Source organism: Gammaproteobacteria bacterium, from assembly GCA_030949385.1.
In the GTDB taxonomy this organism is placed as follows: Bacteria; Pseudomonadota; Gammaproteobacteria; order JAUZRS01; family JAUZRS01; genus JAUZRS01.
The window spans coordinates 115,343-168,432 of record JAUZSP010000009.1; the positions used below are offsets into that span (position 1 = coordinate 115,343).

Annotated in this window: 35 protein-coding genes and 2 pseudogenes (1 of these 37 cut by a window edge); 19 read left to right on the forward strand and 18 right to left on the reverse strand. The window is 53.7% G+C overall.

Features of this window, described 5'->3' with window-relative positions:
* The 9 genes from Q9O24_13095 to Q9O24_13135 all read left to right on the forward strand — a co-directional run.
* Positions 1–498, forward strand: partial view of an outer membrane beta-barrel protein gene (locus Q9O24_13095; protein MDQ7076049.1) — the 3' end only. The gene continues 513 nt to the left of window position 1, outside the view; 498 of the gene's 1,011 nt are visible here — the last part of the coding sequence; its start codon lies off the left edge, out of view; the stop codon is at positions 496–498.
* Between the two features lie 37 nt (positions 499–535).
* On the forward strand, positions 536–859 hold the full coding sequence (locus tag Q9O24_13100; GenBank protein ID MDQ7076050.1) for an OmpA family protein: 324 nt from the start codon (positions 536–538) through the stop codon (positions 857–859).
* 102 nt (positions 860–961) lie between these two features.
* Positions 962–2,146, forward strand: coding sequence for a hypothetical protein (locus Q9O24_13105; GenBank protein MDQ7076051.1), 1,185 nt, complete (start codon positions 962–964; stop codon positions 2,144–2,146).
* A gap of 131 nt (positions 2,147–2,277) precedes the next feature.
* Complete coding sequence (locus tag Q9O24_13110; protein ID MDQ7076052.1) at positions 2,278–2,688, forward strand: hypothetical protein; 411 nt, start codon at positions 2,278–2,280, stop codon at positions 2,686–2,688.
* Between the two features lie 43 nt (positions 2,689–2,731).
* Positions 2,732–5,374, forward strand: coding sequence for an Ig-like domain-containing protein (locus tag Q9O24_13115; GenBank protein ID MDQ7076053.1), 2,643 nt, complete (start codon positions 2,732–2,734; stop codon positions 5,372–5,374).
* Between the two features lie 327 nt (positions 5,375–5,701).
* Positions 5,702–14,422: an Ig-like domain repeat protein gene (locus Q9O24_13120; protein MDQ7076054.1), complete on the forward strand. Its 8,721-nt coding sequence runs from the start codon at positions 5,702–5,704 to the stop codon at positions 14,420–14,422.
* Positions 14,331–16,673 (forward strand): Ig-like domain-containing protein, encoded by a 2,343-nt coding sequence (locus tag Q9O24_13125; GenBank protein ID MDQ7076055.1) that lies wholly within the window; start codon positions 14,331–14,333, stop codon positions 16,671–16,673. The genes Q9O24_13120 and Q9O24_13125 overlap by 92 nt, the downstream gene beginning before the upstream one ends.
* Positions 16,674–16,827: 154 nt before the next feature.
* A complete protein-coding gene (locus Q9O24_13130) occupies positions 16,828–16,965 on the forward strand; it encodes a hypothetical protein (protein ID MDQ7076056.1) in 138 nt (45 codons plus the stop codon).
* Between the two features lie 103 nt (positions 16,966–17,068).
* Positions 17,069–26,083 (forward strand): Ig-like domain-containing protein, encoded by a 9,015-nt coding sequence (locus Q9O24_13135; GenBank protein ID MDQ7076057.1) that lies wholly within the window; start codon positions 17,069–17,071, stop codon positions 26,081–26,083.
* On the opposite strand, the gene Q9O24_13140 is transcribed toward Q9O24_13135, so the two are convergent.
* Positions 26,024–26,254: a hypothetical protein gene (locus tag Q9O24_13140; GenBank protein ID MDQ7076058.1), complete on the reverse strand. Its 231-nt coding sequence runs from the start codon at positions 26,252–26,254 to the stop codon at positions 26,024–26,026. The two genes, Q9O24_13135 and Q9O24_13140, sit on opposite strands and share 60 nt — an antisense overlap.
* Before the next feature lie 96 nt (positions 26,255–26,350).
* Here Q9O24_13140 and Q9O24_13145 point away from each other — a divergent pair, with 96 nt between their 5' ends.
* The 5 genes from Q9O24_13145 (at position 26,351) to Q9O24_13165 (ending at position 34,578) form a co-directional block, all read left to right on the forward strand.
* Positions 26,351–26,935 (forward strand): hypothetical protein, encoded by a 585-nt coding sequence (locus tag Q9O24_13145; protein MDQ7076059.1) that lies wholly within the window; start codon positions 26,351–26,353, stop codon positions 26,933–26,935.
* Between the two features lie 309 nt (positions 26,936–27,244).
* On the forward strand, positions 27,245–29,917 hold the full coding sequence (locus Q9O24_13150; protein ID MDQ7076060.1) for a sulfotransferase: 2,673 nt from the start codon (positions 27,245–27,247) through the stop codon (positions 29,915–29,917).
* Positions 29,918–29,932: 15 nt separating this feature from the next.
* Positions 29,933–31,177, forward strand: a complete 1,245-nt coding sequence (locus Q9O24_13155; protein ID MDQ7076061.1) for a TolC family protein — start codon at positions 29,933–29,935, stop codon at positions 31,175–31,177.
* Complete coding sequence (locus Q9O24_13160; GenBank protein ID MDQ7076062.1) at positions 31,170–33,380, forward strand: ATP-binding cassette domain-containing protein; 2,211 nt, start codon at positions 31,170–31,172, stop codon at positions 33,378–33,380. The genes Q9O24_13155 and Q9O24_13160 overlap by 8 nt, the downstream gene beginning before the upstream one ends.
* Entirely contained in the window at positions 33,370–34,578 is a 1,209-nt protein-coding gene (locus Q9O24_13165; GenBank protein ID MDQ7076063.1) for an HlyD family efflux transporter periplasmic adaptor subunit, read from the forward strand. Before Q9O24_13160 ends, Q9O24_13165 begins: the two co-directional genes overlap by 11 nt.
* Positions 34,579–34,580: 2 nt before the next feature.
* On the opposite strand, the pseudogene Q9O24_13170 reads toward Q9O24_13165, so the two are convergent.
* The 7 genes and pseudogenes from Q9O24_13170 to Q9O24_13200 all read right to left on the reverse strand — a co-directional run bounded on the left by Q9O24_13170 (position 34,581) and on the right by Q9O24_13200 (position 41,159).
* A pseudogene (locus tag Q9O24_13170) lies at positions 34,581–35,430 on the reverse strand (symmetrical bis(5'-nucleosyl)-tetraphosphatase).
* A 3-nt stretch (positions 35,431–35,433) separates the two neighbouring features.
* A complete protein-coding gene (apaG, locus tag Q9O24_13175) occupies positions 35,434–35,805 on the reverse strand; it encodes a Co2+/Mg2+ efflux protein ApaG (protein ID MDQ7076064.1) in 372 nt (123 codons plus the stop codon).
* Positions 35,806–35,862: 57 nt separating this feature from the next.
* Positions 35,863–36,651 (reverse strand): 16S rRNA (adenine(1518)-N(6)/adenine(1519)-N(6))-dimethyltransferase RsmA, encoded by a 789-nt coding sequence (gene rsmA, locus Q9O24_13180; GenBank protein MDQ7076065.1) that lies wholly within the window; start codon positions 36,649–36,651, stop codon positions 35,863–35,865.
* Complete coding sequence (gene pdxA / locus Q9O24_13185; protein ID MDQ7076066.1) at positions 36,641–37,627, reverse strand: 4-hydroxythreonine-4-phosphate dehydrogenase PdxA; 987 nt, start codon at positions 37,625–37,627, stop codon at positions 36,641–36,643. The genes rsmA and pdxA overlap by 11 nt, the downstream gene beginning before the upstream one ends.
* A 2-nt stretch (positions 37,628–37,629) precedes the next feature.
* Positions 37,630–37,896: a peptidylprolyl isomerase gene (locus Q9O24_13190; GenBank protein ID MDQ7076067.1), complete on the reverse strand. Its 267-nt coding sequence runs from the start codon at positions 37,894–37,896 to the stop codon at positions 37,630–37,632.
* A complete protein-coding gene (locus Q9O24_13195) occupies positions 37,896–38,933 on the reverse strand; it encodes a peptidylprolyl isomerase (GenBank protein MDQ7076068.1) in 1,038 nt (345 codons plus the stop codon). Before Q9O24_13195 ends, Q9O24_13190 begins: the two co-directional genes overlap by 1 nt.
* A 6-nt stretch (positions 38,934–38,939) precedes the next feature.
* Positions 38,940–41,159, reverse strand: coding sequence for an LPS-assembly protein LptD (locus Q9O24_13200; protein ID MDQ7076069.1), 2,220 nt, complete (start codon positions 41,157–41,159; stop codon positions 38,940–38,942).
* 271 nt (positions 41,160–41,430) lie between these two features.
* Here Q9O24_13200 and Q9O24_13205 point away from each other — a divergent pair, with 271 nt between their 5' ends.
* A complete protein-coding gene (locus Q9O24_13205) occupies positions 41,431–41,934 on the forward strand; it encodes an Rsd/AlgQ family anti-sigma factor (GenBank protein MDQ7076070.1) in 504 nt (167 codons plus the stop codon).
* A 7-nt stretch (positions 41,935–41,941) separates the two neighbouring features.
* Here Q9O24_13205 and Q9O24_13210 read toward each other — a convergent pair whose 3' ends face one another.
* Positions 41,942–42,673 carry a PilZ domain-containing protein gene (locus Q9O24_13210; protein ID MDQ7076071.1) on the reverse strand — a complete coding sequence of 244 codons (732 nt, stop codon included), beginning with the start codon at positions 42,671–42,673 and terminating at the stop codon, positions 41,942–41,944.
* Between the two features lie 144 nt (positions 42,674–42,817).
* On the opposite strand from Q9O24_13210, the gene Q9O24_13215 reads away from it, so the two are divergent.
* Together Q9O24_13215 and thiE are read left to right on the forward strand one after the other, a co-directional pair.
* Positions 42,818–43,627, forward strand: a complete 810-nt coding sequence (locus tag Q9O24_13215; GenBank protein MDQ7076072.1) for a hydroxymethylpyrimidine/phosphomethylpyrimidine kinase — start codon at positions 42,818–42,820, stop codon at positions 43,625–43,627.
* A complete protein-coding gene (thiE, locus tag Q9O24_13220; GenBank protein MDQ7076073.1) occupies positions 43,627–44,238 on the forward strand; it encodes a thiamine phosphate synthase in 612 nt (203 codons plus the stop codon). Before Q9O24_13215 ends, thiE begins: the two co-directional genes overlap by 1 nt.
* Before the next feature lie 23 nt (positions 44,239–44,261).
* Here thiE and Q9O24_13225 read toward each other — a convergent pair whose 3' ends face one another.
* The 7 genes from Q9O24_13225 to Q9O24_13255 form a co-directional block, all read right to left on the reverse strand.
* Positions 44,262–44,597 (reverse strand): S24 family peptidase, encoded by a 336-nt coding sequence (locus Q9O24_13225; GenBank protein ID MDQ7076074.1) that lies wholly within the window; start codon positions 44,595–44,597, stop codon positions 44,262–44,264.
* Positions 44,598–44,626: 29 nt separating this feature from the next.
* Positions 44,627–46,432: an ABC transporter ATP-binding protein/permease gene (locus tag Q9O24_13230; GenBank protein MDQ7076075.1), complete on the reverse strand. Its 1,806-nt coding sequence runs from the start codon at positions 46,430–46,432 to the stop codon at positions 44,627–44,629.
* A 122-nt stretch (positions 46,433–46,554) separates the two neighbouring features.
* The gene (locus Q9O24_13235; GenBank protein ID MDQ7076076.1) at positions 46,555–47,310 is read right to left on the reverse strand and encodes an energy transducer TonB; all 756 of its coding nucleotides are present in this window, start codon (positions 47,308–47,310) and stop codon (positions 46,555–46,557) included.
* Positions 47,249–47,671, reverse strand: a complete 423-nt coding sequence (locus tag Q9O24_13240; protein MDQ7076077.1) for a biopolymer transporter ExbD — start codon at positions 47,669–47,671, stop codon at positions 47,249–47,251. The genes Q9O24_13235 and Q9O24_13240 overlap by 62 nt, the downstream gene beginning before the upstream one ends.
* Positions 47,664–48,287 (reverse strand): MotA/TolQ/ExbB proton channel family protein, encoded by a 624-nt coding sequence (locus Q9O24_13245; protein MDQ7076078.1) that lies wholly within the window; start codon positions 48,285–48,287, stop codon positions 47,664–47,666. The genes Q9O24_13240 and Q9O24_13245 overlap by 8 nt, the downstream gene beginning before the upstream one ends.
* Before the next feature lie 3 nt (positions 48,288–48,290).
* On the reverse strand, positions 48,291–50,579 hold the full coding sequence (locus tag Q9O24_13250; GenBank protein ID MDQ7076079.1) for a TonB-dependent receptor: 2,289 nt from the start codon (positions 50,577–50,579) through the stop codon (positions 48,291–48,293).
* Positions 50,576–50,752 carry a hypothetical protein gene (locus Q9O24_13255; protein MDQ7076080.1) on the reverse strand — a complete coding sequence of 59 codons (177 nt, stop codon included), beginning with the start codon at positions 50,750–50,752 and terminating at the stop codon, positions 50,576–50,578. Before Q9O24_13255 ends, Q9O24_13250 begins: the two co-directional genes overlap by 4 nt.
* A gap of 118 nt (positions 50,753–50,870) precedes the next feature.
* On the opposite strand from Q9O24_13255, the gene msrB reads away from it, so the two are divergent.
* A complete protein-coding gene (gene msrB / locus Q9O24_13260; GenBank protein ID MDQ7076081.1) occupies positions 50,871–51,974 on the forward strand; it encodes a peptide-methionine (R)-S-oxide reductase MsrB in 1,104 nt (367 codons plus the stop codon).
* Between the two features lie 142 nt (positions 51,975–52,116).
* Positions 52,117–52,569, forward strand: a pseudogene (locus tag Q9O24_13265) (CAP domain-containing protein).
* Here Q9O24_13265 and Q9O24_13270 read toward each other — a convergent pair.
* A complete protein-coding gene (locus tag Q9O24_13270; protein MDQ7076082.1) occupies positions 52,566–52,778 on the reverse strand; it encodes a type II toxin-antitoxin system Phd/YefM family antitoxin in 213 nt (70 codons plus the stop codon). The pseudogene Q9O24_13265 and the gene Q9O24_13270 overlap by 4 nt on opposite strands.
* Positions 52,765–53,016 (reverse strand): type II toxin-antitoxin system RelE/ParE family toxin, encoded by a 252-nt coding sequence (locus Q9O24_13275; GenBank protein ID MDQ7076083.1) that lies wholly within the window; start codon positions 53,014–53,016, stop codon positions 52,765–52,767. The genes Q9O24_13270 and Q9O24_13275 overlap by 14 nt, the downstream gene beginning before the upstream one ends.
* Positions 53,017–53,090 lie beyond the last annotated feature (74 nt).

Sequence of the window (53,090 nt, forward strand, 5' to 3'; positions counted from 1 at the left end):
GATCTGAGCAGCTACGGAAAAGACTCGTTTGTCGCCTCAGCGGGATTACGTTATCAACTTTTTAACAACTCCAGTAACAAACCCGCCTTCTCTCTCTTTGGCAACGAAGAGAGCAGTAGAAGCGATAACGTTTTATCACGCTCACTCTCTGCTGATGCTCCTAAAGAGATTATTAAAGTTGATTTAGGCCGCAGTGAAGCGCCCTTTGACCCAGGCTTGCATCGCCTTAATAAAGTAGGCGAAAAAATCTGGTCAAACATGGCTAAGGAATTAAATGAGGCTCAATACAAAGTAGTCGAACTGAGCAGCAAAAACAGTCGGGACAACGATTACTGGGTACGCCAATTAGCCGTTCAACGAGCCGAAAGCGTCCAGAGTTTTTTAATCGGCTTCGGCGTCGCTGAGGAGCAAATAGTACTGAGCGGTTTTAATCGCAATGAAACAATACCTGAGCAACACACCATGAGCAGCGCCGATTTAGCAGCTGAGAGCCAATGAGCTACTGCAAACAGAAGAACCTTCACCTGAGCTCAGCATTGATGTTGAGCCCTTCGATGCTTACGCCTATCAACTCAGCAACTCAGCAAAGGCAGCTTGGGCTGCCATAGCCGACCAATTGATTGAACACCCCAATTTACACATTGAATTAGCCGGTTACACCGACACCAGTGGTTCTGACGAGCTTAACGGACAACTGGCACAACAACGAGCCGAATCGGTAAAAGAGCATCTGATGTCACTGGGTGTCAACGGTGATCAAATTTCTGCTCAGGGTTACGGCGACAGCAGCCCCATCGCAAACAACGCCACCTTTGAGGGGCGCAAACTGAATCGACGTGTTGAGATTCGCAACCGGTAAAACTAAACCAGAAGATCAGATTAAAATCTGACCGCCTAGTTTAGGCTTTACAATATCGAGATATTCAAACGGATTTGACTTTTAAGACGGAGCTTGCCACCCATGACCTATCTGATTCTTCAGACCCTTGCTGATGGCCGTACCCAGCAGATTCCTGTAACAGAAGGACTCTCGCTCAATGTTCAGCAAGGCAGCAACTACAGCCTAATTAAAACAGACACGCAACAGCCACCCAACTGTTTGAAAGTGTTTAAACAGGGCAACACCCTGATCATTGAAAATGATGATAAAAAAGTGGCTGAAATCAACGACTTTTTCGCCAAGGGTAGTGATGCAACCTTTACCCCTGACAGCACATCGTTGCCCAGCGAAACATCAAACAGTCATCTGCTCAGCAGCCAAAGCGAAACCCTTGCTGGTGAAGAGGGACTGCTCTGGGCAGCAGAGAGCGACTCATCCTTTCTGGCCTTATCACCCTTAACCCTGCTCGGCGGTACGCTCTCCGCTGGGGTATTGGCCGCCGGAATCTCCGGCCAAACCACAACTCTGGAAGCGCCCAACAATCAAAATAACCCCAGCGTGACCAATCCCAACGTGACCAACCCCGTCTTAGGTACCGTTCGAGTCGCTCTACGCAGCGATCTTGGCATCGCCGGTGATGACATCAGCAGCATCGGCACTCTGAACATCAGCGGCGTGGATGCCAATGCCGTAATTGAATACAGTCTTGATGGCGGCAGCACGTGGAGCAACACCTTTAACGCCATTGAAGGCCTTAATCAACTTCAGGTACGACAAAACGACAACAACGGCAATGTCAGCCCCACCACGGCCTTCAGTTTCACCCTCGATACGGCAGCGCCCAACAGCGCACCACAAACAACCATATCGACAACAGGAGGACTTATTCTCAACGGCACGGAAGCCGGAGCCACGATAGAATACAGCATCGATGGCGGCAACACATGGACAACCGGCTTCACTCCCGTGGAAGGCGTCAACACCGTTATGGTTCGCCAAGTAGACATCGCGGGCAACGCCGGCCCCGCTTCCGCTGCCGCCACCTTTACCCAAGACACCATCGCCCCCAATGCCCCCAGCGCTGCCTTCTCCCTCAGCACGGGACTCACCGTCAGCGGTACCGAAACCGGCGCTCTCATTGAATACAGCATTGATGGCGGCAACACGTGGACAACCACCTTCACCCTGTGGCACACGCTCGCGTCAAAGCGGCAAGCAAACAGCGATCAGCTGGTCCTTCGATCAGACCTGATCGCCCACGGGTAATCATCAGCGGCCCGCGCTCTCCGCAGATTGATGGCCACCTTCCCCTGAAGGCACACGCAGAGACACCGGTATACGCCGCTCCGCAACGCGCTCCCAACGCTCCCAGCGTAGCTCTGACAACAGACTCAGGTGTGATTGGCGATGGCATAAGCAACGTTGGCACGTTGGCCGTTTCAGCTGAAGCGGGAGCTTTGGTGGAATACAGTGTCGATGCCGGTGTAACATGGACAAGCAGCTTTAACGCGGTTGCGGGGCTCAACAACGTTCAAATACGCCAAAGCGACACCGCAGGCAACATCAGCCCAATCACTTCATTCAGTTTTACCTTTGAAACCCTCGTCGCCGCTCCAACGGTCACCTTGACCAATGACTCAGGCACACTTGGAGACGCCATCAGCAACATCGGCAGCCTCAATGTCGGCTCTGTTGTCGGTGCTCTGGTGGAGTACAGCGTTGATGCCGGAGCCAACTGGACAACCACCTTCACGGCCACCGAAGGCCTGAATAACGTCCTCGTTCGCCAAAGCGGATCTTTCCGGTAATATCAGCGCCGCAACGCCGATCAATTTCACCCTTGATACCCTCGTGATAACACCCACTCTGACTCTAAATGCAGATTCAGGTCTGCTCGGTGATGGCATTACCAACAGTGGCCTAATCAACACCACCGGCGTAGAGGCCGGAGCCAGCGTGGAATACAGCGTCGATGCCGGAACAACGTGGACAGCCACCTTTGTCGCCATCGAAGGTGCTAACAGCGTCATAGTGCGTCAGACCGACGTCGCCGGTAACATCAGTCTACCTTCAGCTCCACTCAATTTTATTCTTGACTCGCTACTGCCCATCACCCCCACGGTGGCGCTCAGCATCGACTCCGGCCTCATTGGGGATGGCATCAGCAACAACGGTGCTGTCACCGTCACCGGCTTGGAAGTAGGCGCACTGCTGGAATACAGCATCGACACCGGTCTGAGTTGGACACCCACTTTCGCCGCCATTGAGGGTAATAACAGCCTCATGGTGCGTCAAACTGATGTGGCAGGCAATGTCAGCCTGCCCTCCGCAGCACTGGTTTTCAACCTAGACAGCCTCGCCCCCCTCACTGCCCCTGTCGTCACACTGACCACCGACTCCGGCATTGTCGGAGACAACATCAGCAACGTCGGCACCCTCAATATCAGCGGCACTGAAATAGGCGCAACCGTGGAATACAGCGTCGATGCCGGTGTGACATGGGCAACCACCTTTACCGCTGTCGCTGGCCTCAATAACGTACAGGTACGCCAAAGCGATGCCGCCAGCAATGCCAGCCCCGTCACCCCTTTCAGCTTTACTTTTGAAACCTTAGTCGCCGCTCCAACAGTGGCTCTAAACACAGACTCGGGCATCGCTGGAGATGCCATCAGCAACATCGGCACGCTTAATGTCACCGGCCTTGCTGGCGCGTTGATTGAATACAGTGTCGATGCCGGTCTCACATGGACAGCCACCTTCACCGCTGCCGAAGGCAACAACAGCGTCATGGTGCGTCAAACCGACATCGCCGGTAATATCAGTCCCGCCTCTGCTGCTCTGGTCTTTATCCTAGATACCGCAGCGCCTCTTGCTGCCCCCAGCATCGCTCTGACCACCGACTCCGGTGCCTCTGCCGTTGATGGCATCAGTAATGTCGGCACCCTCACCACCACTGGTGTGGAAGCAGGAGCCACAGTGGAATACAGCGTCAATGGTGGAATCAGCTGGACAGCCAATTTCACTGCTACCGAAGGCAACAACAGCGTTCAGGTGCGCCAAACCGACATCGCCGGTAATATCAGCCCCGCTTCCTCAGCGCTTAACTTTACTCTGGACACCGCCGCGCCTCTTGCTGCCCCCAGCATCGCTCTGACCACCGACTCCGGTGCCTCTGCTACAGATGGCATCAGCAACACCGGCACCCTGACTACCACTGGTGTGGAAGCGGGAGCCAGCGTGGAATACAGCGTTGATGCCGGTCTCACATGGACAGCCAATTTCACTGCTACCGAAGGCAACAACAGCGTTCAGGTGCGCCAAACCGACATCGCCGGTAATATCAGCCCCGCTTCCGCAGCGCTTAACTTTACTCTGGACACCGCAGCGCCTCTTGCTGCTCCCAGCATCGCCCTAACCACCGACTCCGGTGCCTCTGCTACAGATGGCATCAGCAACATCGGCACCCTGACTACCACTGGTGTGGAAGCGGGAGCCAGCGTGGAATACAGCGTTGATGCCGGTCTCACATGGACAGCCACCTTCACCGCTGCCGAAGGCAACAACAGCGTCATGGTGCGTCAAACCGACGTCGCCGGTAATATCAGTCCCGCCTCTGCTGCTCTGGTCTTTACCCTAGATACCGCAGCGCCCTTAATCACCTCCGTCACCCCCGTGGACAACGCCACCGCAGTGGCATTAGCCGATAACATCGTGCTCAACTTTGACAGCAACGTACAGGCAGGCAGCGGTAACTTTGTCATCAGTGACGGCGCGGGAGACACACGAACCATTGCCGTGACCGATGCGACTCAAGTCACCATCAGCGGCAACAGCGTCACCCTAAATCCCAGCGCCGACTTGGCAGCTGGAGTCAATTACAATGTCACCTACGCTGCCGGTGTCCTCAGCGATGCCTCAGGCAACGGAATTACCGCCCAAGCCGATCCACTGGCACATAATTTTGATACCCTTGCCTTCGCAGGAAACTCATCTGTGGTGATCTTCGACTTGGTAAACGGGGTCAGCTCCAACCATTCAGGACGCACCTTTGATCCTAACGTTGCTTACACCATTCAGATTATTATTGATCCAACCGCCGTGGCCTTGAACACCACCCCCGCAGCAGGACTCACTGCTTCATACGGTACATGGTCGGGTGGCGGCTCACTGGGAGCCGACGACACCTTAAACTTTATCAGCGGGGTAAACGGAGCAACGGGTGCCGACGTTATTGGCTTTGTTAGCAACGTCGGCACCGTGGCACAGCCGGTAAGTCAAGTCTCCTCATACCCCTCATTGCTGGCAGCCTGGACCTCCTCTCAACTCGCCCTGTATGCCGATAACAACGGTACCGTCGGGCGTTTTATGAGCGGTCAAATTCAATTCGCCAATGTCTGGACGGGATCCTGGAGCACCCTCGGTGCAGGCAGAGATCCAGGCAATACCATGATCCCTCTGCCTGCGGGACTTTTAACCAGTCAAGGATTAGTTTAATAAAAAATAAGATTAAAAAACCCTTTATCTGATTTTAGTAAGGTTTATGTATGATGGTATAACTTAAGATCCTGCCCAGCGACAGAATTCAAACGGATTTGATATTCAAGACGGAGCTTGACCCCATGGATCATCTGATTCTTCAAAACCTATCTAACACCTACAGAAAACAGACCAACAAAACCAAGAGATTCTCTCTTGGCATTCATCAGGGCATCCAATACGCCCGCAGCAACAAACGAACTCAGCAGCCCACGAAAAATCTACTTTAAATTTCATAAAGTAGCCCCCCAATGGATTTAATACTTAAGATGGAGCTTTAACCTCATGACCTACCTTATTCTGAAAACCCTTGCTAATGGCCGTACCCAACAAATTGAAGTCACTGAAAATACAAACCTTACTGCCCAACAAGGTGCCAACTACACCCTTATCGACGCAGCAACGCAGCAACCGCCGAAAAATTTAAAAATCGTTAAAAAAGGCAATGCCTTAATTATTGAAGAAAATGGCAAAGAACTCGCCAATATTAATGACTTTTTCGCAGAAAACAGCACCGCCACCTTCACCACCGACGGCAGCGTCATGGTCAGCGACGCGGCTCCGGCCAGCATCATCTCCAATCAAAGTCTGCTCGCCGCAGCCATCGGCGACGAAGCCGTTATCTGGTCAGCGGATGCCAGCGGCTCAGAAGGGCTGTTCGGTTTTGATCCCAGTACGTTGGCCATGGCAGGTGGTGCGCTGCTCACCGGCGGCCTCTCATCGGTTAATTTATTCAATCAAGCAGCAGACAACACACCGTTGCTCACACCCAGAGCTCTAACACCCACCCTGACTTTAACCGTGGGTGCCGACATCGCCACCGCCACCGAAGCCACTGCGGGAGCCGTGAGTGTGGTCACCGCAGTGGGTGAAACCATCAGTGTGGTTTTTAGTAACGGCGCGAACAACGTCACAGTCAATCTGGTTGGAGACGGCACAACACAAACCGTTGCCCTAACAGCCATTGATCTAACCACTCTCGGTGATGGCACCATCAGCGTAGATGCCACCAGTACCGATGCGGCCAACCTCATCGCCACAGCCAGCGCCAGTTTTGTTTTGGATACCGTCGCCTCCGTTGCGCCTGACATCAGCGTAACCGCTGCCGATGCCACCGCTGCCGAAGCGCAAGCCGGGGCAGTAACGGTTAACCCCGCTGCTGGTGACACTACCAACGTGATCTTCAGCAATGGCGGCAACAGCGTGACCGTTGCTGTCGCGGGCGATGGCACAGCACAATCCGTTGCCCTGAGTTCAGTGGATCTCACCACTCTGGGTGACGGCACCATCAGCGTTGATGCCACCACCACCGATGCCGCAGGCAATGTTTCTGCTCCCGCAACTCAAACCAGTTTTATATTAGACACCGTAGCTCCTGCCACGCCTGCCTTAATCATTTCCGCTGCCAATGCAGACGCCACCGAAGCCGAAGCCCTTGCCGGAGTAGTCAGCGTTGATCCAGCCTTGGGTGAAACCACCCAAGTGACCTTTACCAACGGCACAGCTCAAATCAACAAAACCGTTATTGGCACAGGTCTGTCTCAAGCCGTCAGTCTAAGTTCTGCAGAACAGGCTACCTTGGGCAATGGCACCATCGACGTCAACAGCGTGACCCTTGATACTGCGGGTAACATCACGATCTCCTCCACATCATCCACCTTTATATTGGATACCGTTGTCCCCACCGCGCCCAGCATCACCTTAAACAGTGACAGCGGCACAGCCGGTGACAGCATCAGTAACGACGGCAGCCTGATTGTCTCTGGTAACGAAGCAAGTGCACTGATCGAATACAGCAGCGATGCAGGTATTACTTGGGCAACCACGTTTACCGCCGTCGAAGGTGTCAACAGCGTCATGGTGCGTCAAACGGATGTGGCCGGTAATATCAGCCCCGCTTCCGCAGCGCTGACCTTTACCTTAGACACTCAAGTCGCCACCCCCAATATCGCCTTGAACAATGACAGCGGCATTGCCGCTGATCTAATCAGTAACGACGGCACTCTGAACGTCACCGGCACCGAAGCCGGTGCTCTGATCGAATACAGCAGCGACGCAGGCAACACCTGGGCAACGATCTTCAGCGCAGTTGAAGGCAGCAACAGTGTCATGGTGCGCCAAACCGACAGCGCCGGTAATGTCAGTACTCCTTCTGCAGAACTGACGTTCACTCTGGATACTCAGGTAACGGCACCCAGCGTTGCTTTGAGCATTGATTCTGGGCTGGCTGGAGACAACCTCAGTAATGACGGCGCTCTGGCACTCACAGGCGTGGAAGCCGGTGCGACAGTGGAATACAGCACCAACGGCATCATCTGGACACCGACGTTCACTGCCGTGGAAGGTCTGAATAACCTTGTCGTACGTCAAACCGATGCTGCCGGTAACGTCAGCGCCCCGTCTGCTGTATTGACCTTTACTCTTGATTCTCAAATTCCTTCCGCACCCAGCGTTTCACTGAATAACGACAGCGGAACGGTCGGTGATGGGATCAGCAACGACGGTTCTATCACTGTTTCTGGTGCAGAAATCGGAGCCGTTGTAGAGTACAGCAGCGATGCTGGAATCACTTGGACAACGGCCTTCACTGCCATTGATGGCATCAACAGTGTGGTGGTGCGTCAAACCGATGCAGCGGGCAATGTGAGCCCCGTCTCTGCACCGCTGGATTTCACTCTGGACAACCTCGCACCTCTGGCACCCAGCCTCGCTTTGAATGTGGATTCTGGGCTGGCCGGTGACGCTCTCACCAATGACGGCACCCTGAACGTCACCGGCACCGAAGCCGGTTCCACAGTGGAGTACAGCACCAACGGCATTACTTGGTCAGCCACTTTCACCGCCATTGAAGGTTTGAATAACGTCGTCGCTCGCCAAGTTGATGCCGCAGGCAATGTCAGCCCCAACTCAGCCGTATTGACCTTCACTCTTGACTCCCAAATTCCCTCAGCACCCAGCGTTTCATTGACTAGCGACAGCGGAGCGGTCGGTGATGGCATCAGCAACGACGGTTCTGTGACGGTTGCTGGTGCTGAACTGGATGCCGTCGTGGAATACAGCATTGATGGCGGCATCACTTGGATCCCCACCTTCAGTGCCATTGAAGGCAATAACTCTGTTCAGGTACGTCAAACCGACGCCGCTGGTAACGTCGGTCTCGCTTCTGCACCGCTCGCCTTCACTCTGAATACCGTTCCATTGGCCGCCCCCAACCTTATTTTGGATGTCGATTCTGGTGCGCTTGCAGATGGCATCACCAACGTCGGTACGATCACAGCCACAGGCACAGATCCAGCAGCCAGCGTCGAATACAGCACCAATGGCATTACTTGGTCACCCATATTCATCGCTGCTGAAGGTTTGAATAACGTCGTCGCTCGCCAAGTTGATCCGGCAGGCAATGTCAGCTCCAATTCAGCCGTATTGACCTTCACCCTCGACACCGCTGCGCCCATCGCTCCCAGCGTCACCTTAAGTGTTGATTCTGGAGCAATTGGTGACGGCATCACCAACGACGGCACCCTCAACGTCACCGGCACCGAAGCCGGTGCTTTGATTGAATACAGCATCGACGGCGTTAACTGGTCACCCACTTTCGCGGCCATTGAAGGCAATAACTCCGTGCAAGTGCGTCAAACCGACGCCGCCGGTAACGTTGGTCTCGCTTCGGCACCGCTGGTCTTCACCCTGAACACCGCTGCACTGGCTGCACCCACGCTGGATTTGGCGGTCGATTCCGGTGCGATTGGTGATCTGATCACCAACGACGGTGCTCTCAATGTGGTCACCGATCCCACCGCCACGCTGGAATACAGCATCGACGGCGGCAACACTTGGACCGCTTCTTTCCTTGCCATTGAAGGTCCAAACAGCGTTCAAGTGCGTCAGACCGATACCTCGGGCAACGTCAGCCTCGCTTCTGCTCCATTGACCTTCACCCTCGACACCGCTGCGCCCATCGCTCCCAACGTCGCCTTAAGTGTTGATTCTGGAGCAATTGGTGACGGCATCACCAACGACGGCACCCTCAACGTCACCGGCACCGAAGCCGGTGCTTTGATTGAATACAGCATCGACGGTGGTGGCCTCTGGACAACCACTTTCGCTGCTCTCGAAGGCAATAACTCCGTGCAAGTGCGTCAAACCGACGCCGCCGGTAACGTTGGTCTCGCTTCTGCACCGCTGGTCTTTACCCTGAACACCGCTGCACTGGCTGCACCCACGCTGGATTTGGCGGTCGATTCCGGTGCAATTGGTGATCTGATCACCAACGACGGTGCTCTCAATGTGGTCGCTGATCCCACCGCCACGCTGGAATACAGCATCGACGGCGGCAACACTTGGACAGCGGCTTTCGCTGCCATTGAAGGCCCAAACAGCGTTCAAGTGCGTCAAACCGACACCTCGGGCAACGTCAGTCTCGCTTCTGCTCCGTTGACCTTCACCCTTGATACCGCTGCACCCATCGCTCCCAACGTCACTTTAAGTGTCGATTCTGGAGCAATCGGCGACGGCATCACCAACGACGGCACTCTCAACGTCACCGGCACCGAAGCCGGTGCTTTGATTGAATACAGCATCGACGGCGTTAACTGGACACCCACGTTTACCGCCATCGAAGGCAATAACTCCGTGCAAGTACGTCAGACCGACGCTGCCGGTAACGTCAGTGTTGCTTCGGCACCGCTGGTCTTCACCCTGAACACCGCTGCACTGGCTGCACCCACGCTGGATTTGGCGGTCGATTCCGGTGCGATTGGTGATCTGATCACCAACGACGGTGCTCTCAATGTGGTCGCTGATCCCACCGCCACAGTGGAATACAGCATCGACGGCGGCAACACTTGGACGGCTTCTTTCCTTGCCGTTGAAGGTCCAAACAGCGTTCAAGTGCGTCAAACCGACACCTCGGGCAACGTCAGTCTCGCTTCTGCTCCGTTGACCTTCACCCTTGATACCGCTGCACCCATCGCTCCCAACGTCACTTTAAGTGTCGATTCTGGAGCAATCGGCGACGGCATCACCAACGACGGCACTCTCAACGTCACCGGCACCGAAGCCGGTGCTTTGATTGAATACAGCATCGACGGCGTTAACTGGACACCCACGTTTACCGCCATCGAAGGCAATAACTCCGTGCAAGTACGTCAGACCGACGCTGCCGGTAACGTCAGTGTTGCTTCGGCACCGCTGGTCTTCACCCTGAACACCGCTGCACTGGCTGCACCCACGCTGGATTTGGCGGTCGATTCCGGTGCGATTGGTGATCTGATCACCAACGACGGTGCTCTCAATGTGGTCGCTGATCCCACCGCCACAGTGGAATACAGCATCGACGGCGGCAACACTTGGACGGCTTCTTTCCTTGCCGTTGAAGGTCCAAACAGCGTTCAAGTGCGTCAGACCGATACCTCGGGTAACGTCAGTGCCAACTCCTCTGTATTGACCTTCACCCTCGACACCGCCGCTGCCGCACCCACAGTGGCTCTGACCAACGACACCGGCACCGCCGCTGACTTGATCAGCAGCGACGGGGCATTAACGGTCGTAGGTGAAACCGGTGCGCTGATCGAATACAGCCTCGACAACGGCACCAACTGGACAACCACCTTCACTGCAACCGAAGGCGCCAACTCCGTCATCGTGCGTCAGACCGATGTGGCTGGTAACGTCAGTCCCGCTTCTGCGGCCTTTGACTTCACCCTCGACACCACCGCCGCTGCCGCACCCACCGTGGCTCTGACCAACGACACCGGCACCGCCGCTGACTTGATCAGCAGCGACGGGGCATTAACGGTCGTAGCTGAAACCGGTGCCTTGATCGAATACAGCCTCGACAACGGCACCAACTGGACAACCACCTTCACCGCTGCCGAAGGCGCCAACTCCGTCATCGTGCGTCAAACCGACGTCGCCGGTAACGTCAGTGCCGCTTCTGCGGCCTTTGACTTCACGCTGAGCACCGCCGCTGCCGCACCCACAATCTCCTTGACCAACGACACCGGCACCGCCGGAGACTTGATCAGCAACGACGGGGCATTAACGGTCGTAGGTGAAACCGGTGCGCTGATCGAATACAGCCTCGACAACGGCACCAACTGGACAACCACCTTCACTGCAACCGAAGGCGCCAACTCCGTCATCGTGCGTCAGACCGATGTGGCTGGTAACGTCAGTCCCGCTTCTGCGGCCTTTGACTTCACCCTCGACACCGTGGCTGCCGCACCCACAATCTCCTTGACCAACGACACCGGCACCGCCGGAGACTTGATCAGCAGCGACGGGGCATTAACGGTCATAGGTGAAACCGGCGCCTTGATTGAATACAGCATCGACGCAGGCACCACCTGGACAACCACCTTCACCGCAACCGAAGGCGCCAACAGCGTCATCGTGCGTCAGACCGATGTGGCCGGTAACGTCAGTGCCGCTTCTGCGGCTCTGACCTTCACCCTCGACACCGTGGCTGCCGCGCCCACCGTAGCACTGACCAACGACACCGGCACCGCCGCTGACTTGATCAGCAGCGACGGGGCATTAACGGTCGTAGGTGAAACCGGCGCCTTGATTGAATACAGCATCGACAACGGCACCATCTGGACAACCACCTTCACCGCAACCGAAGGTGCCAACAGCGTCATCGTTCGTCAAACCGATGTCGCCGGTAACGTCAGTGCCGCTTCTGCGGCTCTGACCTTCACCCTCGACACCGTAGCTGCCGCACCCACCGTAGCCCTGACCAACGACACCGGCACCGCCGCTGATCTGATCAGCAACGACGGCGCTCTGACCGTTGCCGCTGAAGCCGGTGCTCTGATCGAATACAGCATCGACAACGGCACCATCTGGACAACCACCTTCACCGCTGCCGAAGGCGCCAACTCCGTCATCGTGCGTCAGACCGATGTGGCCGGTAACGTCAGCGCCGCTTCTGCGGCTCTGACCTTCACCCTCGACACCGTGGCTGCCGCACCCACAATCTCCTTGACCAACGACACCGGCACCGCCGGAGACTTGATCAGCAGCGACGGCGCTCTGACCGTTACCGCTGAAACCGGTGCGCTGATTGAATACAGCATCGACAACGGCACCATCTGGACAACCACCTTCACCGCAACCGAAGGCGCCAACAGCGTCATCGTGCGTCAAACCGATGTGGCCGGTAACGTCAGCGCCGCTTCTGCGGCTCTGACCTTCACCCTCGACACCGTGGCTGCCGCACCCACAATCTCCTTGACCAACGACACCGGCATTGCCGGAGACTTGATCAGCAACGACGGCGCTCTGACCGTTACCGCTGAAACCGGTGCCTTGATTGAATACAGCATCGACAACGGCACCACCTGGACAACCACCTTCACCGCTGCCGAAGGCGCCAACTCCGTCATCGTGCGTCAAACCGACGTCGCTGGTAACGTCAGCGCCGCTTCTGCGGCTCTGACCTTCACCCTCGACACCGTGGCTGCCGCACCCACCGTAGCCCTGACCAACGACACCGGCACCGCCGCTGATCTGATCAGCAACGACGGCGCTCTGACCGTCGTAGGTGAAACCGGTGCGCTGATTGAATACAGCATCGACAACGGCACCATCTGGACAACCACCTTCACCGCAACCGAAGGCGCCAACAGCGTCATCGTGCGTCAAACCGATGTGGCCGGTAACGTCAGCGCCGCTTCTGCGGCTCTGACCTTCACCCTCGACACCGTGGCTGCCGCACCCACAATCTCCTTGACCAACGACACCGGCATTGCCGGAGACTTGATCAGCAACGACGGCGCTCTGACCGTTACCGCTGAAACCGGTGCCTTGATTGAATACAGCATCGACAACGGCACCACCTGGACAACCACCTTCACCGCTGCCGAAGGCGCCAACTCCGTCATCGTGCGTCAAACCGACGTCGCTGGTAACGTCAGCGCCGCTTCTGCGGCTCTGACCTTCACCCTCGACACCGTGGCTGCCGCACCCACCGTAGCCCTGACCAACGACACCGGCACCGCCGCTGATCTGATCAGCAACGACGGCGCTCTGACCGTCGTAGCTGAAACCGGTGCCTTGATTGAATACAGCATCGACAACGGCACCACCTGGACAACCACCTTCACCGCTGCCGAAGGTGCCAACTCCGTCATCGTGCGTCAAACCGATGTCGCTGGTAACATCAGTCCCGCTTCTGCGGCTCTGACCTTCACCCTCGACACCGTGGCTGCCGCACCCACAATCTCCTTGACCAACGACACCGGCATTGCCGGAGACTTGATCAGCAACGACGGCGCTCTGACCGTTACCGCTGAAACCGGTGCGCTGATTGAATACAGCATCGACAACGGCACCATCTGGACAACCACCTTCACCGCTGCCGAAGGTGCCAACTCCGTCATCGTGCGTCAGACCGATGTCGCTGGTAACATCAGTCCCGCTTCTGCGGCTCTGACCTTCACCCTCGACACCGTGGCTGCCGCACCCACAATCTCCTTGACCAACGACACCGGCATTGCCGGAGACTTGATCAGCAGCGACGGCGCTCTGACCGTTACCGCTGAAACCGGTGCGCTGATTGAATACAGCATCGACAACGGCACCATCTGGACAACCACCTTCACCGCAACCGAAGGCGCCAACAGCGTCATCGTGCGTCAAACCGATGTCGCCGGTAACGTCAGCGCCGCTTCTGCGGCTCTGACCTTCACCCTCGACACCGTGGCTGCCGCACCCACAATCTCCTTGACCAACGACACCGGCACCGCCGGAGACTTGATCAGCAGCGACGGGGCATTAACGGTCGTAGGTGAAACCGGTGCCTTGATTGAATACAGCATCGACGCAGGCACCACCTGGACAACCACCTTCACCGCAACCGAAGGCGCCAACAGCGTCATCGTGCGTCAAACCGATGTGGCCGGTAACGTCAGTGCCGCTTCTGCGGCCTCTGACCTTCACCCTCGACACCGTCGCTGCCGCGCCCACCGTAGCACTGACCAACGACACCGGCACCGCCGCTGACTTGATCAGCAACGACGGGGCATTAACGGTCGTAGGTGAAACCGGTGCCTTGATTGAATACAGCATCGACGCGGGCACAACCTGGGCAACCACCTTCACCGCAACCGAAGGCGCTAACTCCGTCATCGTTCGTCAGACCGATGTGGCTGGTAACGTCAGTGCCGCTTCTGCGGCTCTGGCCTTCACCCTCGACACTGTGGCTCCAACCGCATCCATCGTAAACGTAGTCGCTGGTGCTGACTTCGCTACCGCAGCCGAAGCCGCAGCCGGTGCCATCGAGTTCATCGCTCTCAGCGGTGAAACCGTTGTCATTAGCTTCTCGGATGGGATCAACCCAGCCATCACCAAAACCTTCACCGCTACCGGACAACTACAAACGGTGGCTCTGACCACAGCCGATGTAGCCAACTTGGCCGATGGCACCATCAGCGTAGATGCCAGCATCAGCGATCTGGCAGGCAACGTCTCCACCAGCAGCACCACCTTTACCTTGGATGCCACCGTTGCCACCACCCCCGTACTGACTGCGGTTGCAGGTGCTGATATTGCCACCGCCGACGAGGCGCTAACAGGAGCCATTACCATCTCGCCTGCCACGGGGGAAACCACCGCCGTGGTCTTTACTGGCACCGCTGGCAGCGTTACGGTCTCGGTGGTTGGCGACGGTACCGCACAGGCTGTCCAGCTCAGCACCGCTGATCTGACCACCCTCGGTGAAGGTGCTATTACGGTTGATGCCACCTCCACCGACACGGCTGGCAATGTCTCGGCTGCTGCGACCCAAGTCAGCTTTACTCTGGACACGGTCACCCCAACCGCCGCAACCGTGACCATCGCCCCGGCCAACCTCAATGCCACAGCGGCTGAAGCCACTGCCGGAGCCGTTGAAGTGACCATCCCAGTGGGCGAAACCAGCACCGTGACCTTTACCGGTGCCGCTGGCACTGTGACCTTTAATAACGTCACGGGGGCGGCGCAGATTTTGGCTCTGACGGCTGCGGATCTAATCACCTTGGGCGACGGCAGCATCAATGTCGAAGCCAGCATCAGCGATGCGGCGGGCAACATTGCCACCACCACGGCAGCGTTTATTTTGGATACCACCGTACCCGATGCCCCAACCTTGACCCTTGCGGCGGATGCGGATCTGGCCACAGCGCTTGAGGCTGAAAGTGCCATCAGTATTTCGCCGCTGAGTGGCGAAACCACCACAGTGACCTTCTCCAACGGTGCCAACCTCATTTTCAAAACCGTCAGCGGTACCGGTACCGCACAGACGGTGGCCTTAACCGCAGCGGAGGTGGCCACCTTGGGCGCAGGCACCATCTATGTAAACGCGCAGACCACCGATGCGGCGGGCAATGTGTCCACCACAGCCCAAACCAGCTTTGTGGTTGATGACGTTGCGCCGACCGTCGCATCGGTCACTCCTGTGGACAACGCCACCGCCGTGGCCGTGACCGACAACATTGTCATTACCCTGTCGGAAAATGTGCAGGCAGGAACAGGCAATTTTGTGATCGATAACGGCGCGGGGGATGTTCGTACTATTGATGTCAACGACGCTACTCAGGTGACCATCCTGAACGATATGGTGACCATTAACCCAACCGGTGATTTGATCGGAACGTCCAACTACAACGTCACTTATGCAGCTGGGGTCTTGAGCGATCTCTCAGGCAATGCTCTGGCGGCACAAACAGATCCAACCTTGCAAAACTTCACCACAGCAGTTGATCCGACGGTTGATTCTAGCGTGGTCATTTTTGACTTAGTCAATGGGGTTAGCTCGGATCACTCAGGTCGAGTCTTCGACGCCAACATCACCTACACCATCTATGTGGTCGTCGATCCTGCCAATAGCACACTGAACGCTGCACCAGCAGCAGGTTCAGCCAACACTTTTGGAGCTTGGACAAATGCTAGCAACTTGGGTGCGGATGACAACATCATCTTCACCACCAGTACCGGTAGCATCGCAGGCGCTCTGGGCGGCACGGCAACGGTGGCGCAACCTGCCGCTGTGACCAACACCCTAGCCAATGCCAGCTACGCTTGGACGGGAACAACCATCAATGCGGTAGCGGCAGGCATTACCGAGCTGGGTCTCTTCACCCGCAATACCGCCTTAGGTTCAGCAAGCAACGATCTCTGGAGTGGCAGCTGGTTGGCTCTCGGTGACGGTGCTGATCTCAGTGGCCTTGTACAAGCCATGCCTGCCGGTCTGCTGACCAGCCAAGGTTTGGCGTAACGCAAACAGCGCCTTTTTTTATCCACATCTGACCTGCGGTTTATGCCGCACGTTGGCTTCAGCTTTACGGTCAGGTTTTAATCTGACCGTGAGCTTAAGATTCTACTCAGCAACAAAACAAATGGATGTGACCTTCAAGATGGAGCTTGAAATCATGACAGATCTGATTCTTCAGACCCTCGTCAACGACCCAATCAAACACCTCAGCGCACGCATGGGGTTTTCCCCTGATATGCAAGCCGGTATCCGCCGCCCCCCTTTCACCCTTTCCAACCGATCACCGCCACCTTAACTTTCTATTCCTAGAAATTAAGATTTTAATATGATGTTTTGCTTAGTCTGTCCATCGTTACAACAAGCAAATGGACCTTACCCTAGAAACGGAGTTTTCCCTTATGACTTACCTGATTCTTCAGACCCTCGCCAATGGCCGTACCAAACACATCGAAGTCACCGCAGAGCTGGTTATTGACGCTCAGCAAGGTGCCAACTACACCCTGATTGATTCTGAAACCCAACAACCGCCAAAAAATTTAAAAATCATTAAAAAAGGCAGCGTGCTGGTCATTGAAGATGATGGCAAAGAGCTTGCCAGTATCGACAACTTCTTCGACGAAAACAGCAACGCCACCTTCACCACCGACGGCAGCGTCATGGTCAGCGACGCGGCTCCGGCCAGCATTATCTCCAACCAAAGTGTGCTGGCTGCCGCCATCGGCGACGAAGCCGTTATCTGGTCAGCGGATGCCAGCGGCTCAGAAGGCCTGTTCGGTTTTGATCCCAGCACGCTGGCCATGGCGGGCGGTGCGCTGCTCACCGGTGGCCTCTCATCGGTCAACCTCTTCAGTCAAGCGGCAGACAACGCGCCGTTGCTCACACCCAGAGCACTGACACCCACCCTGACTTTGACCGTTGATGCCGACATCGCCACCGCCGCTGAGGCCACCGCAGGTGCGATTAATGTGGCCACCGCCATCGGTGAAACCATCGCCGTAGCTTTCAGCAACGGTGCCAATGTCGTTACGGTCAATTTGACCGGAGATGGCACTGTACAAGTGGCTGCTCTGAGTGCCGCTGATTTGATCACCCTTGGTGATGGCACCATCACCGTTGATGCCACCAGCACCGATGCACTGGGAGTCACAGCTACCGCAACCACCAGTTTTGTTTTGGATACCGTCGCTTCTGCTGCTCCCAATATTGTTGTCGCCGCCGCTGCAACCAACGCCACCGAAGGTGAAGCGATTGCTGGGGCGGTCACCGTTGATCCTGCCGTCGGTGACAGCACCGATGTGGTCTTCACTGGTGTTAACGGCAGCGTTACCGTTACGGTCGCTGGCACAGGTGCAGCGCAGTCCGTTGCCTTAACCGCCGCAGATGTAACCGCCCTCGGTGACGGAGCCGTCACCGTTGATGCCACCACTACGGATGCCGCCGGCAATGTCTCAGCTGCCGCCGCTCAAGGCAGCTTTGTCTTAGACACCGTGGCTCCAACAGCACCCACATTAATCATTTCTGCTGCTAATTCCCTTGCCAGCACCAATGAAGCCCTCGCTGGCGTACTGGACGTTTCACCCGCGCTGGGTGAGACCACTCAGGTTACTTTCACCAATGCCATTGGCACTTCTGTCAACGTCACCATCGTTGGCAACGGCAGCGCACAACCTGCGCTTCTAACCGCAGCCGACCTAACCACCCTTGGCGACGGTACAATTGACGTGAACGCCGTGACTCTGGATGTCGCAGGCAACGTGACTACCGCTTTAGCTTCGACTTCTTTTGTTTTAGATACCTTAGCGCCCGCCACCCCTGTAATTGCCTTAACCACCGATTCCGCTCTGGCCGACGGCATCACCAATGTGGGTACGCTCACCACCACCGGTGCCGAAGCCAATGGTCTGGTGGAATACAGCATTGATGGCGGTGCAACTTGGGCAGCAACGTTCCTTGCAAGCGAAGGCGCTAACAGCGTTATGGTTCGTCAAACCGACGAAGCCGGTAACGTCAGCCCCGCTTCTGCCGCGCTCGACTTTACTTTGGATACTGCCGCTCTTGCGCCCACCGTGGCACTGACTAATGACACTGGCCTGCTTGGCACCGACAACATCAGCAGCGATGCCGCCCTCACTCTTGGCGGAGTCGAAGCCGGTGCTCTGGTGGAATACAGCATTGATAACGGCACCACTTGGGCAACTACCTTCACCGCTGCCGAAGGTGCAAACAGCGTTCAAGTGCGTCAAACCGACGAAGCCGGTAACGTCAGTCCTGCTTCCGCTGCCCTTACCTTCACTCTGGATACAGTTGCTCCTGTTGCAGCCCCCAGCATTGCACTTACCAATGACACCGCTACTGCCGCTGATGGCATCACCAGCGATGGTGCTTTGACCACCACTGGTGCTGAAGCTGGCGCTCTGGTGGAATACAGCATTGATGGTGGCACCACTTGGGCAACCACCTTCAGCGCTGCCGAAGGTGCTAACAGCGTCATGGTGCGTCAAACCGATGTCGCCGGTAATGTCAGTCCCACTTCTGCTGCGCTGACCTTTACTCTGGATACCATTGTTGCGGCTCCAACCATTGTTCTCACCAATGACTCTGGATTACTGGCAACTGATGGCATCACCAACAGCGGCACTCTGTCTCTCAGCGGTGCTGAGGCCGGTGCTGTCGTCGAATACAGCATCGACGGTGGCACAACCTGGAATGGCGCTTTCACCGCCGTCGAAGGTGCTAACAGCGTTCAAGTGCGTCAGACCGATGTGGCCGGTAACATCAGCGCCGCTTCCGCTGCTCTGACCTTTACCTTGGATACGGTTGCTCCCGTTGCCGCTCCCACCATTACGCTTACCAATGACACCGGTCTGGCCGCTGCGGACAGCATCACCAATGACGGTGCCTTGACTACCACAGGTGCTGAAGCCAATGCGCTGGTGGAATACAGCATCGACGGTGGTACCACTTGGGCAGCCACATTCACTGCTGCCGAAGGCGCTAACAGCGTCATGGTGCGTCAAACCGATGTTGCCGGTAACGTCAGTCCTGCGTCTGCTGCCTTAACCTTTACTCTGGATACCGCAGCTCCCGCCACACCGGTAATCGCCCTAACCACCGATTCTGCCATTGCCACAGACAACACCAGCAACGTCGGCACGCTCACCACCACCGGCGCTGAAGCCGGTGCTCTGGTGGAATACAGTGTTGATGCGGGTGTCACTTGGACAGCCACTTTTACCGCTGCCGAAGGTGCCAACAGCGTTATGGTTCGTCAAACCGACGTTGCCGGTAACGTCAGTGCCCCTTCTGCGGCGCTCGACTTTACTTTAGACACTGCGGCTCTTGCACCCACTGTGGCGCTGACTAATGACACCGGTCTAGTTGCTGGCGACAACATCACCAGTGACGCTGCTCTGACCTTCACCGGAGTTGAAACCGGTGCTCTGCTGGAATACAGCACTGATGCTGGCACCACTTGGACAACCACCTTTACCGCTGCCGAAGGGGCTAACAGCGTCATGGTGCGTCAAACCGATGTGGCCGGTAACGTCAGTGCTGCTTCTGCGGCATTGGCCTTCACCCTCGATACCGCCGCTCCCGCCACTCCAGCTATCGCCCTCACCAGCGACACCGGTATTTCTGCTGCCGACGGCATCACCAACAACGGCGCCTTAACCACTACTGGTGCTGAAGCCGGTGCTCTGGTGGAGTACAGCGTCGATGCTGGCACCACTTGGGCAACCACCTTCAGCGCTGCCGAAGGTGCTAACAGCGTTATGGTGCGTCAGACCGACGTCGCCGGTAACGTCAGTGCCGCTTCTGCGGCCTTTGACTTTACTCTGGATACCGCAGTGACTGCACCCACCGTGGCACTTAGCAACGATACGGGTATCCTTGGCACCGACAGCATCAGCAGCAATGGTGCTTTGACGGTCTCTGGTACTGAGCTGAATGCTTTGGTCGAATACAGCATTGATGCGGGCACCACTTGGACCACCACTTTCACCGCTGCTGAAGGTGCTAACAGTGTGATGGTTCGTCAGACCGACGAAGCTGGTAACGTCAGCGCTGCTTCTGCTGCGCTTGCTTTTACCTTAGACACCGTCATTCCTCTGGCTCCGACAGTTGCTCTCAACAACGACACCGGTACCGCTGCTGATCTGATCAGCAACGATGGCACACTGAATGTGGGCGCTGAAGTCGGTTCCTTAGTGGAATACAGCATCGACGCTGGCACCACTTGGACCACCAGCTTCAGCGCTGCTGAAGGTGCTAACAGTGTGATGGTTCGTCAAACCGACGCCGCCGGTAACGTCAGCCCCGCTTCTGCGGCCTTTGACTTCACTTTGGATACAGCTGTTGCTGCTCCTACCGTTGTCCTGAATTTTGACAGCGCCGCAGTCGGTGATGGCATCACCAACGACGGTGCCATCATCGTCACCGGCAACGAAGCCGGTGCTCTGGTGGAGTACAGCATTGATGCTGGCTTAAATTGGACAACCACCTTCACTGCCGCTGAAGGGGCTAACAGCGTTATGGTGCGTCAAACCGACAGCGCCGGTAACGTCAGTGCCCCTTCTGCTGCACTGAGCTTTACTTTGGACACTGCCGCTGCGACACCCAGCATTGCCCTAAGCAACGACACTGGTACCGCTGGCGACAACATCACCAGCGACGGCGCTCTGACCGTTACCGGTGGTGAAGCCGGTGCGCTGATCGAATACAGCATTGACGCGGGCACAACGTGGGCAACCACCTTTACCGCTGCCGAAGGGGCGAACAGCGTCATGGTGCGTCAGACCGACGTAGCCGGTAACGTCAGTGCCGCCTCTGCTGCATTGAACTTCACCCTTAACACCGTTGCAGGCGCGCCCAGCGTCACTCTGGCCAACGACACCGCCATCGTTGGTGACAACATCACCAGCGACGGTGCTTTGACGGTTGCAGGCACCAGTGCAGGTGCGCTGATCGAGTACAGCCTTGATAATGGCGTTACTTGGACAGGCACCTTTACCGCTGCCGAAGGGGCGAACAGCGTTATCGTTCGTCAAACCGACGTAGCGGGTAATGTCAGCGCCTCTTCTGCGCCACTGGCCTTCACCCTCGATACCGCAGCGGCTGCACCCACTGTGGCACTGACCAACGACACCGCATTGGCTGACAACATCAGCAGCGACGGCGCTCTGACCGTCTCTGGTGCTGAAGCCGGTGCTTTAGTCGAGTACAGCATTGATAACGGTACCACTTGGACAACCACCTTCACCGCAACCGAAGGTGCTAACAGCGTTCAAGTGCGTCAGACCGATGTCGCCGGTAATGTCAGTGCGGCCTCTGCTGCTTTGGCCTTTACCTTAGACACTCAAGTGGCTGCACCCAGTCTGGCGCTCAGCGTTAATTCTGGTGTTGCGGGTGATGCCATCTCCAACGACGGTGCTCTGGCGGTCACGGGTGCTGAAGTCGGTGCTCTGGTCGAATACAGCATTGATGCAGGCACCACTTGGGCAACCACCTTCACCGCAACCGAAGGTGCTAACAGCGTCATCGCTCGCCAAACAGACGTTGCCGGTAACGTCAGCGTTGCTTCCGCTGCACTCGACTTCACCTTAGACACCACCGTTACAGCTCCCGTCGTCGCTTTGAACAACGACACCGGTACCGCTGGTGACAACATCACCAGCGACGGTGCTCTACTCATCACCGGCACCGAAGTCGGCGCGTTGATTGAATACAGCATTGATGCAGGCACAACTTGGACTGCCAGCTTCACCGCCGTCGAAGGTGCCAACAGCGTTTTGGTTCGCCAAACGGATGTGGCGGGTAATATCAGCACCGCTTCGCAGCTCGATTTTACCCTCAACACCACCATTCCTGGCACACTCAGTCTCGCGTTAAGCGTTGATTCAGGTCTTGCTGCTGACAACGTCTCTAACGACGGCACCCTGACCGTAACCGGCGCAATTGCCGGTAACACGGTGCAGTACAGCACCGACGCTGGCCTTAATTGGACCACTGCGTTCACACCAGCCGAAGGAGCCAACAGCGTCATCGCTCGTCAAACCGACGCAGCCGGTAACGTCAGTGCAGCCTCCACGCCTCTGGCCTTTACCTTTGATACCACCGTAGTTGCTCCAACGGTCAGCTTGACTAACGACACCGGCGCGCTTGGTACCGACAACATCAGCAACGACGGTGCTCTGACCGTAGCCGCTGAAGCCGGTGCGCTGGTGGAATACAGCATTGATGCAGGTCTGAACTGGACTGCTGGTTTCACTGCGGTCGAAGGTGCTAACAGTGTCATGGTTCGCCAAACCGATGTGGCCGGTAACGTCAGTGCGGCCTCTGCTGCACTGGACTTCACTCTGGATACCGTGGCTCCCACGGCACCCACTGCGAATGTCTCGGCCACCAACGCCATCGCTACAGCCGCTGAAGCCACTCTGGGTGCAGTAGAGGTTACTGCTCTGGCAGGCGACACCGTCGTTGTTACCTTCAGCGACGGAGTAACCAGCATTCCGGTCACCGTTATCGGTACTGGGGCTGCCCAAGCCGTCGCTCTGAGCGCCGCTGAAATTGCCAGCTTAGTGGATGGCACCATCAACATCAGCGCGGTCACCACCGACGTGGCGGGCAACACCTCAACGGCAGCCCTCGCCAGCTTCGTACTGGATACCGCTGCGGCCAGCACTCCCATCTTAACCGTCTCGACGGCAACGGCCTTAGCAACGGCTGCTGAAGCCATTGCCGGTGCGGTCACCATTGACCCAGCTGTCGGTGAAACCAGTGTGGTCTTCTTCAGTAACGGACCCAACATCATCACCAAAACCGTCATTGGTGATGGCACAGCTCAAGTTGTCACCCTGACCGCTGCTGAAGTCGCCACCTTAGGTGATGGCATTATCTACCTCAGTGCATCGAACTCCGATCTGGCAGGCAACTACAGCACTTCTGCAACCACCAGCTTTACCTTGGATACCGTGGCTCCCAATGCACCGACCCTAACCCCCGTCGCTGGTGCCGATCTGGCCACCGCAGCCGAAGCCTCTGCCGGAGCCGTAACGGTCAACCCAGCCGCAGGTGAAACCGCTGCTGTGATCTTCACTGGTGTTGCTGGCAGCGTAACCGTAACCGTCATCGGCGACGGCACAGCCCAAGCGGTGACTCTGACCGCTGCGAACCTGGTCACACTCGGCGATGGCACCATCACCGTTGATGCGACCAATATTGATGCCGCTGGCAATGTCTCAGCAGCAGCGCCCCAAAGCAGTTTTGTGCTGGATACTCTTGCGCCTAATGTGCCTACGGTAACGGTGCTGCCGGGTGCAGACATCTCCACCTCCGCCGAAGCCCAAGCGGGTTCAGTCGAAGTGCTCGCCGCCACAGGCGATGTGGTTGACATCACCTTCACGGACATCAACAACGTTCAGGTGGTCAAACAGATCACTGGTAACGCCACAGGTACCGCACAGGTGATCGCTCTGACCGCTGCCGAATTGGGCGGATTAGCCGACGGTACCATCACCGTCAGCTCAACCACCACGGATCTGGCCGGTAATGTCTCCAGCGCGAGCAACAGCTTTATCCTCAGCACCGTGGCTCCCACCGCACCGGTTATCACTTTGGTTGCAGGGGCTGATTTCGCCACCGCCGCTGAAGCAAGCGCCGGTGCAATCACAGTCTCACCCATCACAGGTGAAACCACCGATGTGGTCTTTAGCAACGGTGTTAACAGCGTCACCGTCAGCATCATCGGCGATGGCACAGCACAAGCGGTGACACTCACCGCTGCCGAGCAAACTCTGTTGGCCGATGGCACCATTACCGTTGATGCCACCAGCACCAACGCAGCCGGTACGGTCTCCGCTGCTGCAACTCAAAGCAGCTTTGTTTTGGATACGGTGGCTCCCAATGCACCGACTCTGACCGTTGCTGCGGGTGCCACCATCGCTACCGCTGCTGAAGCAACGGCTGGCGCAGTCACCGTCGCACCGCTCACCGGTGAAAGCACCGATGTGGTCTTTACCGGCACCGTTGGCAGCGTCACCGTTACCATTACCGGTGACGGCACCACTCAAGCGGTCGTGCTCAGCGCGGCGGATCAAGCCACACTGGGTGACGGCATCATTACCGTCGATGCCACCACCAGCGACCAAGCGGGTAACGTCTCTGTTGCAGCCGCCCAAGCCAGCTTTACCTTGGATACGGCAGCGCCTGCGGCACCGACTCTGACTCTGGTTGCCGGTGCTGACTTTGCTACCGCTGCTGAAGCCTCAGCAGGAGCAGCCGAACTAACTGCGACGACTGGCGAAGTGGTTACAGTGACCTTCACCGGTGCTCTTGGTGCGGTGACACAAACCATCACCGCCACTGGCACAGCACAAGCGCTGACGCTCACGGCAGCGGAACTGCTTGTCCTCGGTGATGGGGCGGTCAGTGTTGACGCCAGCATCACTGATACCGCAGGCAACGTCTCCAGCGCAGCCACCAGCTTCCTCTTGGATACGGTGGTTGCAACCACTCCGATCTTCACCGTGGTCGCGGGGGCTGATCTTGCCACCGCTGCCGAAGCCTCTGCCGGAGCCATCAGCATTGCTCCAGCCGCAGGTGAAAGCACCGATGTGGTCTTCAGCAACGCCGTCAATGGCACCAGTGTCACCGTCACCGTGGTCGGTGATGGCACCGCTCAAGCGGTTGCCCTCAGCGCTGCGGATCTGGTCACGCTTGGTGATGGCACCATTAGCGTTGATGCAGTAAGCACCGACACCGCAGGCAATGTTTCCGCAGCAGCCGTTCAAAGCAGCTTTGTTTTGGATACCGTCGGGCCTGCCGCTCCCACGGTTGCAGTCACACCAGCGGGTAGCATTGCAACGGCTGTTGAAGCCGCAGCAGGTGCTATCGAAGTCACCGCCGCAGTCGGTGAAGTGACCAGCGTGGTCTTTACCGGCACACTGGGTACGGTAACCATCCTTGTAACGGGTACTGGCGCAGCGCAAGCGGTTGCCCTCAGCGCTGCGGATCTGGTCACCCTCGGTGATGGCGCTGTCACCGTTGATGCCAGCAACAGCGATCTGGCAGGCAATCTGGCCACCAGCAGCTCCAGCTTTACTCTGGATACACTGGCGGCGGCAACACCGATCCTGACCATCACCGATGCTAATACCACCTCAGCGGTTGCCGCTGGGACGGTCAGCATTGCGCCAGCGGTGGGTGAAACCACCACGGTGATTTTCACCAACGGTTCCAATGCGATCAACACCACGGTGATTAAAATCATCATTGGCACCGGTGCCGCACAAACGGTCACCTTGACCGCAGCGGATCTCACCACTTTGGGCGAAGGCACCATCTTCCTCAATGCCTTAAGCACCGATCTGGCGGGCAACGTCAGCGCTCACAGCAACCAGCAACTTCATCATTGATGACACCGCGCCATCGGTTACCGCCGTCACCCCAGCGGACAACGCCATCGGGGTACTGGTCACTGATAACATCGTCATCACCCTGTCAGAGACGGTACAGGCGGGTACGGGTAGCTTTACCATCGACAACGGCGCAGGCGATGTTCGGCTGATTGATGTCAACGACGCCACTCAGGTCACCGTCACCGGTAACACCGTAACCATTAACCCCACTGGTGATCTGGTCGGAGGCAGCTAACTACAGCTGTCACCTACGCTGCGGGGGTTTTGACCGATCTCGCCGGTAACGGGCTGGCGGCACAAATTAATCCCATCGCTCAGGACTTCACCACCGCAGCTTCACCGGTTGATCCAACAGTAGTGGTGTTTGATCTGGTGGGGGGTACCAGCTCTGATCACTCTGGTCGGGTCTTTGATGCCAATATCTCCTACACCATCTACGTGGTGGTTGATCCCGCCGCAGGTGCGTTGAACACCGCACCCGCAGTAGGAGCAGTGGGTACCTTCGGTACTTGGGCCAGTGCAGGTAACTTGGGTGCCGATGACAACATCATCTTCACCACCAGCACCGGCACCCTCACTGGCGCACTGGGTAATACAGCTACCGTGGCTCAACCCGCCGCTGTGACCAACACCCTGCCCAGTGCGAGCTACGCTTGGACAGGAGCAACCCTCAATGCGGTAGCGGCAGGCGTGACCGAGCTGGGTCTCTTCACTCGTAATACCGCTGTGGGTGGATCAAGCGCCAACCTCTGGAATGGCACTTGGGCGGCTCTCGGTGACGGTGCTGACTTGGGTGGCATTGTACAAGCCACCCCAGTTGGCCTGTTGACCAGCCAAGGTTTGGCGTAACACCGGCAGCAATGCCATAAACGACGGCAAGGGGCTTTGCTCTTTGCCCTCACTTTTTCCTTAACTGCCGCTGTTGAGCTGCTCTTTGTGAGTATTTCAACTGCGGTTTTTTTATTTACATCTCTAAAACCATTATCTACTCACTCACAAAAACCCGCTTTTTGTGATGCACTTCACTCTTCAAAAGTTTAAAAATTCGTTATCTCTGTCCGTCGGTTTTTTTTGGGTAGCAAGCCTTAACATAAGCCTAAGTCATTGACATTAAGCAAAATTTAAATCACTAAAACATCATTACTACAAGGAATTAGTATGAACAACTTGGCCTTTCTAAGAGAACTGTACGCTCAACAGCAATACCTGCCCCTCAAAAAAGCCTGTCTTGCAGAAAGAAAAGATCAATACGCTGCACGTATTTTATTGGTCTTGGCCTCGATCAACTTGAATCAACTGGACGGCATGGAAGCCCTCTTCAATCAGCTGCTAGAACATGAAACCGAACTGGATCACGATGCGCTCTGCGATCTGGCCGCTGTGTTTATTCTGCACTCACAGGCCGAGCAAGCCACTCAACGTTTAGCCCGCATTGTCAAAGAAGATCCTCAGCACAGTCTGGCTTTGGCTCGTTTAGGCCTGTGTCATTTAATGACCCAACGACTCTCAGAAGCGGCCGATTGTTTTGCCCACTCTGCCAACCTTGACCCCAGCCGCATCGCCGTCTGGAGCAATTTGGCCGATGTCCACTGTCAACTAACCCAATATGATCACGCGCAAAATGCCCTCGATCAAGGCCGCACTGCGCTGGAACAACAACAAGACGAACTCTCCGAGTTTTTTAATCAACAACATCGCCAACGCCTGCGCACCCTGCAACTGCAACTCTGGATCGAAACCGATCAACAAGCACAAGCAGAGCATTGGTTTGAACTGGTCGATGCGCAAGACGACGAAGAGCAGAGCGTACTCTGGCGCAGTAATTACGCCCAGATGTTGGCCGAACGTGATCACCACGAAGAAGCCGCAGAAATTCTGCGTGAAGGTTTAAAACCGTACCCTCACAACAGCACCTTATTAATGCAGCTCTCTGAACTGGCACAACTGCAAGGTCGCTCTAACATGGCGATTAAAGCCCTTGAACGGGTGATTAAACACGACAAAAAAAATCCTCTGCCTTGGATAAAATTGTCAGCCGCCTGCCTGCATCAACAGACGAAACGAGCACGCACCACAGCGGAAAAAGCGGTCAAACTGGCGGCCACATTGAAAATCAACACCGAATACAACAAGAAAAAAATCGCAGCGCTGCGCCTGCAAGCTCAACACGCATTGGCTCAAGTGGAGAGCCAAGAGCAAAACTTTGACCTCGCCGAACAACTGTTTCGCAAAATATTGGAAATTGACCCTAAATTCACCCCAGCTCTGCAAAGCCTCGGCCAGCAGCAGATGCAACGCGGCAACATTGATGATGCCATTCATCTGTTTGAAACATTAAAAAGCCTAGATCCAATTAAAGGCCACTCCGCTTTAATCAGCGCACGCCATTTTCCCGATGATGAAACAACCTTAGAGCAGCTCAATCAAGTCGCCCACACCCCCAGCATGGAAGGCTCTGCGCGCACCAGTTTATTATTTCAATTGGCTTCAGCGTGGGAAAAACGCAAGCAATACGACAAAGCTTTTAGCTTTGCCCAAGAGGCCAATGACCTCAGCCAACGGTTTATAACATACGATGCCAAAGAGCACCGCAACCGCTGTGCTCGCATTCGCCATGCCTTCAGTAAGAGCCTCTATGACGTACGTCGTGATTGTGGTGTGGATTCCAGCGTACCGGTGTACGTTCTTGGTATGCCCCGCTCCGGCACCACGTTGATAGAACAAATTTTAGCCGGTCACAGCGAGATTGCCGGAGCCGGTGAGTTGGGCCTGATTCCTGCCGTAGTACAGGGTCTGAATCGTTGGGAACGACACGTCGGCTCAGGCCGCAGTTTTCCTGATTGTGTCGATGACCTGAACCCCTACATCAGCTCAGGCATTGCCGACAACGTGCTCAAAGAGCTGCAAGAGTACGACCCCAAGGCCAAACACATCATTGATAAATTACCGCACAATTTTGAAAACATTGGTTTGATTAAATTCCTCTTTCCCAAGGCCAAAATCATCTCAGTACGCCGTGATCCACGGGACATTGCTATTTCCAATTTTTTCACCGACTACCAAGCCAAACACGGCGGCATGGGTTTCGCCTACGATTTCACTCACATCGGCGAACAACTGGCCGATCACAACCTGCTGATGCAGCATTGGCATCAACTTTTTCCAGGTGAAATATTGGAAGTCAATTACGAAGATGTGGTCAATGATACCGAGGGCAGCGCGCGTAAAATGTTGAACTACATCGGCGTTGATTGGCAACCACAAGTGGTCGCTTTCAACGAACTGGATCGGCCGGTGAAAACCGCCAGCGTCTGGCAAGTACGTCAACCCATTTATAAAACCTCCACCGCCAAGTGGAAACGCTATCAAGCGCATCTTGCACCGTTAACCGCTGGCACCAATGCGCGCATTGAATTCGACCCGATCAGCGACATGCTCAGCTTGCCAGAACCGGCCTTTTTGCAAGAGGGTTTTGCCCTCTATAAAAAACAGGATCTGGACGGAGCTGAATATTTGTTTAAAAAAATGCTGCACCACAACCCCAACCACGCCGCCTGTAACTACATGGTCGGGGAGATTTATCTGCGTAAAAACAACCTCGACGATGGCGTTAAGTTGATTGAAAAAGCATTAAAACACGCCCCATGGAAACGGGAGTGGAGCACCAATTTGCTCAAAGCCTACAACATGAGCAAACAACACGAAAAAGCAGCGGCGTTAACAAAACGCTATCGGCTGGATAAAAAACCACAACCTAAAAACAATAACGACGAAATCTCCCATTGGCAAGAGATGCAAAGCGCGCCAATGAGTGCCGTCAACCGACCCTAAAAACGAGAAGAGAAAATGAATAACAAAGGCTGGCTTAGCATTGTCATGGTGCTGCTACTCAGCAACACCCCGTTTGCCCATGCGACTGAAAGTGGCTTACTGGCCGCCCTGCGCTCGACGATCAAATGGCACCCTGCCATGCGGGGAAAACAGGCTGAAGTGGACGCTAAAGGTTATGCCATCGACAGTGCTAAAGCACAGCGTTATCCCTCTTTTAGCGCACAAGTAGGACAAAGGGACGAAGAGCAGGTTGCCATTGTCTCCCTACGCCAACCTTTATGGAGTTTTGGCCGCATTGATAATGGCATTGCTTACGCCACCGCCGACAAACAGGTCGGCGATGCCGATTTTTTAAGAGTGAAACGTAAATTATTGGAAGATACGGCGACAGCCTACGCGGCCATTTTAGGCATTAACCGACGTTTGCGCGTGGCATTGGACAATGTTGAAAAACACAAACAACTTTACCAACAAATTAAACGCCGTCACCAAGGCAAGCTGGCTTCAAAAACAGATGTGTTATTGGTCGAAGTTCGTTTACGTCAAGCCCGCACCCAAGTGTTGCGTACCCGAGGCGAACTGCACGTTGCCAAAAATGAGTTGCAAGCATTAACCCAAACAGACATTGATGCCACTGCCGAAGTGTCCAGTGAATTTACTCAACTGCCCAGCAGCGAACGGCTGGCAACCATGGCAATCCAAAACGAAGCCAGCATCAAACATAAAAAACAGCTCATTACTTTAGCCTCCAGCAATGTCGATCGGGTCTTTAGCTCTGCCATGCCAACGCTCTATCTGCAAGCAGAGCAAAACCTCAACGCCCCTGGCTACATCTCAGGTACGCACTACAGCGTAATGCTCGATGGCACATTGGATGGTTTTGGATTTTCCACTTTTGGCCGCTCTCGGGCTGCCAAAGCAAAGCTAGACGCTGCCAAACAAGATCTGTATGCAACCCGCAATGACGTACGACGTAAGATCAAAACCTTACTCAATAATCGTCAAATGCAACAGACTCTCATCAGAGGATTACAGCAAGCGGTGGATGATTTACAAACCACAATGGACTCGTACAGTCGTCAATACGGCGCTGGCTTTAAAGCGTGGTTAGAGGTTCTCAATCTACAGCGCGAATTAACCGAGCAAAGAATACAACAGACCCAAGCGTATAATGAGTGGTTAATCAACACCTTAAAAATTCGTATTCTAACAGGGATGTTAGATCCATTGCTGAAGGAAAAAGGCCGTAATAATGGATGACAAAACGCACGACAGAGCTTCGAAAAAAAGGACAAAACCAACCACGCTACCCACGCTTTTTTTACAGCAGTTGCTGATTCGGCATAAGGTGCCTTTCAACGCAGAAAAGCTGGAAGCCGCTTGCAAAAAAATAAATAACGACCATGCAAAAACAGCCCTAATAAAAAAAATTCAGTTGATTTTAGCGGAGGCAAACATTAAAGGCGTTCGCCCTGCACAGCTGTTGTGGCGACGCTTTGATCAGCGTCGTCTACCCGCGTTGGTGTTCTGCAATAACGATTGGTATATGGTGACACGAGCAGAAGAAGAAGCTGGCGAAGCGGTTTTTCTTGATGCTGAAAACAATAAAACATCACTCACGGATGAAACATTACAAGATGCGCTGGTGGTCTGGCTGCAAGTACGCCAACGCGCAGAAAAACCGGCTTTTTTAAGTTTGAAGGGCAACATTGCGGCGCGCATTATTTGGCAAGAGCTGCTCACAGACAAAGCTTGGTTAATCAATATCGCCATCGCCACGGTAATGATCAATGCCTTGGCCATCGGCACCTCTATCTTTGCCATGCAGGTCTATGATCGCGTCGTACCCACCTTGGCTTACGCCACCCTCACCACTTTGACTGCGGGCATGATGATCATTGTCTTAATTGATTGGTTTTTAAAAACCATTCGAGCCAAAATTTTAGACAGCGTCTCTTGTGCCGTGGATAAACGGGTTTCACAAAAAGTATTCGATCATCTGCTGCACATTCAGTTGGATCTGCAACCGCGCAGTCTGGGCAGTTTGGCCGCTCAAGTGGGCAGTTTGGACTCGGTGCGGCAGTTCTTCTCATCCAGTATTATTTTCACCCTAATTGACCTGCCTTTTGCCCTTATGTTTATCGCCTTTATTATGCTGATCGGGGGTGCCGTTGGCTGGGTGTATATTTTATTATTGCCCGTGGCATTACTGCTGGGAATAATCACCCAAATACGCCTGAAAAAACTGCTGCACAACCAGATGATTCGCTCTAATGAGCGCCAAGGTTTATTGGTGGATTGCATTCGTGGCGCAGAATCCATTCGTGCCAATAACGCCACGTGGCGTTTTTCTGAAGAGTGGCGCTCCATCAGCAGCTCCATTGCCCGTTACAATTTGCAGCAAAAAGCGGTCAGCAGTTTTTCCAGTGTGACCACCAGCAGCCTCTCCACCATCGCCTACGTCTCTGCGGTGGTGGTTGGCGTGGGGCAAATTGAGCAAGGCAACATCACCATGGGGGCGCTGATTGCGTGCAGTATTTTGGGTGGTCGTGTTATTGCGCCCATTTCCGCCAGCGTGCAACACTTGGCACAGTGGCAACAGGTCTCTGAAGCCTTGCAGATGGTCAATCAACTGTTTCAATTGGACGGTGAACGGCGCAATAAACAGGATCTGTTGCTGCTCGATGATCGTCCACAAGCTCTGGAGCTGTCAAAGGTGCGTTTCGCCTATCCCGACAGCCCCATCAAACAGGTCAATATTGAAAAACTCAGCTTTAAACCCGGTGATCGTGTCTTGCTGATGGGCAAAGTGGGCTGTGGTAAATCCACACTGTTAAAAGTGCTCTCTGGACTTTATCGTCCCTCGGAAGGCCGAGTACGCTTAGGCAATGCGGATCTTTGGGAAGTGGACCCACAAATTGTCGCCACACATTTGGGCTATTTACCACAAACGGTGCATCTGTTTAAAGGCACTCTGCGCAGTAATTTAAGCCTTTCTGGTGCGGTTGGTGATGCACGTCTGTTGCGCATATCTCGTTATCTTGGCATTGATACCATTGCCGCCAACAGCCCTCTGGGGATGGATTTGGAAATCAGTGAAGGCGGCGAAGGCCTCTCCGGTGGCCAACGTCAATTGGTTGCGATGGCTCGCCTGTTAATTGCCCGTCCTAGAATTTGGCTGCTGGATGAACCCACCGCTTCGCTGGATAAAAAGAGTGAAAAACGCCTCTGGCAAGTACTGAAGAAATCCGTACGCCCCGAAGACATTGTCATTGTCTCCACCCATCGACCAATGAGTGCCGATAACTTTGCCAACCGCATTATCGTCATGGATCAAGGTGAGGTGAGCAAAGACGGCAAACCTGAAAAAGTATTGCCACAACTGTTAAGCCAAAATGCAAAAAACCCCCTTAAACCGGTTGTAACACATCTGAATCAGCGAGGAAAAGTCGATGTTATTTAAACAAGCGAGTGAACAAGACGTCTCGCCAAAAATACAGCGTTTGGAAAGTTACCACTTACAACACTCCAGCTATGTTTTGTGGTTTATTTTAATCGGTTTGACGAGTTTTATCGTCAGTGCAAACTATCTGCGCATTGATGAAGTGGCCAAGGCCAGTGGCGAAGTCATTGCCAGCAGTCGTGTACAGGTCATTCAAGCCATTGATGGTGGGGTTTTATCGGAATTGAATGTCTGGGAAGGCGACCGTGTTAAAGCCGGTCAAATATTGGCTAAACTGGATCAAACCCGCGCTCAAGCAGCGGTGTCCGAGGTCGAAGCACGTCTGTTTGCCCTACGATCAAAAGCAATCCGGTTGCGCGCCGAAGTCACTGGAGCCAGATCACTGGATTTTCCAGTGGAGTTTGAAAAAAATTCTTCCGATACCGTGAAGGTTGAAAAAGCCCTGTTTCAGCAACGTCGATACGGTCTCAGGCAAGACCTTTCCACCCTCAGAACAGCGGTCTCTTTAGCCAAAGAACACCTCGATTTGGTAAAAGAATTATTGCAAACCGGTGATGTCAGTCGCTCCGAGCATTTAACCTCAAAACGCAATCTCAACGAGGCCAATGCCAAATTAATCAACCGTAAAAACCGTTTTTTGGAAGAGGTTCAAACCGAACTGACCACCGTTGAAGACGAACTCTCGCAAAATGAGCAGATTCTCAAACAACGTCAAGAACAACTGGACAGCTGTCTGTTTATTGCCCAAGTACCTGGCATTGTGAAAAACATCCGCATGACCACTGTGGGTGGGGTGTTGCGTGCCGGTGAAGAGATGATGCAAATTATCCCAGTGGACGATCAATTAATTATCGAAGCCAAGGTCAGCCCATCCGACATCGCTCAAATCCGTAAAGGTTTGGAAAGCAACATTCGTTTTGACCCCTTCGATTACACCATTCATGGCGGTGTAACCGGCAAAGTAACCTACGTCAGTGCGGACACCCTTAAAGAAGAAACGGCTAAGGGGACGGAAATTTATTACCGCGTTCACATCGTACCCGACAGCAATCCCGTCACCACCACCACCGGCAAAGTTTTGGAAGTGCTACCAGGCATGACCACGCAGGTGGACATTCGTACCGGAGATCGAACCCTGATGAATTTCTTGCTGAAACCGTTGCGTAAGACGTTATCGGAGTCGTTTGGCGAGCGGTAAAATTAGCCCGTTTTTAAAGCCCTATCGCAGCGCACAGAGATCCGTTGCGGTTTTTTACCCTGCTGCAATTTCAAAGCGGTCAACTCACCCCCCCAAACGCAACCCGTATCCGTCGGGTGAATTTTTTTGACCTTCAGTGGCAAGGAGTGGCTTAAGGCCGCCCAGTGACCAAACAGAATGTGTGTCCCTTGGGCCGTCACTCGACTCGGCAGACTCAAACCACGGCAATAAACCGTCTGCCTGCTGACCGGGTGCGTGTTTTTCCAGCATGTCCAGCTGCCCACTTAAACTGCAAAAACGCATCCGAGTAAAACTGTTGGTGATAAAACGCCACCGAGCCGCGCCCTGTAACTCCTCTGACCAGAGATCCGGCTGATCACCGTACATCTGTTCAAAATAGCGCTGATGATCATCGCCACGCAGCACCGCCTCTACTTCCAAGGCCGCCGCTTGTGCCTGCGCTAAATCCCACCGAGGATAAATACCCGCATGAGCCATAACATAATTGAGTTTTTTATCGTAGTGCAGCAGCGGTTGTTGGCGCAACCAACACAACAGCTCTTCACCGTCATCAGCCTTAAAAATAGGCGCTAAAGAGCAGCCTTTTTTAATCGACTTTACCCCTGCTTGCATCGCCAATAAGTGAAGATCGTGATTGCCCAACACCGTGATGGCCGCACTGCCCAAGGCTTTTACAAAACGCAATACGGCTAAGGAATCAGGGCCTCGATTGACCAAATCACCGGCAAACCAGAGCCGGTCTTTTGTTGGCTTAAATTCGATTTTTTCCAGCAGAGCCTGCAAGGCTAAATAACAGCCCTGCACATCCCCAATAACATAAACCGCCTTCACAACTCAGTGCAACACCCTTGGGGTAGTGAGTAAAAACTCAGGAATGGCGGCATCAAAGTTAATTCCATCATCGTCCACCATCTGGTAACTGCCACCCATCGTGCCAACGGAGGTCTCCAACATGGTGCCACTGGTGTATTGAAACCCTTCTCCCGGTTTCAGGTGCGGCTGTTCGCCCACCACACCGTCGCCTTTGACCTCTTGCACCCGACCATTGGCATCGGTGATGATCCAATGACGCTTCAACAAGCGTGCTGGCGCTGTGCCTTCGTTACGAATCGTAACGGTGTAGGCAAACACATAACGATCCTCCTGTGGCTCAGATTCCGCCTCAATGTACGAGGTCTCAATATCAATTTTTATTTCCGGTCCCATAAAAAATCCACTCACTCTGCTTAGCTGTAATAACAATGACACCATTCTATCCTTAAACTAAGAAACGTGCTCACTGTAATAACTACTTAAGGTAGCAAACTGCGCCAAACTCAAGGTCTCCGCTCGCACACTGGGATCAATATCACAGGCCTCAATTTGAGCGGCACTTAACAGCGTTTTAAGCGTATTGCGCAAGGTTTTTCGCCGCTGACTGAACGCTTGGCGCACCAGTTTGGCAAACAGCACCACATCACCCACCTCCACCAACGGCTCGGTGTGCGGTGTCAAACGCACAATGGCCGAATTGACTTTCGGTGGTGGGTTAAACGCCCCTGGACGGACGGTAAACAGCGCCTGAACTTGGCAATAATATTGACACATCACCGACAAACGACCGTAATCCCGCCCACCTGGTGTTGCTGCCATGCGCCGCACCACTTCGTACTGCAACATAAAATGCATGTCATGAATTTTATCGACGCTCTGCAACAGATGGAAAATCAACGGGGTGGAAATGTTGTAGGGCAGATTGCCCACCAGACGCAGCTTTTCGTTTTCAGCACACAGAGCTGAAAAATCAAACTTCAATGCATCGGCGCTGTGAATCGTCAATTCGCCCTGATCGGCACAGAGTTTTTCCAGACGAGGGATCAGGTCTCGATCCAGCTCCACCACCTGAAGCCGCCCCAACTGCTGCAAAATCGGCAAGGTCAAGGCTCCCAAACCAGGGCCAATCTCCACCAATTTTTGCCCCTTTTTAGGCGAAACCGCTCGCACAATACGATCAATAATGACACCGTCATGCAGAAAATTTTGGCCAAAACGTTTGCGCGGTTTATGATCCATCATTGCTGTTCTCAGCCATCGTTTGCGCTACGGCCAAAGCCACCTCAAAACTGCCCAGCTCGATGTTGCCCGTTCCCGCCAGCGACAGTGCTGTACCGTGATCCACCGAGGTACGAATAATCGACAAGCCCAAAGTGACATTGACCGCATGGCCAAAACCCACATGTTTCAACACCGGCAAACCTTGATCGTGATACATCGCCAGCACCGCATCGGCTTGTTCAAGGTATTTGGGGGTAAACAAAGTATCGGCGGGCAGCGGACCGATGAGGTTTTGCCCCTCGGCGCGCAACCGCTCCAGCACCGGCTGAATGATCTTAATCTCCTCCCAACCCAAATGCCCGTCTTCGCCCGCATGAGGATTAAGGCCACAGACCAAAATACGCGGCTCCGCAATGCCGTAACGCTGTTGCAGATCACGGTGTAAAATACGAATCACTCGCTCCAGAGCGCGATCCGTAATCGCTTCACTCACCTTAGACAGGGGAAGATGAGTGGTGGCCAACGCCACCCGCAACGTATCTGCGGTCAACATCATCACCGGAAAACCGTCGGTCTGCTCGGCCAAAAACTCCGTATGACCGCTGAAAGCCACTCCAGCATCGTTAATAATGCCCTTATGCACCGGCCCGGTAATCAGAGCGGAAAAACGCTGTTTTAAACAGCCTCGGGTGGCCACTCTTAGCGTCTCTAAGACGTATTCGGCATTGAGCACATTCAGCTCACCGGCCTGCACCTGATCCAAAAGTGCCACTGGCAAAATACAATTACGCCCCGCTTGTGGCGCTTGCTCAAAATCCACCTCGGCCAGTGAAAGCGGCAACGCCAACTGCTCAGCGCGCTCGGCCAGCAACTCAGGATCAGCAATAAAAACCCATTCATGTTCATGTGATTTTTGACAAAGCAGCACGGCTAAATCAGGCCCAATGCCTGCTGGTTCGCCAGGGGTAATGGCAAAACGCAACGGCTTATTCATGTTCATTTGGCATCATCCGCAGAGAGATCGGCCAAACGCACTTCAACGTACGCCTGCACGCGCAATTTCCTCAACCATACTTCGGAAGCTTCTTCCACTTTGCGCTCCAGCAGACGTTGACGCGCTTGACCGCGTAAAAACTCGTCGGTGTCATCCTGAGTTCGTTTGCCCAGCAACTGCACCACATGCCAACCAAAAGCGGAGCGAAACGGCTCACTCACCTCGCCTTTAGCCAACTCTTTCACCACGCTCTCAAACGCGGGTACCATCACATCGGGCCAAACCAACCCAGATCACCACCGGCAACGGCACTACCAGGATCATCAGAAAATTCTTTGGCCAGCGCAGCAAACTTTTCCCCAGCCACAATGCGTTTTCGCAACGATTTCAATGTTTTCAAGGTCGCTTCACTGTCTCGAACTTCCGTCACCCGCAATAAAATGTGACGCGCATGGCTCTGTTTAATGTAGTGACGTTCCTCACCGCGACTCTGCTCCAATAAAAGCAGATGAAAACCACTGGCGCTGCGCAGTGGCCCCAACAGATCGCCCTCTTTGGCCGTTTGCAACGCCTCGACAAATACTTTCGGTAACTGCTCTAATTTACGCCAGCCCAAATCACCGCCTTCCAGAGCGTACTGACCATCGGAGGTGCGCATCGCCAAAGCGGCAAAATCAGCTCCCGCTTGCACTTTTGTCAACACTCTATCGGCTCTTGCACGCGCTTTAGCGATCAAGGCCAAATCATCACCTTCACCGGTGGCAATTAAAATATGGCGCAGACGATATTCAAAACTGTTTTTCAATACCCGTTGACGCAGAGAGAGAAAATCATCCAGCTCCTGATCACTGACCTTGGTCTGCATCTCTACTTGACGTTTTTTCAGCTGTGCCAGTAAGACCTCTTCTCTCACCTCTTCACGAAAATCACGGTAATCCACGCCTTCTGCCAACAGCGCTTGGCGGAACTGAGACAAACTCATCTGATTGTTGCGCGCAATGCGCTGCAACGTACGGTTCAGCTCACTGTCGTCCACCCGCAAACCCAGCTCTTTGGCTTTTTGCGCCTGTACCTTGCGTGAAATCAGACGCTCCATAACCTGCTCACGCAGCACCTGCTGATCATCAACGGCTTGCCCTGCCTCTTGCAATTGAGCACGAATGCGCTCTAAACCCCGCTCAAACTCACTGTTCAAAATCACATCGTCATTCACAATCGCAGCCACGCCGTTCAATAACTGCGGTGCTGCCTGCGATGCTGACACCACAAAGCTCAATAACAGCGCGGTAAACATATTTTTATTCATATCAAATCAATACTCAATTGCACGATAACCAATAATACCATCTTCCAGCAGCTTTCTGGGACCCTGCCCCACCGGAGCCAAGCCCTTCAGTACCAGCTGCGCATAGAGCGCCGTCTGGGTTTGATCGTCCAGAATTCGCCCGTTAACCACATTCAAAAACTCCCTCCCCACCAGCCGCAACAACCAGCAGCAACTCTCGTATTCCAACCCAGCAAAACTGTCCAGCACCTTCTCTTCTTTGAGGGAGTAGTTCCAGTGCGCCATCACTCGCCACTGCTTGGAAAGAGGCCAGCGCATGGCCAGATCAACTTGTTCGGTCAACAACTTTTCCTGCGCTGTTTGAGAAAAAAGATAACGAATGTTGGCAATGTGTTCATTATCGCGCCGATAACGAAATTGGAAATCAGCCCGATCCGTATTGCCCGTCTCCGAATTAATCAAAAAAGTAGTATTCACAGACCAATTACGGCTAAAACGCCCCTTGGCCTCCGCAATCAGATCCGACCTAGGCTGCTCATCCACCTGCTGAGTCGGACGTAACGTCACCTCACGATCAGCAAAATAATAGATCCGCCCTAAACTGCCACTCATCATTTCTCTACCACTGTCAGAGTCAATCAGACGATAAGTTAAACCCGCTGCGAGCTGATTGGCATCCCCCACCCGATCACCGCCAGTAAACCGATTATTACGAAACAGTTGAGCGTAACTAAAGCCCAGTTGACTGCTGTCAAACAACGGAATCTCATCCTGAGACGTGAAAGGCGCATTCAAATAATAAAGACGCGGCTCTAACACTTGCAATGGCCCCCCTTCCGAGGAAGGTTCGCGATCAAAATAGAGCCCCGCATCCAACGACAACAGAGGTACCGTGCGTTGGATTTGTTGCGCTCCAGCTGCCACTAGATTGAGAGCGTATTGTGAATGTCGCACAGAGAGTGATGGGGTAAAAAAACCTGCTGTTTTACGATAAGGCCAACTCACCTTTGAGGTGCTGTCAAAACGCAAACCCGTATCACTCTCCTCCCGATCAAAACGCACCAGTTCCACATCCACATCGTATTTCAAACTACCCTGCAACAAAGCAGGAAAACGGCCATCAAAATTCAGCTGCGGCATGCGCTGATAGGGACGATTGGCAACCGCAATAGAATCATCAAGGGTTTGAAAATTCTGTATTCGACTGCTCAAGACATAACGATCCGCATGATAAGCAACATCGGCACGCCGTTCCAAATGAGTGATCGTGGCCACACTCAAACGGTTGCCCAAATCGTTAAAATAATTTTTATCCGAGACCTCTCCGGCATCAATTGACGTGTGCCAACGGCGATCAATCAAACCCTTATGGCGCAGACGATAAAAATAACGTTTTTCATTATTCAACTTCTGATCCCGATCAAGATAATCTGCATCCAAATGCCAATCACCCCACCGATCAAGGTAGCGCATTTCTGACAAAATCTGCGTGCCACGTTCACTCATCCAACGGGGGGTCAAGGTGGCATCGGCCTGCGGTTTAATGTTCCAGTAGTAAGGTGTATTCACCTCCAATCCCCGACTGCTTGAGTTTTCAATCACCGGTGCCAGAAAACCACTTTTTCGACTCTCTCCCAAAGGAAAACTGAAAAAGGGCGTGTAGAGAAAAGGCACGCCTTTAAATTTTAAGTAGGCGTGTTTTGCCGTACCAACCTCCGTATTGGGATCCAACACCATCTCTTTGGCCACCACCACCCAATCCTCTTGCGACGCCAGACAGGTAGAATACGTCGCCTCCTGAAGGTAGGTCACTCGCTGCGCATCACGGCGTGTCTGCAACGCTCGCCCCTGTGCATGGCGTTCTGGATAGCGATAGGTCACGCCATTAAACTTCGCCACCGCAGAATTCATACTCATCAATGCAGACTCCGCCGTGAGCTGATACTCCGGCGTGCGAAACGTAACGTGACCTGAACCACGGCTCTCCTGCTTCAGCTGATCCACCTTCATCCGATCCGCCAACAGCAGACGATCTCCCTGCGTCAAACGTACATCACCTTCCAGCTCAGTAACGCCTTTAATGGCACTGAACGTACGCTCGGCACTGATGCGAATGCGCTCATCAGCAAAACGAGACACGGGCAACAGTGGCGAGGGCTCGCCACAAAAACGCCATAAATCATTGGCCGCAACAGCTGGAAAGGTGAGTAAACAGATCAGCAGCAGAGAGACAGTTCTTCCCACCACTGATTTTAGGAACGATTTTTGCATATTTTGTGGGATAAAGAGTAAACGATTACAAAAGATAGATGACACGCGTTGCCTACTTAAAAAACATCAGCCAAGAGAAACAATCGCGCTAAGCATACCGACCCCGATCACGAAAGAAAACCCTCAGCTGGAAAGGCAAGATTAACACTTGAGGAAATGCGATCAGGGCTGCACAATGTGATTAAGGGCAGTGCCCTTAATCAACAGATGAAACACCACACCTACGAACCGCCAGGAGAGTTAACTGATGAGCAAGGTCGCCCCTCAAACAACATCACCCTACACCGTTCCACAACCTGCGGTAACGAACCGTCGTGGTCGCACTCAACACACCATTCAAGAACTGATGACGGAACGCACTCAACTATTGAGCCAATTCAGCGCGCTCAGCGGCACTTCGCAACACAAAAGCAGCCACACTGAACTGGAAGAACACTTGAAAGGCTTTTGCCAAATTTTAATGGACTATTTGGCCTTGGGGCATTTTGAGATTTACCAGCGCATCATTGAAGGCAAAGAACGTCGTCTCAATGTGCGTGAAAGTGCCGCCACCGTCTACCCTTTGATCGCCCAAACCACCGATATTTTGGTCGAGTTCAACGACCAATACGCCAGCGATGCCGCCTGCAAAGCCTTCAAACAGCTTGCCAGTGACATCTACCGTTTGGGCGAGACTCTCTCGCTGCGTTTTGAAATGGAAGATACCTTATTGGAAGCGCTCTCCGATGAGAGACGCAACGAACTGAATTAAATCCACCTCAGCTCTGGTTTTGCAACGCAATCATGTGCAGCAAATCAGAACTGATGTAACTAAACTCAACCCCGTAACGCACCCCTTTACGAACCACCTTACGGTAATTTATTTTGCCACGAGCACAAAAGCTTTGGTTACCGTACATCAACCCCAACTCCACTTCACCGGCCAGCCCCGTTTGTAACTCATCGGCAATAAAACCAATCCCCGTGCGGCTGATGTCCAACAAAGAACAACCGCTGTAATAACGCCTGTTTTCTTGATCACGACGACGCACTTTAAGCTGTAACTGCAATGTTCGATAGCGCGTCTCAAAGCGCCGCAGAGGTGACACTTGGCTGTTGCTCTGCTTACTCAGCAACAACTGCTCAGCCTCCCCCTGCACCGAATTTCCCAACAACACGCTTAACTCACTCAGCAACCGCTCCAATTCAAAGGGCACATGGGTAAAGATTACCCCATACTGCATCCCTTCCATACGCAACTGACGATAGGCGATCACGCCTCGCACAATAAACTGTTGCTCATTCAGATCCACGCGCAATTCAATCGGTTTTAAAATCCGAAAATTGACGTTGTCCGTTAACAGCCCCAAGCCCCCCTGCGTCACGTTTAATAAAGCACAGCGTTTAAAGCGCGTTGAATTGAGCTTACGCATGCCAACCTGCAGCGCCAAACCTTCCATGCGAGCTTCCGTGCGCCGTTGCATTGGCATCACATCTTGCAACTCCCCCATAATCCACTCCCTATCCTTGGAACCTCTGGTGTTCCTTAACCGAAGCCTAAACCTAACAAACCGATTCCCACTTTGATCCGACACCCAACCTGTGCAGCTGATAAAATCAAAGCCACTTTCTTTCAGCTTCGTAAGAGATACTCCATGGACTCCCCTGAAATATTTCCCGTCGTACTCTGCTGTTCCGGCAACGACCCCAGCGGCGGCGCAGGCATTCAAGCCGACATCGAAGCCCTCAGCAGCCAAGCCTGTCATGCCGCGCCCGTCATTACCTGTCTGACGGTGCAAGACAGCCAAGACGTTAAACGCATCGAACCGCTGCACCCCAGCCTTTTTACCCAACAGATGAGAACGGTACTGGAAGACATGCCGGTGGCCGTGATTAAAGTCGGCCTGCTTGGCTCAGTGGAGATCGTCAAAGCCCTCTACAGCGTCTTAATGGATTACCCCGAACTGCCCATGGTGCTCGACCCCATTTTGGCCTCCGGCGGCAGCGGCAAGTCGATGGCCAGCGACGACTTAATCGAAGCGATGGAACGCTATTTAATCCCCAACACCTTTATCATGACCCCCAACCGCCACGAAGCACTCACCCTCAGTGGCACAGAAAACGAACAGAGCGCCGCCCTAAACCTATTGGAAAGTGGCTGCGAATACGTCTTGATCACCGGCGCTGACAGCAAAACCGAACAGGTTCACAACGTGCTCTACCACAACGCCACTCAGTTGGAACGCTTCGATTGGCCACGGCTGCCCCACAGCTACCACGGTTCCGGCTGCACTTTGAGCGCCAGCATCGCCGGTCTGTTAGCGCAAGGAGAACACCCCATCGCCGCCGTGCGTCAAGCCCAAGAGTACACCTGGCAAAGCCTGAAAGCCGCCCACCGACCCGGCATGGGGCAGCATCTGCCCAACCGTTTTTACTGGGCCAGCAATGAGAGTGAAGAGAAATAATGCTGCACGGACTCTACGTCATCACCGACCAAAATTTGATTGCACACCAGAATTTTGCCAATAGCGTTGCAGCAGCTCTTAAAGGCGGAGCCAGAGTAGTGCAATATCGGGACAAAAGCAGCGATCACAAACGCCGTCAGCAACAGGCAAAAACACTGGCAAGGCTGTGCCGACAATACCGCGCCCTCTCGATTATCAATGATGACATTGAACTGGCCTTTGAGGTCGGAGCCGACGGTGTGCATCTGGGTTTGGAAGACGACAGCCTAAAACAGGCGCGCAACACATTAGGCCCACAGGCGATCATTGGCATCACCTGCTACGACTCTCTACAGCGAGCCAAACAGGCCGAACAACAAGGAGCCAGCTACGTCGCCTTTGGGCGTTTTTTCCCCTCCAAAACAAAACCCAACGCCTGCCCCGCACCCTTGAGCTTACTGCAACAGGCACGACAAGAACTCACCTTGCCCATCTGCGCCATTGGCGGCATCACCCAGCACAACGCCCAGCCGCTGCTCACCGCCGGAGCGGATATGCTGGCGGTGGTGGGTGGGATTTTTACAGGGGAAAACATCGAACAGCAGAGCCATCAATTCAAGGCACTGTTTTAAGCAGCGCATTTATGCGCTAAAAACTACGATTCGTTATAAAAGGTACGCCCTTTACGACCCTTACCAAACTGCTGCTGCACAATCACCCCCACCAAATCACCACGCCCCCCAATGGCGATCACCTCATGACCCTCGTTCAGCGCATGCAAGCTGTAGTTGTTGTTTTCATCAATACGCAACTGCCGAAAAATATAATCATCCTCGGCCAATTTAGCCATCACAAAACAGCCGTCTCTGAGTATCCCTTCAGGGTCGATAATAATAATCGTCTTTTTTTTAAACTCCGGCTCCATGCTGGTATCCAACACTTGCAACGCAAAGGGCTCACCCGCTGCACAACTGCCTAAACTGTCATCCATCCTATTAACCTCGTTTCATAATTAAAAAATCATTTACTTTTATCGTCACTCAAACGCTCACGCTGCTGCAACGCCCACAAATGGGCGTACAAACCCTTTTGCGCCAATAAGTTGCTGTGGCTGCCACGCTCGACAATTTCACCCTGTTCCATGACCAAAATCTGATCCGCATCCACGATGGTGGAGAGTCTGTGGGCAATCACCAAGGTGGTGGTCTGCGCCGAAACCTTCTCCAGCGCCGCTAAAATCGCCTGCTCCGAGCGTGAATCCAAGCTGGAAGTGGCCTCATCAAAGACCAAGATAGCGGGGCGTTTCAAAATCACCCGCGCAATCGCCACCCGCTGTTTTTCACCGCCCGACAACTTCAACCCCCGCTCACCCACCACGGTTTCGTAACCCTCAGGCAAGCTCTCAATAAAGCGATGAATGTCGGCCAATTTAGCCGCTTCGACCACCTCTTCACGGCTGGCATCGGGTTTGGCGTAGAGAATATTGTAATAAATGCTGTCGTTAAACAGCACCGTATCCTGCGGCACAATGCCGATGGCACGGCGCACACTCTGCTGGGTGCAGTCGCGCAGATCTTGGCCGTCGATCAATACCGCTCCCGCGTTAACATCGTAAAAACGAAACAACAGCCGCGAGAGGGTGGATTTACCCGCCCCCGAAGGCCCCACCACGGCCACCTTCTGACCTGCAGGCAGAGTAAACGAGACCTTATTTAAAATGCGGCGGTCGGGCTGATAAGCAAAATCAACCTCGACAAACCGCACCTCCGCTGCATCAACCCGCATGACCTTTGCGTCAGTTTTGTCTTTAATCTCTTCCGGCTGATCAAGTAATTTAAACACCAGATCCATATCCGCCAGCGCGTATTTCAGCGAACGGTAAACAATGCCCAGAAAACCCAAGGGCAAAAAGAGCTGCAACATCATGGTATTGACCAACACCAGATCCCCCAAGCTCATCTCACCGGTCTGCACCTCGTGTACCGCCAAGGCCATGATCACCGTCACCCCCACGGCGATGATCACCCCTTGACCAAAATTGAGCATCGACATGGTGGTTTGGCTTTTAACCCCTGCCTCCTCCCAACCGCCCATCACCTCATCGTAACGCCGCAGTTCATGCGCTTCGTTATTGAAATATTTAACTGTTTCGTAATTGAGTAGGCTGTCCACCGCGCGACTGTTGGCATCCGAATCCAGCGCGTTCATCTGATGACGAAAGTGCATCCGCCACTCCGTCACTTTGAGGGTAAAACCGACGTACAGCAGCACCGTAACAAAGGTGACGATGGCAAAATAGGCGCTGTATTGACTGAATAAAATGGCCGCCACCAGCATAAATTCTACCGCTGTAGGGAAAATATTAAACACCAAGTAATTCAAAATCGAACTGACGCTGCGCGCGCCGCGCTCCAGATCACGGCTGATGGCACCGGTACGCCGCTCCAGATGAAAACGCAGCGACAAACGGTGCAAATGAGCAATCACCCGATTGGACAGTTTGTGCATCGCCCGATGACGCACCCGCGCAAAAATAGCATCGCGCAACTCATTGAACAGCGAGGCAAACAGGCGCAACGCGCCGTAAATCAGCAGCAACGCCACTGGCAGCGCAACGGCATTCTGTGGCTCTTGATCAAGAAAATCAATGATCTCCTTGAAGACCAGAGGCACACCGACAATGGCAAATTTGGCCAACAGCAAGCTGAGCAGCGCCAGCAGCGCACGGCCACGGTAGTCCCAGATAAAAGGGTAGATACGTTTTAGATTTTGAAAATCGGTGCGCTCGCCGTGCGGCGCAGAGGTGTAACGGGTACGGGGAGCCATAACATCAACACAGTAAAAACCAACCGTGCAAGGTAAAGCAGAGACTGTTGGAATGCAAGTTTGCCATGTCAAGGCACGGTTTATGTAACCACTGTGAATAAAATTGGCATGATCAAAAGATTTCAGCGCAATGAAAACCGCACCGGCAACCGCAACCGCACCGCCACGGCACGATCAGCAATTTTTGCTGGTGAAAAACTCGATGCCATAATCGCCCTCTTTGCTGCCTGATCAAATGCCTCACCCTCCGAGGTAATGATACTCACACGGCGAACCTTGCCGGTTTTATCAATCAACGCCTCCAATTTCACCACGCCACTGCGCCCCGCAGCACGCATCGTTTCAGGGTAAATAGGCGCTTCACGATGCAAAAATTGCGGCAGCTCACTGAGTTTAAAAATAGGCTCCGGTGTTGGCAAAACCTCTTTGGCCTGCGCCGTAACAACCGGTTTCACTGGCTGCGTTACCTCTGGTTTCGGCGGCTCTTCTACGACCTGTTCAATGGGTGTGCTGACAATTGTTTTGGGCTGGATCTTTTTTGGTGCGGCTTTTTTTAAAATTTTATTTTTAATCAGCTTCGGCTTTTGCACCCTTTTTTTCTTTGGCTTTGGTACTGTTTTTTTCACTACGGGTTGTTGAGGTGCTGACTTTTGCACAATGGGCTGAAGTAAATTCAACACTAAAACGGGTTTTAGCTCCACTGGCTCGGAGCGCGAATGGGCTAACAGATCAATTGAAAACAGCAGAAAAAAAGCCAACAGGACCCCGCCAACCAACGAGGTCAACACCCATAACAGCGGCGATTGTTCCACCGTGTTATTGTGCTTTAGCATCAGTCGCAATGGCCAAGGATTGAGCGCCACCGGCTTTGGCCGCATCCACCACCGCCATCAACATCTCCGTCGTGGCACGCCGATCCACCTGCAACATCACGCTCAGATCCGCCTTTATTTTAGATTCGATTGCAATCAAACGAGTCAGATCCGCCAAGCTCACCGATTGTTTTTTAAGGTAGGCTTGGCCTGCCTGATCTAATTGAATACGAAAAGGTCTGTCCGGCAAGGTGGCTCTGTTTTCCGAGCTGGGTTTTTCGATCACCACGCCTTCGTTATCAGGAAAAATGGTGGTCACCATAAAAAAAATCAGCAACAGAAACACCACATCCACCAGCGGAGCCATGCTGATCTCTGGCTGCCCCAGATTCAACTTTGGCATCGGACAGAGGTCATCGTCACTCATGCAGATAACCCTGTTTTAAAGTTTCAATATCGCGATGTAAAACCAACTGAATTGCTTGATGGGTCAAGGTCATCAAACGATTAACCCGCTGCGCCAACAGATGATGCAGAAAAATCACCGGAATGGCGATAATCAGACCGCTGGCGGTGGTCAACAACGCCTGAGAAATGCCATCGGCCATCAGATCCGGCTTGCCACTGCCTTGGATGGCAATCACCTCGAAAACATTGATCATCCCCGTCACCGTACCCAGCAGACCCAACATCGGCAGCAATGAAGCCAAAATAGCAATGGTGGCAAGCGTGCCGCTCATCTTCGGCACAATCTCGGCCAGATGAATATTAATCTCTTTGGCCAGCATCTGTTGGGAGTCAATCTGCTGCCAACTCAGCAGCGCCAACACCTGTGCCACAGGGCTGCCGCCTTTTTTGAGTGGCGATACTTCGCCAGCCCCACGCAAAATTTGATAATCTCGCTCTGCCAAGCGCATTAACTGCCGCCCTTTTAGCGCCTCCCAAATCAACATCCCCAACGCCATGCACGCCACCAGAAAAATCACCCACATAATCGGCCCACCGCTCTGCATCAGCGCCAAAAAATTCTGTTGCACACTCATGCCTTAAAACTCCATTTCAACGCCCATATAAGGGAAAAAGGACAACCCACTGATCTCCGTCGGATTATCAATTTTTTCATACTCACTGCCATAATCGTATTCCACAATATTATTGGCAAAAGTGACGTTTTGCAGATCCAAGTAAAATTTCATTTTTGATTCATTAAACAAAAAGTCACGACTGAGGCGCAGATCAATCCGTCGATACAGAGGCAGACGTTCCACGTTGTGTTGACCAAATTCCGGCAACCAACGGCTGTTGATGTCCGTTGGGTCTTCCTGATGACGTGCAATCACCGCCGTATACGGTCGCCCTGAATGCACTTCTGCTTTGGCACTCCAATCCCAACGACTCCAACGCCCCGTAAAAGGCTGCCCCCACACCACAATCAAGGTCAGTGGCTGGTCGCCAGAGAAATCACGGGTAATACCGGTGACCTCATTGGTACGCTCCGATTTTGCCCACGACAGAGACAACCAACCCCGTTTGCCTTGGCTTGTTTTGCGCTTCAGAAACAGGTCAAAGCCGACCGCTTCCCCCGTCCCTTTATTAGCAAAATTATTCGGTGGCGCATTCTCATCCAAGGCAATCACCAAATTTTTCATCGGTTTGTGGTAGACCTCCGCCTTCAGACTGTAAAGCGAACTCAACTGCCGCTCCACGCCCAAAATGCGATGCTCCGCCTCCTGCATCAACAGAGCTGGATTGCCCACCCCCTCCAGAATATCCGCACCGTTGGGCTGTTGCAGATAGCGCCCCCAGTTGGCCGTCAGCAGGGTGTCGCTGTTGAGCTGATACTCCAAGCCCAAACGAGGTGAAATTTGATGCGCCTCAAAACCGCCGCTGATCGACACATTGCTGGAACGCAGCTCCAGTTGCGTGGTGAGATTGTCACCCCAACGGTGACGATATTTAACATAAGGGTCGCTGCTCTGCGCCTTTAACTCTCTCTTCACCCGAAACTTCGTTTGCGAGGTAAAATCAACATTAACGTCATTCTCCGTCTGACGACGTGGCACATAAAGATCCAACGGCACCAGCACCGAGTTCAAATCCACCCCCACGGTCAATAAGGCCCCCTCACTCAACGTGCGTCGCCATTCGGGCTGCAGGTGCAACGTCTTCTGCTCCACATCGGCGTAAAACGACGCGCCATTCTCATCTCGCCCCACCCGAACCGAACTCTTATTGTGCAGGTAAGCCAAATTAATCACACTGTCTGATTCAGCGTTCCAGCGCTGCTGCCACGTCAAACCGACGCTCTGATACTCAACTTTGCTGTGCAGCTCACCGGCCAACTGAGGATCGGAGCGCACCGTCCCACGCAACTCCAGCGCCACCTCATCTCCCGCCGCAAACAGATAACTCTCCACATAACCGCCCTTTAATTGATGACGATATAAGCCTTGAAGATCATAAAAACGCGGCACCAACAGCACCTGATTAGGGTCTTGCTCGCCTGGATCGGAAAACAGGTCACTGGCCGCCGAAGGAGAGAGCAGCAGGTCTAAATAGCTGCGCCGCCCAGCAACAAAAAAGCCATCGCCCTGATCCCCCACCGGCCCTTCAAACAAAAACGAACTGGAAACGGTAGAAACATCAAACTGCATGTGCAGACGATCTGTTTTTGGCGCACGCAGCCGCGCATCCACCACCCCGCCTAAGGCATCGCCGTACTGCACCGGAAAACCGCCCAAAAAGACGTTAATGTCTTCAATCAACGCCGGATTGATGGTCGATTGAAAACCACCAAAATGGTAGAGATAGCCCACTGGGGTATGATTAACCCAAGTAATGTTGTCGCGCCCGTTACTGCCACGCATGTAGACCTCAGCCGAACCCTCGTTCGCCGCCACAATGCCTGGCAACGCCGTAATCGCCTTTAGCGGATCACCGCCACTGCCAGCGGTCTGCAATAATTCGGCTTTGGAGAGGGTTAATTTAGAGCCTTTTTCCACCAGCCGGGCAGCACTTACTTGCAAACCATCGCTTTCCACCAACAGGGGGCGCAGATAGAGGGTAATCTTGCTCTGCTGCGGTTTTAGCGTTTCGCTCAACGTTTCATAACCGCTGGCTAAAACTTTGACTTTTTTGGCTCCCTCACGTTCTTCAAAACGTATCTGACCCTGCGTTGAGCTTTGACCGTACTGCTCACCGGCATCAAGCACCACCGTCGCCCCTTCGATCAAAACACCGCTGCCCTTCTCTTTTATCAGCACATCCAGTGGCGCGGCCATGCTCAGAGGCACAACACCAAGACCCAACAGCAAGCAAGACAAAACAAGCCTCATACCGTTTCACTTTTTGGTTTTACAAAAAAGACAAAAGGGATCGCAAAAGGGCCAAAGGTCGCGCCCATCACCCCCCAAAAAACAGGTTTCAAACCACGTCGTTTCGCCACTTGATGGCAAAGCACGATGCTGGCAAGCGTCACCAATACACTCACAACAATTAACACATTCATAAAGTATGATCTCACTTTTACCGATAGGATAGAGGAACTTAAAAGAGACTCAAGCGGTCTTGGTAAAAGACAGTGTATTATCGCAACACACACAAAATAAACAACTCGGAGCCAATCCATGTGGAAAAAGATCATTCCGGCACTCTTTATAGCCGCCCTCTCCATCGCCTTTTTTGCCAATGCCGAAAAAGCCGATAAAACAGCCCGCATCGCTGATGGCCTCTCCGTGGCTACCTTTGCTGGCGGCTGTTTTTGGTGTACCGAGTCCGATTTTGAAAAGGTGCCTGGGGTGAAAGAGGTGCTCTCCGGTTACACCGACGGCCATGTGAAAAACCCGACCTATAAGCAGGTCTCTTCTGGGGGCAGCGGCCATATCGAGAGCGTTAAGGTCTTTTATGATGCCGATGTGATCAGCTACAAAGGTCTGCTAGAAGCCTTCTGGCGGCAGATCAACCCCACCGATGCAGGCGGCCAGTTTGTAGATCGCGGCCATCAATACAGCAGCGCCATTTTCTACCACACCCCAGAACAGAAAATGCAGGCCGAGACCTCTCTCAAAGCCCTGCAAGCCACAGGGCGGTATAAAAAACCGCTGGCCACCCCCATTTTACCCGCCAAAATCTTCTACAATGCGGAAGAGTATCATCAGGATTACTATAAAAAGAATCCATTACGTTATAAATTCTACCGCTACAACTCCGGTCGAGACCAATATCTGGAAAAGACTTGGGGTGAGGAGATCCATGTGGACTACACACACTATTCAAAAAATGGCAAAAAATACCAACGACCCAGCGACGCTGAGTTGCGTAAAACCTTAACCCCGTTACAGTACGATGTAACCCAAAAAGACGGCACCGAACGCCCCTTTGACAACCCCTACTGGGATGAAAAACGCGACGGCATCTACGTCGAAATCACCACCGGTGAACCGCTGTTCTCCTCCAAAGACAAATACAAATCCGGCACCGGCTGGCCCAGTTTCACTCAAGCGATTAACAGCGATGCCGTGGATGAAAACACCGACTACAAACTGATTTTGCCGCGCACCGAGATTCGCAGCAAAATCGGTGACGCACATCTGGGTCACGTCTTTGATGATGGCCCAGCTCCCACGGGCAAACGCTACTGCATGAACTCCGCTTCCATGCGTTTTATCCCCCAAGAGGATCTGGTTAAAGAAGGTTATGCTGAATTGGCCAACCTGTTTGAAACCGAATAGCAACCTCTTTAGGTTCTTCATGGCACATCGCCCCCTTAGGCTGCTGGTGAGCGTCGCGCTCCTCAGCAGCACCGCCTGCGCCGAGCAACGCATTCGCATCGCACCCAGCGCAACCGCCACTCAACCACCCGATGCCGAACAGATGGTCAACGCCCACAATCGCTGGCGCGCGAAGGTCAATGTGCCGCCACTGACGTGGTCAAACCAACTGCAACAGCAAGCACAAACCTGAGCCCATCGGCTCAAAGAACGCAACCAGTGCCAAATGCAACACAGCCCCACAGATGGCAAAACTGGCGAAAACCTCTTTTGGGCCAGCCCCGTCACCCACACCTACAGCAACCGCCCAACCCAGCTCACACTGCAAGAGACCGATTCAAACAAGGTCGTGGACGCATGGGGCAGTGAGGTAAAGGATTACGATTACAGCAGCAATCGCTGCGTCGCGGGAGAACAGTGTGGCCACTACACACAGATGGTCTGGAAAAGCAGCACAGAGGTGGGGTGCGCTAAGGCGATCTGTGAGGATTTATCGCAAGTGTGGGTCTGTAATTACGCTCCGGCTGGCAATTTGCGAGGGGAGTGGCCCTACTAAAGGTCTAAGTCAGATATGACCTGTTGAAGCGAAATTGGCTTTTTTCCCTGTTCAGCATTTTTAGCACTGCGTAAATCCATTAAATCCTCATAATCTTCAACAAGCTCAGTCAGTGCCTGATATTCATCGAAAGGCAAAACAACAAATTCGTTCCGCCCCTCTTTCTCTATCAGTTGTGGATGCAATTTCATAGCTTTACCCTTTTCCATAAGCATCTTTGCGATGTTTTACACGATAAACTAATATCAACTGATTCTCTATCTCAAATAGCACTCGATAATCACCCACCCGAAGACGGTACTCTGGGCTAAAATTTGTTAATTTTTTCACATTAACCGACAATCCATTCTCAAGCTGTTGCAGTTTCCCAACCACCTTCTTCGCATCCAGCTTAGGTATCTGCTTTAAATCTTTAACTGCCCTAGACATCAACTCAATATGATACACAATCAACAATCCACTCGAAAACCATCACTGCTTTATAACATATAAATCAGCCTACCAAGAAAGATCAAAACGCC

Excerpts from the sequence above, each read along its gene's own strand:
- Q9O24_13105 (MDQ7076051.1), top strand. The coding sequence starts at position 962 with ATGACCTATCTGATTCTTCAGACCCTTGCTGATGGCCGTACCCAGCAG.
- Q9O24_13120 (MDQ7076054.1), top strand. The coding sequence starts at position 5,702 with ATGACCTACCTTATTCTGAAAACCCTTGCTAATGGCCGTACCCAACAA.
- Q9O24_13130 (MDQ7076056.1), top strand. The coding sequence starts at position 16,828 with ATGACAGATCTGATTCTTCAGACCCTCGTCAACGACCCAATCAAACAC.
- Q9O24_13135 (MDQ7076057.1), top strand. The coding sequence starts at position 17,069 with ATGACTTACCTGATTCTTCAGACCCTCGCCAATGGCCGTACCAAACAC.
- Q9O24_13150 (MDQ7076060.1), top strand. The coding sequence starts at position 27,245 with ATGAACAACTTGGCCTTTCTAAGAGAACTGTACGCTCAACAGCAATAC.
- Q9O24_13155 (MDQ7076061.1), top strand. The coding sequence starts at position 29,933 with ATGAATAACAAAGGCTGGCTTAGCATTGTCATGGTGCTGCTACTCAGC.
- Q9O24_13160 (MDQ7076062.1), top strand. The coding sequence starts at position 31,170 with ATGGATGACAAAACGCACGACAGAGCTTCGAAAAAAAGGACAAAACCA.
- Q9O24_13165 (MDQ7076063.1), top strand. The coding sequence starts at position 33,370 with ATGTTATTTAAACAAGCGAGTGAACAAGACGTCTCGCCAAAAATACAG.
- apaG (MDQ7076064.1), bottom strand. The coding sequence starts at position 35,805 with ATGGGACCGGAAATAAAAATTGATATTGAGACCTCGTACATTGAGGCG.
- rsmA (MDQ7076065.1), bottom strand. The coding sequence starts at position 36,651 with ATGGATCATAAACCGCGCAAACGTTTTGGCCAAAATTTTCTGCATGAC.
- pdxA (MDQ7076066.1), bottom strand. The coding sequence starts at position 37,627 with ATGAATAAGCCGTTGCGTTTTGCCATTACCCCTGGCGAACCAGCAGGC.
- Q9O24_13190 (MDQ7076067.1), bottom strand. The coding sequence starts at position 37,896 with ATGGTACCCGCGTTTGAGAGCGTGGTGAAAGAGTTGGCTAAAGGCGAG.
- Q9O24_13195 (MDQ7076068.1), bottom strand. The coding sequence starts at position 38,933 with ATGAATAAAAATATGTTTACCGCGCTGTTATTGAGCTTTGTGGTGTCA.
- Q9O24_13205 (MDQ7076070.1), top strand. The coding sequence starts at position 41,431 with ATGAGCAAGGTCGCCCCTCAAACAACATCACCCTACACCGTTCCACAA.
- Q9O24_13210 (MDQ7076071.1), bottom strand. The coding sequence starts at position 42,673 with ATGGGGGAGTTGCAAGATGTGATGCCAATGCAACGGCGCACGGAAGCT.
- Q9O24_13215 (MDQ7076072.1), top strand. The coding sequence starts at position 42,818 with ATGGACTCCCCTGAAATATTTCCCGTCGTACTCTGCTGTTCCGGCAAC.
- thiE (MDQ7076073.1), top strand. The coding sequence starts at position 43,627 with ATGCTGCACGGACTCTACGTCATCACCGACCAAAATTTGATTGCACAC.
- Q9O24_13225 (MDQ7076074.1), bottom strand. The coding sequence starts at position 44,597 with ATGGATGACAGTTTAGGCAGTTGTGCAGCGGGTGAGCCCTTTGCGTTG.
- Q9O24_13230 (MDQ7076075.1), bottom strand. The coding sequence starts at position 46,432 with ATGGCTCCCCGTACCCGTTACACCTCTGCGCCGCACGGCGAGCGCACC.
- Q9O24_13235 (MDQ7076076.1), bottom strand. The coding sequence starts at position 47,310 with ATGCGGCCAAAGCCGGTGGCGCTCAATCCTTGGCCATTGCGACTGATG.
- Q9O24_13240 (MDQ7076077.1), bottom strand. The coding sequence starts at position 47,671 with ATGAGTGACGATGACCTCTGTCCGATGCCAAAGTTGAATCTGGGGCAG.
- Q9O24_13245 (MDQ7076078.1), bottom strand. The coding sequence starts at position 48,287 with ATGAGTGTGCAACAGAATTTTTTGGCGCTGATGCAGAGCGGTGGGCCG.
- Q9O24_13250 (MDQ7076079.1), bottom strand. The coding sequence starts at position 50,579 with ATGAGGCTTGTTTTGTCTTGCTTGCTGTTGGGTCTTGGTGTTGTGCCT.
- Q9O24_13255 (MDQ7076080.1), bottom strand. The coding sequence starts at position 50,752 with ATGAATGTGTTAATTGTTGTGAGTGTATTGGTGACGCTTGCCAGCATC.
- msrB (MDQ7076081.1), top strand. The coding sequence starts at position 50,871 with ATGTGGAAAAAGATCATTCCGGCACTCTTTATAGCCGCCCTCTCCATC.
- Q9O24_13270 (MDQ7076082.1), bottom strand. The coding sequence starts at position 52,778 with ATGGAAAAGGGTAAAGCTATGAAATTGCATCCACAACTGATAGAGAAA.